A 57039-nucleotide genomic window follows, 5' to 3' on the forward strand; every position below is an offset into this window, starting at 1 on the left:
AAAACCAGTTGCACTGGGTGCTGGATGTGAGTTTAGGTGAGGATGCGTGCCAGATATACCGTGGTAATGCAGCGACTAATCTTGCCACGATGCGACACTTTGGTTTGAATATGTTACGCGCTGAGAAGCGAAAAATGAGTATCAGAAGAAAGCAGCGTCAGGCATTGATGAATGAGGCTTATTTGGATGCGGTGCTTGAAGCCGGCATGAGTGTGGTTATTAAATGACCACTCGTAATCTCACCCTGGCTCCTTTGGCTCGCCCGCTAATTGATAGGCTTCTTCACTAAACTCCTTTGAATGAGCCTTATCGCCAGTAATAAACAACATGGGCCGTGGTGAGATGGTTTCAATATCGTTAAACGGGTAGAAGTTCATAAATTTTATGTTACTGGTCAGTGTTGGGTGAGTTGTTAACTGTGGTGAGGAGCTTGCTGGCGTATATTCGCCCCGAGGCGTACGATAAAAATCGTAAAACTCGCGCTGGATTGGATGGGTATCTTTATCTAACTGATGCACTGTTCCGCTAGTATATTGAATTTCACCGCCACTAAACTCAACGTCACGCTGTTTCGCAGCAGCTGCAATAAGCTTTTTACGTTGTTCAACGGTTTGAGAGTGGTTTAGGGCATGACGGTTTACAGCCCCCATGTTGTACATACTCACTGTCGCAATAGCTTTCATGCGCGGGTCAATCTTGGCCGCACTAATCACAAAACTGCCACTACCACAGATACCCAGCACGCCGATGCGAGCACCATCGACCAAGGTTTGAGTGCCCAGATAATCGACCGCAGCACTAAAATCCTCGGAGTAGATATCGGGCGAAACCGCATTACGGGGTTGACCTTCGCTTTCGCCCCAAAATGACAAGTCTAGAGATAGGGTAATAAACCCTTGTTCTGCCATTTTTGTGGCATATAAATTAGCACTTTGCTCTTTTACCGCGCCCATTGGATGACCGACAACAATAGCTGGATGAGTCAGTTTTTTATCGAGGTTTTTGGGGATAAACAGATTGCCCACAACAGCCATGTTATATTGATTTTTAAATGTAACCCGTTGCATAGCCACGCTATTGCTTTGGTAGAAATTATCAGCTCCGTTAGACATATCCTGCGCTAATGTAGGAAGACTTAACGTTGATAACAGGCCTAGTATTATTATTGCCTTAGTGATTTTATTTAATTTTTTCATATACATTACAGATTTCCTATTCTCAATAATCGCCATTTGTAGCTCGCTCAATTCGCACTTTGATATCACTATCGCCCATAAGGACTTCAACTCCCCCGTCAATCTGACCAATGCGGATCAGTCCTCGCGAATAACCAAAGTCATGATAGAAAAAGGCAAGGTTTCCCCAAGGCGCAAAATACGCAATGTCGCCCACTTTTGGGGCATAACCTTCTGGCGCTTCTTTATGGGAAAGCTTTGCGGGTAAATCAGAAATTTTCTCGGTGCCGTTGTAATCAGCAAGCTCGAGAGCCAAAGGCAGTAGCTTCACAAAATCCCGAGCCGCCTGCGTGTTTTCAAGCGTTGCGGTTAATACTGTGTCTTCGATGATGATGCGTATCTTTATTGCACTCTTTTTTGCACTGCGCATAGCCATAGACTCACTGTGTTGACTGAATGAAACTGAACTCGCAGCGGATGCGATTACAATGCTGGACATAAACAGGAATACAACCATAAACATCCGCACGATCAGAACGCTTAACCATCGAATACCCATAATTCACACTCAGGTTCAGCTAGCGCGTTAACGTCGCGTTGTCGATAACAAACCGATACTTCACATCACCCTTCAGCATGCGCTCATAGGCGGTGTTAATCTCATCGGCGCGGATCAGTTCTATATCCGCCACTATGTTATGCTCAGCACAAAAATCGAGCATCTCTTGGGTTTCACGGATCCCACCTATCATTGAGCCCGCAAGGCTGCGGCGTTTCATAATCAGATTAAACACATTGGGCGAAGGATGATTTGTTGCAGGCGCGCCAACTAAGGTCATAGTACCGTCGCGCTTTAATAGGCTTAAAAAAGCGTCCAGATCATGGGGAGCCGCAACGGTGTTCACAATCAAATCTAAACTCTGCAAATGCTTAGCCATTTCATCGACATTTTTGGAAACAACTACTTCGTCAGCGCCCAAGGCTTTGGCTGCATCACGTTTAGATTCTGAAGTGGTGAATGCCACAACATGAGCCCCCATTGCATTGGCGAGCTTAATCCCCATGTGGCCAAGGCCACCAATGCCGACAATACCGACTTTTTTACCCGGTCCTGCATGCCAATGACGAAGCGGTGAATAAGTTGTGATACCCGCACACAGAAGCGGTGCCACTGCCGCTAATTGCGCTTGTGGATGACTGATACGCAGCACATAACGTTCATCAACCACGATTTGTTCCGCGTAGCCACCGAGCGTATGTCCAGGCGCGTCATGAGTTGGGCCGTTATAAGTGCCCACCATGTGATCGCAGTAATTCTCTTGATCATCAATACACTCATGGCAGTGCTTACAGCTATCAACGATGCAACCCACGCCAACCAAGTCTCCCACGTTAAATTTGGAGACATGCCCGCCCACGGCGGTCACTCGGCCAACAATCTCGTGACCGGGGACACAGGGATATAAGGTCCCCGCCCATTCCGAACGTACCTGATGCACATCCGAGTGGCACACCCCGCAGTAGTCGATGCTGATCTGCACATCATCCTCGCCGGGTGGGCGTCGCGTAATAGTCATAGGTTCCAGCGGTAAATGACTGGCATTTGCACCAAAAGCATTAATCTTCATAGTAAAATTCCTTTATTATTGAGTGTGAAGCAGCAGTTTTGGTGTCGAACGCTTAGTCCAATATGCCAATAAAGCAGCCGCAGCTAACAAGGTTGCACTCAGCAAAAATGTGCTGTGGTAACCATTAAAATCAAATAGAACACCGCCTAAGGTTGAGCCCAGCCCGATAGCCAATTGGATAACCGCCACCATTAAGCCGCCAGCGACTTCAGAATCATCCGGCATAGTTCGCGCAAGCCAAGTCCACCATGCAACGGGCGCCGAAGTAGCAACGCCGCCCCACAATGCAAGCAGCGTCGTTACGGCAACACTGCTATCGCTAAACAGGATTAACGCTAAAGCAATTACCGCCATCACCAACGGAATAAAGATTAACGTGCGGTAGAGATTATTTTTCAAAAACACACTGACAAGCAGCGTCCCCATAAAACCCGCCACACCCATCACCAGCAAAATGAACGACAAGTTATTGCTCTCTACGTGGATAGCGGTTTCCAGAAACGGACGCACATAAGTAAACAGCGCAAACTGCCCCATAAAGAACAACACAATTGCCAACATCCCCAATCGAACCAAAGGCTTGTTTAATAGAGAAAACACAAACGCAATAAGCGCGACGGGCACCAAGCCGAAAAAGGCACCTCGCCAGCCAATATGCGCACCAAGGTAACTACCCAGCGGCGCAGCAATCACCATAGCCAGCGCGTTGCCACCATTGAATATCGCCAAGGCTTTAGGGATCTTCTCCGTTGGCACCAGACGGATCGCCGACGCGCCAGACAAAGACCAAAATCCACCAATCACGACACCAATCAAAGAGCGGCCCAGCATATAAATTAAGTAGTTAGGGGCATAAGCAATCACAATGCCCGATACCAGCATTAACGATATGAGCCCAAGTAGGAGTGACCTGCGATCCGTATCTTTAGCGATTGATGCGATACTCAAACTGGTTAACACGGCAAAAAAACCAGATATAGCAATGCCCTGCCCGACCAATCCTTCACTCACATTCAAATCCGCGGCAATCGGTGTCAGCAAACTAACAGGCATAAATTCCGAGGCGACCAAGACAAACACGCATAACGACATCGCCAGCACGCCACTCCAATTTGCCGTTTGTTGTTGACTCGCTTGCTGAATCGCACAGCATGGTTCTAACGTTTCGCATACCTGAGTGGTCATTACATACCTATCAATGGTTAAATTTAAATCTGATTGACTTTGTGGTAGCTATTGTTTCAAATGCACTGGAACCTTACTAGCTAATGAATGCTTATAGAGCTTATTAGCTCAGCTAATCAAAGTGGTATAGAAAACAGTATGATGAAACGGAATCTGAACGACCTTTTATGCTTCGTCACCGTCGCTCGCGAAGGCAGTTTTACCCGAGCCGCCGCCTTGCTCGGTGTCACCCAATCAGCACTGAGCCAAGCGATCAGTGGTTTAGAGACCCGACTTGAAATCAGGCTGTTAACGCGCACCACCCGCAGCGTATCGACGACAGTGGCTGGCGAACGCCTGTTACATGCAATAGGTAATCGATTTGATGAAATTGAATCCGAGCTGGATGCACTAACGGCCATGCGTGATAAACCTGCCGGAACAGTCAGGATTACCTGCGGTGATTTCGTGCTGCGAACCTTACTCATCCCAAAACTGTCGCCGTTACTCCACAATTATCCCGATATTAAAATAGAATTCGATGTGAATTATGGCTTTAGGGACATAGTTGCAGATCGTTTCGATGCCGGCATCCGCTTAGGCGATACCATAGATAAAGACATGATCGCGATCCCTATCGGCCCCCATCAAACAATGGCGGCCGTGGCGACTCCCGCTTATTTTGCACAGCACCCCATCCCCAAACACCCGCAGGATCTTATCGAGCATAATTGCATTAACATTCGCTTCCCGACCCACGGTGGTTTGTATGTATGGGAATTTGAAAAAAACGGCAAGCAATTGAATGTGCATGTGGACGGCCAACTTATCTTTAACGCATCGCACCACATAGTCGATGCAGCCTTGCAAAGCAATGGTATAGCTTACCTGCCTGAAGCAGAGTTTGAACCCCATATCAAAGAAGGGCGTTTAGTCAAAGTACTAGAAGACTGGAGCCAGTCTTTTGCCGGCTATTATCTGTATTACCCCAGTCGCCGCCAACCCTCCCCCGCTTTTACACTAGTCGCCGAAGCACTGCGCATGTCGTGATAGTGCATTACAGTTTTGGTAATTTTATGGACGACTGATTTGGACTTGTCAGATAAAAGCCACTACATAGCATTATGCTGATATTCAATACAAAATGTGATTGTGCTCAACATCATCCAAACAGATGATAGAAATTATACGAGCTGTCTAGCACCGATTATTGTTCTAGAAACGACCCCAAGAACTTGATATGCGATGTCGCTGATACGCAAAGTTGCGAAAACATCGCGGAGTAAAAACGGTTTTTTAGCCTAAAACCAAGTTTGTGAATTCTAGAAATGGGTCACTTCAGAAAACAGAAAATAAAAGTACACTAAAACCTAATGGCGACATTTACCTGCAAGAACGGTAAAATGCCCCCATTGTCATTGGGGAGTAGTCATCCTTAGCCTCCCACTAAGGAGTCCACGTCAACAAAATTGAGGTCTAACACCTCATGGCGTGGTCAGCCTCTGCGAATGCGGAGAGCCAGGCGAGACCTTTGGCCGCAATACGCTTTCCCAGCCGGGCGAGCAGTGTTGTCGTGCCATTGGATTATTGCTCGCCCGGCCGGATTGCTCACATGATCCTTACTCTTACTCTGTTTTTCATCTCAGCAGGTACCATTTATTTGGCCTGCGAATACTTCGTCAACGGCATCGAATGGTTCGGCCGCCGTTTGAATCTTGGCGCGACAGCAGTGGGTTCAGTACTTGCTGCCTTCGGTACAGCACTACCTGAAACAGCGATGACCTTCATTGCCGTTGTCTTCGGCAAAACACCAGAGCAAAAAGACATTGGCGTCGGCGCAGCCATGGGCGGTCCGCTCGTTCTCGCTACCTTAGCCTATGCAGTAGTCGGCTTGGCACTGATTTACCACCATCGCCGCCTTCAACGGGAAACGTATCATGTACGTGCCGATCACGCCCGTATGAGTCACGACCAGCTCGCCTTTCTCGCAGTGTTTGTAGTGAAAGTGGCACTTGGCCTAATCGCCTTTGCCATCAAGCCGTGGCTGGGTGTCTTGTTTCTCGCCGCCTACGCAATCTATGTCTGGCGTGAAATTCAGGAGAGCGACACAGCGCCTGAAGAAGAGATTGAACCTCTAAAAATTCAACCTTCCATGACGGAGCCATCGTTAAAATGGGCGGCGCTGCAAGCCGTGTTGTCCCTGATAGTTATAGGCATTGCATCCCATATATTTGTAGGTCAACTTGAGGCCATTGGCACAGCGCTACAATGGTCACCACACTTGGTAGCATTGCTGCTGAGTCCGGTGGCGACGGAGCTGCCCGAGATGATGAACACACTCATATGGATACGGCAAGGAAAGGAACGCTTGGCATTGGCCAATATTTCTGGTGCCATGATGATTCAGGCAACGATTCCCAGTGCGTTGGGTATCTTCTTTACGCCATGGCTTTTTGATGGCCCACTGATGGCGGCAGGAGTCATTACTGCTTTGGCTATTATTTTTTTATGGCAGCTATTTCGACGAGGCGTTGTCGATGCGCGTGCATTGGTCGCAGTAAGCTCATTGTACGGCATATTTGCCTTGCTGATTGCGTTCTACTTCCCTCTCTAAGGAGCAAAGTGTCAGAGAACGCCGTGTGGTACGGCGTTCCTATTTGGCTAAATTTGCCCAACACGCCATGAGTGTAATGTTAAATTTTGTAAATGTTGCAAAAAATTGATTTAAATGAATTAAACTTTTCAGCGATCCTTGTGACCATCAGTAGTGATGATCAATGTATATATATCGTCACAAAAGCACTACGCACAGCGATATACCACCCGAACGATTTGGTTGCGCACTATGGTGGTGAGAAATTTATTTGTCTATTACCGGATACTCAGCATTTAGGCGCTATGAACATACCTCATCGTCAACGCAGTGCTCGCTTTACATTTACTCTAGTTTCCAAGCGGTCACCATTAACTGGCGTTGTGCGTATTCAATCTCATCGGCATTTGAAATGGCAAACGCTTATTGAATCCGCAGATAAGCAATCATACTTAGCTAAAAAGCATGGACGTAATCAAGTCAGCAGGGCCACCTTGCTACGGTAAACAGCATTATTGAGTGCCAATCGTAAATTTTGATTTTTGAAATTATCAAAGTTGAAATGTGAGATGAATCATGTAGTGTTTGGATAAATAGAATCATTGACTACAAGACCAAAATGCATCATGCATTTGACGATTTCTAACTGACAATTAGGCTTAGTGAAGTATCTTTTCAGAGCTGGCGCAGTCATTGAAAGCTCTGTAGTGGTTTAATTTCCCTACATTAATTAAAGAGAAACTATTTATGTTTGTGATCGATCAAATTATTCTCCTCGCCGCGATTTTGATTATTCTTGGTATTTTATCCAGTAAATTGTCTGCGAGATTGGGTTTACCCGTACTGGTGCTCTTTCTCATGGTGGGCATGTTAGCTGGTGAGGATGGCCCTGGAGGTATTGTTTTTGATAATGCACAAATTGCTCACGCGCTTGGGTCTTTAGCTTTAGCCATTATTTTGTTTGATGGTGGTTTGCAAACACCCATCGCGTCGATTAAGCAAGTGTGGAAGCCTGCTTCTGTGTTAGCGACTTTAGGCGTATTGGTGACTGCCATGATCACTGGTGCTGCAGCTGCTTATATTCTAGATGTTTCCTTACTTTACGGTTTACTGATTGGTGCCATTGTTGGTTCAACCGATGCCGCCGCTGTTTTCTCATTACTGCGTAATGCAGGTATTCATATCAACCCACGCCTTAAAGCCACATTAGAAATTGAAAGTGCGACTAACGATCCTATGGCAATTTTTTTAACAGTTGGCTTATTGGAGGTCATGGTCAAAGGGCTTGAACCAGGGACTGGATTATTGATGCTGTTTATCCAGCAAATGGGTATCGGCTCCGCAGTGGGTTTAGCGGCAGGCTGGTTATCAGTACGTATAATTAATCGTATCCATCTGACGACCTCTGGATTATATCCAGTGATGGTCGCGGCATTTGGTTTACTGTCCTTTGGCGTAGCAGCTAATCTTGGCGGCAGCGGCTTTTTAGCTATTTTTATCGCTGGTGTGGTGATAGGAAATAGTCGTTTTGTTTTTCAGCGCAGTACCTTTTTATTTCACGATGGTTTGGCATGGTTAGGTCAGATTGTTATGTTTGTTTTTTTAGGCTTGCTGATTAATCCTTTATCTTTGCTGGATGTCTGGCAGGAAGGACTGATGATTGCAATCGTCCTGACCTTAATCGCGCGACCCTTGTCGGTAATCCCTGTACTGAAGATTTTTGGCTTTAATGCACGTGAAATTACCCTAGTATCCTGGGTTGGGTTACGTGGTTCGGTGCCTATTATTCTGGCTATATATCCGCTGATTTATGGCCTGCCAGGTGCCAGTCTTATTTTTAGCGTAGTGTTTTTCGTCGTGTTAATTTCAGCGACAATACAGGGGTCAACATTACCCTGGGTTGCACGCGCTTTAGGACTTACGGAACCGCCTCCTGCGACACCTGCAGCGACACTGGAAATTACTGCTTTAGGCGATGTGGATGCTGACATTGTCGAGTATCAATTGGGCGATACCTCACGCGCTTCTGGTCGCCGTTTATCCCAAATGGCTTTACCTGACGGTACAGTAGTGGCGATGATAACCAGAGGAAACAATGTAATTCCACCTAGGGGATCAACCTTCCTGTATGCTGGCGATCATTTATTTATTGTGATGAAGCCCGATGTGCGTGAGTTTGTTGATCTGGTTTGCTCTGGTGTTGCAGAAGTCAATCATTATGAATTACCTACGAGTGAATTGAAGTTGAAAGGCTACACCAAAGTAGCAGATTTAAAGCACTCCTACGGTATTGAACTCTCTGCTAATGATAATTTGTCATTAGATGAAGTGCTACGTCAGAGCTTGACTGACGAGCCGACCTTAGGTGCAAGTAAAGATTTTGGTGAAGTAATATTGCATGTTCGTGAGATGGTGGGTTCGAGGATTGCGACAGTGGGTATCGTACCGAACTCAGCCAATGAAAACTGATACCAAAACAATCATTTGTAAAAGCCTAGTTTCATTGTGATCAATATAGAGATCACACCTAAGCTCAGTGCATCATTTAATCGCGAATGATTTCGCATAGGTATCTGTCCGAACCTTTGATAAAATCCGGTCAACGGGTTAGCAGTCTTGGTGGACAACCGGCTAACCCGCCAGCCCTCGTAAGAGGGCGTTCTTTCTAATTCATTCTATCTAGCAGTGCCATTTCGGCTTTTCTTAGCCAGAAGATGTAGGACTTTTTGCTGTCAAATCCCATTAAGGCCCACTGCTCTTTGCACAGGTAATGGGCGCGAATAGCACGTTTGCAGTTTATGGATAACTGCTCAACGAGGTGGTCATAATGCGCGACATGGGCAGGCACGTTGAGTTCATGCTTTAAGTTGCCACCGCCCAATGCTTCGCCTAAACGGTCGCAGGCGCTGCGGTTCGAAAACCCCTTGCCCAATTCTTGGTACACCCAATAACGGCCCCAGCGATACAGCCCTAACCGCAGTGCCTTAATGTTCATCATCTGCTCGGGTTCATCGCTAAAGCCCATTGGCCACCTCATTTATCTTCTCAATCGAAAGCTTAAACACATCAAGGCATATCGATGTCACATCGTCATAGGGCGCAGTAGTACGGCCATTTTCCCAACGTTGATAAGTGTTACGACTAATGCCGTAAATCTCAGCCACTTCGTCTTGGGTCATGCCCCGTAAACTGCGCCCTACTTTCAATACATCCGCGGCGCGATTAGCCATAAATCCTCCTGCGTGAAGTCCATAACTCACTCGTTTTATTTCTAATTATTATTGTCATCGTCATAACCCCCCCACTAACATTGGCTCGTCCGTCTCAGTGGTCGATTGGCGCATAATCTCGGGCGCCACATCATCAAGCCCCAGTGTGATTAAGTGTGTGTGGGAGGTAAATGCCTTAAACCGAATCGTTTCACTCCAATATTGCGCAGTGCGAATGCTCACCGGCCCTACATCGTAAGGGAACAAAACGCTCATACGACGGACATTGAAGCGGTGATCTGCATCGGCGAGGCGTTTTATTGCAACGCGGCGGGCCATTCACAAAAGCAAGCTGACATTGCGCAGCACAATGCTAAGGCCGAAGCCTTTAAACAGCGACTGTTATCACTGCGCCCTGCTCTCACCTTCACGGCGTTTAACGGTGCATATCATCCACAGGTATATTGCACTGCGATATTCACTTTTGAGGGCAATCAAATTGGCGGCTCAGTGTCCTATAACAAGGCTGGCGAGCTTGATTAGCGAATCAAACACTGATTTGCCTGCATGGCAAACATACCAAACTCTGCCCAGCACCAAGGAGAATCGGCATGAAGCAATCTGCAGTCATCAAAGACGCTTTACGCCAGTGGTACACCCTGCCCCGCAAACAAGCCGGCAGCTGCCAACAATTTTTAAAACGACTCGCCGAGGAATTGGCAAAGGAAGGTAAATGATGATTTCGGCCCAATCGACCGTGGATCAACAAATACAAGAGCCGCTCTTTCTTACCACTAAGGAAGTCATGACGCGCTACCGGATTAGCTCATCAGCCACGCTTTGGAAGTGGCGGAGAAACGACGCTATCCATAATGGCCGCCATTACTTAAAAGCGTCGCTCGATAAGTGGGATGAAAAACAGCAAGTCGCGGCTTGAATTGATTTATTAAGCCTTAAGATAAAGCCCCATTTTTGGGGCTTTATTTTTAGACCTTTATCGATGGACTGTTAGGCCATAAACTCATCGCCTTCGACATTACAGCCTTTACTACCACAGTTAGTGCCTACTGCTACAGCATCAGCGATGATAGCGGCGAGTCCTGTGCCGACCAGTACTATTTGGGCAATTAACAAGACACCATCGGTTGATATCCATGCGACCACTGTCGCGATGAATGATACCGCAGCAACTATGGCTCCAAACCAGCTTAGGCCATTGACGTTTCTAACAAAGCTATACATCGTCATTGATAACATAGCGTTTTAATGAGCTGAAAAACTGCATCTAGCAGCCCCTAAAAGAAGGCTGTAGCGATCAGTTCATCATTTTTAAGGTTAGTTCAAATGTGACTTTTAACAAAGGCTCACTTCGCTGGATGTTCAACAACAATCGCGTTAGTGGCAATAGTGAACTGATTGAATCATTCATGCGATATTTTGATGTTTTACCGTCCCATTCTATCGGGCTGCAGCCGAGACGTTATGTACTCTAAACCTGCTTGATAACCTGCGGTTTCTGTTGTGTCACCGTTTTTGGCTATTAAATAAGTGGCTTTAAACATCATCAGATTACAGATGGTAAGATAATAAAAATCATCGTCTTGCTTGAAAGCACAAAACTTTTTCCACGGTATGGTGATGGATTTACCGCAAGGGGGCACAAACGTTAGCATCGAGGCTGTGGCGGTCACTGTATGGCACCCTTCTAGGCTCGCAAGGCTCTGTAAGGTTGTATTTTCAATCGTTCGATCCAGAGTGGTTATCTTGCCTGCAAATTTGTTAGCTTGATTTTCGGCGATGTTTTTTAATACAAATTTCCACACAAGAAGGTAAGTGATAGCGCAAATTGCGATTGCGATATATGTCTCTGGGGTGTGAATTTCTACGAAAAAATAAAACATTAGTAACGGGGATAATAACGGGATCCATAGGAGTAATGCACGAATGATAAGGGCATATAACCACTTAGCTAAACGAGCATTCTTTGCAATGCGTGCTGAATTTATTCTTTCCGCGATTGTGATTAACTGTTCCCGCGTGATTAAAAATTTTAGTTCCATGACGTCCTTGCTTAACGTTAATCCGAACACTGTGCCAAGTACATGATTAATTGAGTTGAAATGACTAAACCATAAATAAAGCTAATATTGAACAGATAACAGTTTACCTTGTGTCGAATTGAGCTCCAATGCACCTAATTACAAAGGGGTGTTTCTGCTGCACTGTAACGCAACTGATTTACATACTAAATAAGCTCACCATTTTCTGCTGTCAGCGACAAACATGCCTAACCCCTTCTTTCTAACACGACTATTTTGCTATCACCCAGAGCTGCCAATCTCAGCTTATTTGTCCATTTTTCATAGGCCTCAGCTTGATCATCTAACCAATCATGTTTGTTGTACACCGCCATCACCCCGCCTAATAGATGGCCTAGCATCTTCTCTGCCACATGGGCAACACCCCAGCTTCTAACATTCTGGTCGATAATGTGCGTCTAAAATCCTGAATACGCCAGTCAGGGATTTCTAGTCTTAGTTTGATCTCGCGGACCAGCTTATTTACTGAAGCGATGTTGCCTGGGCACTTAAGATCGTTTGCTGCGGGAAAACTCCATGGCGAGTGATAGAGGTTCCACTGTTCTTGTAATATGTCGAATAAGGCGGGACTGATTGGCCTCCGGATTGACAAATTAGTTTTGCTATTATTTATCGGAAGGTCCAGACCATCGACTCAAGGTCAAAATCAGCCCGTTTGGATTTTAATATTTCTGATATACGCCCCCGTTAGTAAACATGCCTTGATGGCATTGGTTACTGCTTTGGGCGCGCGACATTTATCAAGCTCACGGATGATTTTGCCACACTCTAGAATGGTGAGTACTCGCGAACCGACTTTGGGCGCGGAGCCCACATCACTGACTCGTAGTTGAAGGACATCAACAAGCGATATCATTTGCCGGCGAACGGACCAGCTAAGCACCGTCTTTAATTGTTTGAGTATCGCGCCTGCGGTGACTCTACTATGAATTGCCTTTTTATCGAAAAAATCTATCCACTCGCCGAGTGTGATACTTTCGACTTTGCGATCAGCAAAGGCATCATAGAGATGTGCTCTAAAGCAGGATTGGTACGTAGCAACAGTGCCCGGCTTAAGTGCTGCACTTCGCGCCGATAAAAACTGTTCACTGCAATCCCTCAGGGTTGTCTGGTCCACAAATGTGTTGCACTGTTTCCAAAACACACGTGGATCTATATTATTTGCCACTGAGTTCCGTAACTCAGGGATCAGTTTCCTTGTGTCAGCTAGTTTCAAATCAGGATAACGACCAAGGGAGCATATATGGACCCATCCGGTTTGCAAGACATTCGATAGCGATTTTGAGAAGAGTTCATTGCACCCATATATCCGGCCTGTTATTGAGGGATTCCTCTGGCCCTGATGGATATCTGCTTCTACTGTCCTTATCATCCTTGCGGCTTCATTATGAGCCTATGCCCGACTAAGGTTTTCAGTAGATCAGTCTGACTGTCTCATCATCAAATCAAGTGTCTTAGCAACTTGCTGGCTGGTTAATTATTAGCATTTATTGAATCTATTCAGCACTATACTGGAAGTCGATATTCTTCGTCATGCGCCGCGATAACCCATGCCATTCTCGCGAGTTTATTGGCGACGGCTACACAGGCTCGGTTAAAACCTCGGCGTTCTGCTAACTGGATTGCCCAGCAACTAAATTTATCCTGTTTATGACAACTGTGCTGTAACACCGCTCTGGCGCCGTGGATGAACAGGGTGCGTAAATACGCATTTCCCCGCTTGCTTATCCCAAGGAGGTTATCTTTACCTCCGCTGCTGTGTTGTTTGGGAACCAAGCCACACCAAGCTGAAAAGTGCTTGCCATTAGTGAAGTCTTTACCATCACCTGCGGCGGCATAAAAGGCAGTAGCGGTGACTGGGCCAATACCAGGGATAGTTTCTAAACGCTGGCAAATCACATTGTTCTTAGTTTCAGTGAGCACTTGAACGTCACAACCCTTAAGCCGTTTTTCTATATCACTAAATTCTTCATATAACTGATAAAAAATGGCCCGACCTTTGGTAGTCAGCGCATTGGTTTCATCCGCTAAAATATCTGGGAACTGTACTTTAAAAGCCGATTTACTTTTGGTCATCACAATGCCGTATTCCGCTAACATCCCTCTGACTTGATTGATTAAGGCGGTTGATTGTTTAGTTAATCGTTCGCGCATGCGGTGGAGCAGTTGCACATCTTGCTGCGCGACGCCTTTGGGTTTTACAAACCGCATGTTGGGTCGCTGCGCAGCTTCAGCGATGGCTAAGGCATCGTTGTAGTCATTTTTATTACCTTGCCGAAAAGGCACCACAAATTGAGGTGCGATTAGCTTGACGTTATGGCCCAACAGCTCAAATTCTCTGGCCCAGTAATTTGCTCCACCACAGGCTTCCATCACAATTAGGCACGGCTCAATTTGAGCAAGAAAGGGAAGCAAGTCTTTGCGTCTAAGCATTTTCTTTTTAATTAACTTGCCAGCTTTATCGACACCAACAAGATGAAAAACAGACTTTGCGATATCTAAACCAATTGTAGTAATCTTCATAAGTGGACCCGTCCTCTTTCTGATGAGTTTTAGCGACTACATCGTGGCCCATTGCGAGGCCGATTAAAAGTGGATGGGTCCATTCCATTATCCATGTTGATTATCAATCCTAAATCGATACTGCCATGTTATAGTCCCTGCAGGGATAATACGAACGCTTAAGCCGTCGCGGTCTGCAAGCTCTGGTTTCTCTAAATATGGATTGCCGTTTATTGCACGTAACCAATTGTCAGATAAAGACATTTTAATTACCCTGTGTACATGTGATTTTAGCTAATCTGACGCAGAACCCAATATATACAGATTATGTACTCACATCGAAGAGCTGCATACTAAATTGATGTGAATGACAACGAATCCAATTAAAGCAATTTAACTACTGATAACATGAAGTTACATGCTTTAGAGAACGAAAATAAATGAAGATGAAAGACGATAAAGCAGGGTCGATTTTTTGGCACGACTACGAAACATTTGGAGCGAACCCAGCGAAAGACAGACCCTCGCAATTTGCTGGCATTCGCACGGATTTAGATCTCAATATCATCGGCGAGCCTGAGACATTCTATTGTAAGCAAGCCACTGATTATTTGCCGTCTCCGGAAGCAATATTAATCACAGGGATCACTCCACAGTTAGCTAATTTAAAAGGCATCCCTGAAACTGAGTTTATGGGACGAATTCAAGCGCTATTTAGCCAACCAAACACTTGTGTTGCAGGTTATAACTCACTGCGTTTTGACGATGAAGTGACCCGTTATGGCTTTTATCGGAACTTTATCGATCCCTATGCCCGTGAATGGCAAAATGGCAACTCTCGTTGGGATATCATTGATTTAGTGCGCGCTTGTTACGCATTTAGGCCTGAAGGTATTAACTGGCCGACAAAGGAAGATGGCTCTCCGAGTTTTAAGCTAGAACATCTGACCCAAGCGAATGGTTTAAGCCATGAGAAAGCCCATGATGCTATGTCTGATGTGTATGCAACCATCGCCATGGCAAAACTCATTCGCGAGAAACAGCCTAAGTTATATCAGTACTATTTTGACCTGCGCCGTAAGCAAGCGGTTAGCGATCAAATCGATGTGCTCAATATGCAGCCTTTGGTTCACGTGAGCTCTAAAATTAGTGCGCGCAATGGTTGTGCAACGTTGATTTCACCCGTAGCGCACCATCCTACTAACAAAAATGCCATTATTTGCGTTAATTTAGCCATGGATTTAACGCCGCTATTCGAGCTAGATGTCGAGCAAATTAAAACGCGCATGTATACGTCAAGAGCCGATCTTGCCGAAGATGAATTACCTATCGCAGTAAAACAAATTCATCTTAATAAGTGCCCTTTTATCACCTCGGCAAAAATCCTCAGTGATGAGCATGCCGTTCGTTTAGGCATAGATAAAGAATTTGCCAGAGAGCAGTATAAACGCCTAAAACGTCACCCAGAATTACGCGAAAAACTGGCGCTATTATTTGAGCACGATGACAGCAGAGTGACCACAGATCCCGATTTGATGCTGTATTCTGGTGGGTTCTTTAGCCAAGCTGATAAAGCAAAAATGGAAATCATCCGTCATACCCTACCGCAAAATCTAGCGGCGTTAGATTTGCAGTTTGATGATCCACGTATTCCTGAGATGCTGTTTCGTTACCGCGCCCGTAATTACCCTGAACTACTCGATGATACAGAGTCGCAGCGCTGGCGTGAATTCTGTCAAAGTCGCTTAGCCGATCAAGACTACGTACTTAAATTAGAAAATTTGCTACAAGAAACACAAGCGGATGAGACTAAGCAAAAGCTACTTGCTGCCCTTTGTCATTATTTGCGTGAACTTTAAGTTGTGTAAATTCAAGCTTAAGTCTTTTGTTTTATAGTCTTAAGCTTATTTGTGTGCACCAATAGACTCACTCTATACGTGAGTAACATAAGTTTATCACTCTCGATAGCACTGACATTGACAGCGTATAAACGCGAGCTAACTCGCATTTATGCTGTAACAAAATTACTAGAATGTTCTTCCATGAACTTAACAAATAAGGAATAGGGAAATGCAAGATAGATTCATTCGTAGCATAACCCAACTGCCAACGCCGTTAGCCGATGCACTTATCCCAATGTTGCACCAGAATTTTGCTGGATACATTGATGCGCAGCAACTTGCTACGCTAACAAGTGCAAGCAAAATGACCGAAGCAGAAGTGTTATTAGCATTACTGCCGATAGCAGCGGCATTGGCCAAACCGCCTATCAGTGAGTTTTATGTCGGCGCGATAGCCAAAGGTAAAAGTGGCGATATCTACATGGGGGCCAACTTAGAATTACCCGGTGAAGCGTTATTTCATTCTGTCCATGCAGAACAAAGCGCTATCAGCCACGCATGGCTCAGTGGTGAAAGCCAAATTGTTGATATCATAGTTAATGCCAGTCCTTGCGGTCATTGTCGTCAGTTTATGAATGAACTGGTTGAAGGGAGCAAGATCTGCATTCATCTACCCGCACAGGAAAGCCATCCTCTGGCCTATTATTTACCCTATGCTTTTGGGCCAAAAGACTTAAATGTCACTTCGCCCTTAATGGCCAAGCAACAAACTGAATTTGCTCTAGACAGTGCCGATCCTATGATCATAGAAGGCTTAGATCATGCAGGTTTAAGCTATGCACCTTACACCCAAAGTTTTGCCGCTGTGGTATTAGAAACCCATGATGGCGCAACCTATTGTGGTCGCTACGCAGAAAATGCGGCATTCAATCCTTCTATGCTGCCTATGCAGATGGCCTTATCAAATCTGGCGCGCCACAATCGTGAGTTTAGCGATATCAGCCGTGCGGTTTTAATTGAGTCATCTCAAGGAAAAATCAGCTTAGTTGGCGCGACTATGGATGCGCTCCATACCGTTGCCGCCATCGAACTTGAGCACATAGTGGTAGATCCAGTGTAACGTCTGCTTCAAGATGCCAAGGTGCTTCAAAATGCCAACGGCGAAATACGTTAATGCGTATTTCGCCGTTCGATTATCCACTTAAAGCTTAAAAATCAATTATCGTAAGCAATTCTGACGGCTAATCATACTCCATCCTGTCTTCTACTAACCACGTCATTGAACTTAGCCAGATACTCCCCCTTACGCTCCTCCATCCTAATAAAACAAGCTTGCCGCTCCACTTCCGACATAACGCGCCACGCTAAAATTTCATCAAGATGCCTGAAACAACCTAAACAAATATCTTGCTGATCTAAACAACAATTTCGAATACAAGGAGTTACATTAGGATCATTCTGACCAGACGGCATATTCATTGCCACAAGGTTCAACAAAATGGAATCGACGGCCTCCCGGAAAACTAAAGATGTCAGCTGTGATAATGCCACCAGCTGTTACGACAGCCGTCAGAGTCAATTCTAAGTTCTGGCTGTAGATCACAATCAGCGGGCAACCTTTTGCGAGGGTGAAATTCACGTCGGCTTGATAGAATCCCCCAGTAATGCCGACATCCATAAAGCAACTGTATTCAGGGCCATAATCGACATAGGTCCATCCAAAAACCTGGCTAAAAAAGGCCTTAGAACTCGCAATGTCGCGACTTGGGATTTCCAAATAATTGATACTGTGGTGACGGTTCATAGACTTCCTTGCTATTTAATCAGGGCACAAAATGATGAACATAAAATGCGTAAGTAAAAATGGGAGCCAAAGCTCCCATTCTATTCGCGGCTTTAACTCAGGTTAACCTTGGATTAAGGCTGCGGCAAGTCCAATCAGACCGCCAAACACGCCGCCCCAAATCACTAACCAACCTAAGTGCGTTTGGATCATGTCCTGAACGATTTGTTTCACCATTTGTGGTGTTAACTCGTTTAATCTTTGTTCCACAATGTTAGCAATTTTAGTTTGCAGATCGGCCATCACATTTGGCTGTTCAATTTCTTGTTTCAGCAACTCGTGAAATGCATCGCTTTGTGCCATTTCAACTAAAGAAGCTTTCATCTTTACAATAAACGGCTCTTTTAACGGCAATAAGGCATCTGTGCCACCAAACATAGACAACATGCCGCCAAAGGAAGATTGGGCGACTGTGCTAATTAACGCATCAAAAGAAGGCGCTAAATCAACCTTTTCAATCACTGGCGCCAAGTCTATTTTACTCAGCCCTTCTTTTTCAGACAGGAATCGGTCGATATTTTCAGTGGTAAAAAACTGTTTCATCATCAAATGAGCAATGCCCGCCTTAAACTCTTCAAAACGAGAAGGCACGACTCCCGAACCATAGAGTCCGGGGACTTTCTCAAACAACATATAAACTGCAACCCAGTTGGTAATTGCACCCGATAAAGCAAATAATCCGACATTCAGGACAATTGCCGAATTCATCAGGTAACCCACTACGACCAAAGCAGCCGCCAATAAATTCGTCACTAAACTCTTATTCAATCTCATATCCCCTAAGGTGGCATCGATAAGATGCAAAACTCGCCTATATTAACAAGTTAACGGGAGTCAGGTCTAACACTCAAACCACAGTAAACAAACCCGTTTTAAAATCTGTTTTCAGTGCTAAGTCTTGGCGCGAGGGGCAAGATGAAGCCCATCAACTAAGCCGCAGCGCCACTGAGCCACAAGAAGCTGATTAGCCAGCACCAAATAAAGTGAATCTCCTTGTAGAACATTAAGTTAATTTAATGTTTGCCGACCTAAAAAACGCAAAAATTTTAATTTACCGTCTGTGAATTATCAACTTACCTCAACTACACTCAATCAAGATAACGTACAAAAAATATGGCTCAAAATACAGACGGTACTGAACACTGACAGTTAACCTCGGCTCAATACACAAAATTTACCCAAAATAGAATAAAGGATGCGCTTATGGAATCGGCTTTTAACACTGCAGGGGCGTTAAGTTGGCATGAATTGACAACCAATAATACCGAAGAAGCTATGCACTTCTATGCTGAGATTTTTGGCTGGCACTTTAAAACCGTCAAAATGCCCCACGGCAATTATCATATTATTGAAAATCAGGGCGTCAGCATTGGGGGGATCACAGATAGTTTGCTCCCAATGCTTCCCTCACATTGGACTGGCTACATTACCGTTAAGGATGTCGATCAAGTCGCTATCAGCGCAAAAAAACTTGGCGGGGATATTCTGTTTGGTCCTGAAGATATACCCGAAGTAGGCCGTTTTTGTTGGATAAAAGATCCACAAGGCGCCATTATTGCAGCGATTAGTTATTTAAATCGCTGATCAAAAATAGCCTCCAATATAGCGAGTATTGACGACTCAAATCATCAGCCATAAGCTGAAACACATGTAGTTATCAATGTAGATGATAGGTTACCACTCAGGAACGTCTTAGATCAGAAGACGTTATTGTCTGTGTAATACCAAGATTTCATTGGTAAAAATATAAATAATTTCTGGAAAAATTAGCATTATTCGCTAGAATGTCAGTACTTATGGAAGTTTTTCCCTGTCTTATGCATTGGAGCCTTGATATTAATGCTGACCCAGTTATCGCAATTCAGACACTCTTTTTTTGCCCTCCCAAGATACCTGCGAGTGATTATTTACCTCACAGCAGTCTACCTTAGCTATGTCTGCACATTAGGTTTAATCCTCCCCTATGCGATAACCACGCTGGCACCAGAAAAACTCTCAACTCTGCTCGGTCGTCCCGTCACCCTCGGTGATATACGCATTAACCCTTTTAATTTCAAAGTCGAAATCGACCAACTGGCCATTAAAGAAAAAGACGACAAACCTTTTGCTGGAATTGCACAAGTCCAATTCGAAATACACTTTTGGCGATCTGTTTTTAATCGCGCCGCCGTTATCGAAAACATACACATACAAGCGCCCTACGCACATATCATTCGCGGAGAGAAAAAAGGGAAAGCTGGATTCAACTTCGACGATATTCTGCAGACCCTGAACGAGCATTCATCCACGAGCACAGAAACAGCCCCCACAGAAACCAGTTCACCCGTTCGTGTCCTGCTCAGCCAATTTGTGTTGGATGCAGGACAATTTAACTTCGATGACAAAATTACCCATGCTCAAGTGAACTACCCCAATATCAATCTAAAACTCAGTTCCCTTGATACTGAATATTTGATGGCGGCATCATCGGCATCGATAACGCCAGCCATAAAAGTAAACAAAGTTGATAATACGACAGCAAACACCCAATTAACGTCTGACTCACCCATTGTGCCTATCAAGCACAATCACTATGCGATCCAACTCAGTGATGATCATGCTGGTGAAATCAGTTTGCAGGGGCAATTCCAATTGTTCCCGCTAAAAGTTGCGGGTGACATCCAAATCGCCAAACTGAAACTGACACCACTATGGCGATTTATCGACGATCAATTTAATCCCGTCCTCACGGATGGCGAACTCAGTATTAAAACTCAGTATCAAGTGGATCTTGCCGAGAATGGTGAGTTACAAGTCACCAGCAACAATGGCCAGTTTATTGTTGAAAAACTTAATATTAACGACAAAGATCGCTCAGTGGTCAAACTCCCCATGTTTGCCCTCGACGGCATTTCAGCCAACTTGAAGCAGCAGAAAGTGCATATCAACAAACTCCACAGCGATGGCCTAACAATGAGTGCCATTTTGAACCAAGACGGGCTCGATCTTGTTGGCTTGTTCATTCCTAAATCGTTAAGCGCCTCCACAACGACTACGCAGCCGGTTGCTAAACCAATCGATGCTAAGCCAGCAGATGCTCAATCGCTAGAGCGCGTACAAGTTGCGCAAGTGGAAGAAAAACGTCAAATAGCAGAGACTGCCACTGATGCAAGCGATAGCGCAGACAAAGTAACGAAAAGTGAATTAGCCGCAACTAACGAGAGTGATAAAACAGAACAAAAGACAGAAGCGACCGCAAATGTCACCACTGATGCCACTAAAGAAACCGCTGCAGACATCGCTTCAGAGGCAAATCCTCAACAGCCAGTCAAGCAAACACCTGAGACACCTTCAAAAGACACTTGGTTAGTGCAACTCGATGCGCTCAATATTGAAAACTATGACCTTAATCTATCGGAACAAAAGCTAACGGCAACGCCGCAGCAATGGCGAGTGTATCCGCTTAATTTTTCAACTAAGGTCATAACGAGTACCTTAACCGCTCCGATTGAATATGAGCTACAACTCAGCCTCAATGATCAAGGTACTTTGAGCTCTCAAGGCCAAGTCGATGTGACGGGCGAAACCATAGATGCCAATATCCAACTCGATAAGCTGGCATTAACCCAATTTCAGCCCTATTTAGCACCCTACGTGAATATCCAGCTCAAGAGCGGTCTATTAAGCTCAGCAGGCAAGCTGACCGCCGATGCTAAAGGCAAAGCCATTTACGGTGGTAGTGTTGAGCTCGATGATTTAGCTATTCATGACAAATTGCGTAATGCTCCACTAGTCAAATGGCAAAAGATGAATATCAATCAACTGGATTTTGACCAACAGAAAAATCAAATCAAAATTGATCACTTAGCCTTTAATCAACCCTACGCCAAAGTGGTGATAGCCAAAGATAGAACCACTAATATCAGCGATCTTATCGTTGAGGCTCCGGCTGCAAATAGCAAGACAACTAAAAACACAACCACAGCCAGTGCTAAGCAAACCGAGCTGCAAACGGCAAGCAAGACAACGCCTGAGTTAAGCCTCGATATTCAAAAAATTAGCTTTAGCCAAGGCTCAGCTTACTTTGCCGATAACTCACTGACACCAAACTTTGCCTCAGGGATTGAGTTACTTGAAGGTAATATCACTCACTTGTCGTCAACGCCAGGGACTAAGGCCTCGGTCGATATCAAAGGTAAAATAGACAAGTATGCGCCTGTAACCCTAAAAGGTGATATTAACCCTTTGCTAGATATGCCATATTTAGATCTCGATTTAGTCTTTAAGAGTGTTGAGTTAACCTCAGTCAATCCTTACTCAGGCACCTATGCGGGTTACTACATAGATAAAGGGCAGCTATCGTTATCGTTGAACTATCAACTCGATAAGAACAAGCTCAAGGGCAGTAACCATCTAGTCATAGACCAACTGAAACTTGGTAAACCCAGTGACAGTGACCTTGCCACTAGCTTACCCATCACGCTCGCGATTGCCCTGCTGCAGGACCGTAACGGCGTGATTGATTTAGGCATGGAAGTCTCTGGCGATTTAGACTCACCTAGCTTTAGTGTCGGCAGCATCATAATGACGGCGATTACCAATGTGATCACTAAAGCCGTCACAGCGCCCTTCACTTTCTTAGCAGGACTCATAGGCTCTGACGAAACCTTAGATAAGATCAGCTTTGCCGCAGGCAAATTCAACCTAAGTGAAGATGAGCAAAAAAGTTTAGACAAACTCGCTAGCGCCTTACTCGACAGACCTATGCTCAAGCTCAGCGTTGAAGGGGAAGTCGATGCCATCAATGACAGCCAAGCCATTGCTGAGCGCATCATGAAGCGTAAATTGGCTAAATTAGCCAATATTGAATTTAGTGCGTTACCTGATGATTTAAGTCCGAGTCAATTCCCGACCCAAGGGCCGCTTGCCGATGCGCTAGTAAAGCTTTATGAACAAGAAGTTAAAGCCGATCCTGCCCAAATAAAAGACACTGTTATCGCAGAGGCCAAAGACGCGCAGCTTTCAGATGACGAAATCACCACCCGCTGGCATATCGCTTTATATAATCTGTCGGTAAAAGCACAGAATGTTAACGATGGCATGTTGGGTAATTTAGCCCAAGAAAGAGCAAAAGCCGTTAAAGCTTACCTTGTGGACGTGAAAGAAATTGCTCCAGAGCGGATCTTCTTGCTCGAAAGCCGAGTGAGTTTAACCCAGAATACAGCCCAAGTGAGCCTCACCATTGATGCTCAATAACTTAGCCAATTAACTGCTTTTTATATAAAACTAAGCCCGCTAAAGTTCGACTTTAGCGGGCTTTTACCTTATGGCTAAGCGTCATAACCAATCAAAAAACCATTCTTCTACAATCAAATCATCTATCTGTTAATTCACTCTAAAATGTTGGCCGTGCTTGGTGCCATAGGTTACACTCTGCGGCCTTTATACAACTGAGATCACAGTTTTAAACGACTGGAACCCAGACTCGCCGCACGCTTTCTGTGGCGCCATGACGCACAAATGTTCTTCCACAAAAATTATCATTAAGGTCAATAACATGTTTATCATTCGCTGGATTTTAGGCAGGATTGTTCTGTTTTTAAACTTCGTATTTAGCCCTAAGAAGCGCCAACGTCCACTGGCTGAGCAACAAAAAATTGATGCTCAAACTCAAGCATTAGCCCTGTATCAATATCCTGCATGCCCATTTTGTGTAAAAGTCCGCCGTGCAATGCGTCGCCAAGGACTCAACATAGTGACCCACGACGCTAAAAAAGCGCCGCATAAAGATGAACTCATCGCTCAAGGCGGCAAACAGCAAGTGCCTTGTCTGCGGATTGAAGAAAACGGTCAAGTACAGTGGTTATATGAATCAAAAGAAATCATTAACTACTTAGACCAACGCTTCGCCTAAATCACGGCGCAACGGTCAGCGCAAATATACAAATAAGTGCGTCCAATAACCTTTTCAATAGTCTGTTCTATGGGCCCTTACAAAGGGCTTTACGTTGGAATGACGAGGTTTCGGGCGCAGTTCTTTTATTGCGTTGTTTTATCACATTCTTTTATCGCATTTACTTACGCCACAAATATTCACGGTCAGAATAATCAAATAACCACTGGGGCTGATACACCACCAATAGCGTCACCGCCATGCCATTAAGCAATGCCTCTGGGAATGCCAGCAAAGGGATGAGCATCAGGTAGTCGTCCACTAACACATTCCAATCGTAATCCGCTGCAGACCACAACCACGTCGCCCAACTCAATTGATGAAACACAGTTGAGAGGCCCGCATTGATAAAACCACCGACGAAGATGAATACAAAAATATGTTTAGGAAATAAATGGTAACTGCGACTGTATAGGATAAAACACAGAAACAGCGGCACAGCCATAGCGAACAAACTAAAAGCACCAAAATCAGCGGGCTGCTTTAATACAAAAAGACTAAAAAAAGCGCTAGGCAACAGCAACACTAGAGTCGCAAGACGCCAGCCGAACATCAGCATACAAGTGACAATTCCCAGAAAATGCAGATGCAACCCAGTTTGAATACTGGCATTTAACGACCACAGTGCATTGATCCCCACCAACGTCAGCAACAAACGTAATTGGAGATGTTTATCCCGCCGGAGCTGCACTAACTCTTCTTTTGGCCATATGGCGTAGATCCATAACGCCAAGAACATAAGACATATACCTTGAGTCAGGCTAATATCCCATTCGATTTGCGCCCATTTATTCGACCAAAACGCCAACATTACTCGCCCATCCTTAATCCATTACACCTATCGGCGCGTACTCATCCTATGAGAATGCCATAAATCCATGAACTTTAGGGCCATATTAAGGTATTCTTCTGCCAGTTAATAACTAAGAGTTAAATTTGATTATGCCGTTTCGATATCTCAGCCTTGCCATCTTAAGTTGTTTCTCGCTCATCGCCTGCAGCAGTGCGCCAATTGACCCGAGTGAACTCGCCGGAAAATTACGGGATAAGTTAACGACGGATATTAAAAGCGATGGCCTTAAACTCTTCAGCTACAAAGCGCGGCTGGTCGATGAAAAGTCGACAATGAATGATACAGAGCGCCCTTTTCCACACGAGGCACGCATACGTAATATGCAAGATCCCCGTGAGCAACGTCGTGCGATGCAAGATCTACAGGACTCATTAGAAATTTGGGGGAGACAGGTTGATTTAGGTTTAATCAAAACCCTTGAAATGACGGGTTATTGCCGCGAAGGTTATATTGAATTAAGCCGAATTATCGAGCCCGGTCGAGGAGAAATCCGCGGTGAGTGCCAAGAGGGTGCAACCAATGCTGATAAACAAAAATTTATGAGCTATTAACTAAACTCAAAGTAATGAAGAAACGTGCACAGTTACCAATACAAAAAACTTAAATCGGCTAAAAATAGCTAAAACGATAATAAGCAGAATAAAAAGCAAGCATGCGCGTATGAGACAATACGCGCATTCACATCACACTAGACTGATTCGGTCAGTGGCACAGCACGATTTTCCAATAACACAGGGATACCTTCAGTGATCGGATAGGCCAGCTTATCAGCCTTACAAATCAACTGCTGCGTCGTTTTATCGTACTCAAGTTTTCCCTTACACACAGGGCAAGCCACTATATCTAACAATTTTTTATCGAATGCCATGGAAGTTTCCTTGTTTAGCTGCAGCCACCTCGCGAAGACGTGCGAGCAGCTGTTCATCAAATTGTGGGGATAGCTTGGCATCGACCGCCAAATACCACCAGTTTTCTTGTGCAAAATCGCGACATTTAACCGCATCTTTTTCTGTCATCAACAGTGGCAAACCTTGGGCTAAATCACCTAACTGGGTTTTATCGTAGGCCTGATGGTCATCAAAACCATGGCAGAAGGCCAGTTGATAGCCTTGTGCGCGTAACGATTCAAAGAAACGCGCTGGATTACCTATGCCCGCCATCGCAACGAGCGGCAAAGACTTATCGAAAGTATTTTCACCAGACATCGCATCACATTTAACAGGCTTCACTGCCGTAGGTGTCAGTTGCATTTCGAACTGCCCTTTTGCCGCTGGGCCGCCATTACTGACGATAAAATCCACGGTATCGAGACGCCACGCGCCTTCACGCAATGGACCTGCTGGCAATAGCAAGCCATTACCTAAACCGCGCTGACCATCAATCACCACCAGCTCAATATCGCGTGCCAGAGCATAATGCTGTAGGCCATCGTCACAGATGATGACATCGACACCAAACTCAGCAATAAGCGCATTAGCCGCATCGACCCGTTTAGCGCCAACCACCATGGGCACTTGAGTACGCGCCACTATCATGGCAGGTTCATCACCCACCTCTGCCGCACTTGCACCTAAGCAAACCGATTTAACGCCTTGAATATCAACACCGTAACCACGACTGATCACACCGGGGTGAAATCCATGTTGGCGAAGTAATTCAATCAGATAAATCACAGTTGGCGTCTTACCGCTGCCACCGACGGTAATATTACCGACGACGATGACAGGTACAGGCATTACAGTTTGTGATTTCATCCCTAGGTGAAACAAAGCGCGGCGCACATAAGTGATAACCGCGAATAAGCCAGATAACGGTAACAAGAGCCATCGCAGTGGATGGCCCTGATACCAGATTTTATTCACTAAGGCCTGCATCTAACTACCAAATTGCATTTGGTATAATTTGGCGTACATGCCATCTAATTCCAATAGTGTTTGGTGCGTCCCGCGCTCGACGATACGCCCCTGATCGACTACTAAAATCTGATCGGCACTTTCGATGGTCGACAACCTGTGGGCGATCACTACAGATGTGCGGTTTTGTCTGAGGTTATCTAACCCTTTTTGAATGGCTTTTTCTGACTCAGTATCCAGTGCGGAGGTCGCTTCATCGAGGATCAACACAGGCGCATCACGTAGCATAGCGCGCGCAATCGCAATCCGCTGCCTTTGACCACCGGACAATAACACACCATTCTCACCCACTTGGGTATCAAGGCCTTGGGGCAGCTGATCAATAAACTCCATCGCATAAGCTAAGGTTGCAGCTTCAATGATCTGCTCACGAGTGGCTTCACCTGGATAGGCGTAAGCGATGTTATTGGCAATCGTATCGTTGAATAAGGTCACCTGTTGCGATACCAGTGCCACTTGATTGCGCAGCGATTTTAGCGAGTAATCGTAGATGCTGACGTCATCAAGCAGAATATCACCGGATTCAAGGCCCGTATAAAAACGGGTCACTAAACTCGCAATAGTCGACTTACCTGAGCCAGAACGTCCAACTAAGGCTAAGGTTTGCCCAGGTTTGACTTCAAAATCGACATTCTCAAGTGCACGACGATCTTGGCTGTCATAGGTAAAACACACATTATCAAAACGTAAATGCCCCTTAGCACGCTCAACAGTATAAGTTCCCGTATCGGACTCTGGCAGCGTATCCAGTAATTCAAACACTGTGGTACAAGCCGCAATACCCCGTTGAAATTCGGCATTCACTCGGGTTAAGTTTTTGATGGGCTGTAACATGGCCATCATAGCGCCAAGAATCGTCGCGAAAGTACCCGCGGTAAGATCGGCTTTCATGCTGTCTAAGCTTGCCGCATAAAGTACAAAGGCTAAGGCGAATGAGCCAATAATCATGATCAAAGGCTGACTAATGGCTTGTGCCACAGCTAACTTCATATTTTGATGGCGGTTTTGATCGTTTACTTTAGCAAAACGGGTTGCTTCTGTTTCCTGTCCACCAAAGGCCAATACGTTTTTATGGCCTTTAATCATTTGCTCCGTAGTCGCACTCACCCCGCCCATGGCTGTTTGAATTTGCTTAGAGACCTTGCGGAAACGACGACTAACCACCGCAATGACCATGCCCATGATAGGACCAATCACAAGAATACAGAGGGATAGCTTCCAAGAGTTATAGAACATCAGCACCAGCATACCAAACACAGTCACACTATCGCGGACTATGGAAATCAAAGCACTTCCCGATGCTCTGGCGATTTGCTCAGTATCGAAGGTGACTTTTGAAATCAAGTTACCGGTATTTTCCTTATCCATATAACTGACAGGCAGGCTCAGATAATGCTCAAACACTTGCTGACGCATGTCCATGATCAAACGTGCACTCATATATGAAATGCCGTAAGTCGAAACAAAGTTAGCAAAGCCACGTAGGGAAAACATAACGATAACCACAAGCGGCGCCATCATAAGCACGTCGTTGTTTGCGTGGAAACCTTCACTGGTTGGCAATGCTATGCCGTTGGTCACCGCAGCAGGTGCGCCGCCGGAGAAACCCTTATCAATAAAGGGGCCGATGAAAGCGATAAAGGCGGCATCGACGAGACCATAAATAATTAATCCCGCAACTGAAAGCATAAACATGCCTTTCATCTGTTTTATATAGCCCAGTAATCGTTTGAAAACTGTCCACATTTCGTCTTTAGGAGATGTTGTCATTGATAACACTAAATTATGGCAAAGTAGGCATTCTACTCTGGATTAATCAAGTCACCAAATCTAAACAGAGAGTTGTACCAAAATGGCGCTAAATCACCACGATAGGTCTTAACCTCTCGCTCAGACTGCTGAAAAATCACACTAATCTGCCCCTCTATACCTGTAGTTAGGCCCATAATCTCCCGTTGCTGATACCGTTCAACCACTGTGGATTTTGGAAACCCCCAGCGATTAGCAAAACCAGCAGGAAACAAGACTAACTTGGGTGCAACAGCATCAATAAAGGCTTCAGTTGACGAGGTTTTACTGCCGTGGTGGGGCGCAACAAGCACTTCACTTTGTAACTCATACTCACCACTTAAGGTACGACTTAATAGCGAGGTTTCGATTTGCTTTTCGATATCCCCCGTAAGCAGTAGACTCTGCCTGTCATCATCAATGCGTATAACACAGGAACCATTATTACCCGCTAACGCTTGAGGCGGGGAAAGCAAATTCAAGCTCAGCCCTTGCCATTGAATCTGCCTTGGGCGGCAATCTTGGCCGCTAAAGCCTGCCACGTCTGTGATCACTAAAGCCTTAGGGTAAGCCTCAATCAAAACAGGGGCACCACCTGCATGATCGTTATCGCTATGGCTGATAACAATATAATCAATCTCTTGAATGCCTTTGGCTTTTAGGAAAGGCAATATCACCCGCTCCGCATAACTGAAGTCATCACCAAAGGCGGCACCGGTGTCGTAAACCAGCCCTCTACCATTCTTTTCAATAACCACAGCTAAACCTTGGCCCACATCCAGTAAATGCATAGCCCATCGATTATTTTGAACGGGTGACCACAGCGTAATACAGAAAAGCAAAGCGGGAATAAACAGTAAACTCAGCAGGCTTAACCAAGAAGTATAATTTTTATTTTTAGGCACATAGCGCCATAACACACCACCGATGAGTGCGGATAACCCCAAGGCTAATATCGTATCTGAAAGCGCTAACCAATGGGCTGGCAATTGCTGGCTTATGTCTAGCAACTGCGAATAGGGTGATAAACTCCAATCACTTAGGCGAAGCAGTCCCAACCAAGAGAACCCAAACGCTGTACCAACCCACCAGCATATAAATCCCGCCATAGCGAATGGGATAACAACAAAACTAAACCATGGCACAGCTAGGATATTCATCCATAAGCTGTGTAAACTCACACCACCAAAGAGTGCTCCTTGCAGTAATCCAAGCCCAAGGCTCAAGCGCCACTGGATGGCCCAAAATTGCAAAAGCCCCGCGCCTACACGCGTCCTTCGAGTCGACACAGCCGTAAACTCTTTGGGCTGGATGACTAAGGTATATAAAATCACCCCTAAAGCACAAAACGACAGCCAAAATCCCGCACTTAAACAAGCAAGCGGGTCGAGTAACAATACGACAAACAATGCAAACAGCAAGCGCTCCCACGCAGTAGAAAATCGCTTTAATAAACTCAGTAGCATTAACAGTAAAATCATCACGAGTGCACGCTGAGTCGACACACCAAAGCCTGCAAGATAGGCATAAAATGCTGCGCCTATACCTGCCGCGACTAACGCAAAAGTCATATTTCGTCGACTCTGATGTGACACAAAACGACTCAATCCAAACAAAAGGCAAGCGTATACCCATGCCGCGACAACGGAGAGGTGCAAACCGGAAATCGCCACTAAATGGCCAGTGCCAGTCTGCCTTAGTGCTTGCCAACGAGCTTGTGAGATCAAATGCTTATCCCCCAAAAGCAAAGCGAGTAAAATGTCACCTTGAGGTAAAGAGGCTAATTCAGGTGTCAATGCGCTTATGAGGTCATTACGCAATGAAGGCGAAACCGCAAGTAACTGCGCCTCAATCACTCGTCCTTTACCGACAACATGTTGACTGATTAATTGTTTTTGTTCGTTGTAGCCGCCTTGATTTAGCACGCTAGTAATGCTCTTAGGTGTCAACGTAAACAGCCAAACCTGACCCACATCGACTTCTGGCGGATCTTTCCACGTGAGTCGCAATTTTGCGTTTGGCCCTAAGATTAAATTTGGTTTAATGAGCGATATATCCAAACTTAGCCAGTCGCTGTTTCGACTAACTAGTGATATGATTTCGCCCCTTACCTGTATAGGTTGTTGTAACACTGGCAAATCCTGCCTAGATAATCCTAAGCAAAAACCAGTTAGCCATGCTACCGCAAAGAGCCCACCTGCACAGACAGGGATTTTTCGGTGTAAGATTAACGCCCCAACAACAAGGTAGGGTATGTAACTGACTGGCGGCAGCGAAGGCCATAACATCGCTGATAACAAGATGGCACTAAAGCCAAACATGAATCGATTCATAGTGAATTAAGTTAAGACAGCAATTTCAGCATATGCCAAAAAAATTAATTAAAAGATTTATGCCTAAGCCTGAAACCTTGCGTGAGCATAAACACTTACGCATGTTCGGACGCTTGTTACATAATCCCAATCTATGGGCACTTAATCGAAAATCCGCCCCAGGCGCATTTGCCGTAGGGTTATTTGTCGCTTGGATCCCCATGCCATTTCAGATGGTTGTTGCAGCGGCTTTTGCCATTCTATTTAATGTTAATATTCCCGTTTCAGTTGCATTAGTATGGATAACCAATCCCTTAACTATGCCAGTGATGTTTTATGGGGCGTATTTGCTCGGAGCTAAAATACTCGGCCATGCTCCGCAAGATTTTGCCTTCGAAGCAAGTTGGCAATGGATTGAAGCATCGCTTGCGACTATAGGTCCGGCATTCTTACTCGGGTGTCTCGTGCTAGGAGTGGTTTTTTCCGCTGTCGGTTATTTGCTGATTAATAATCTGTGGAAATATTCAATTATGTTTAAGTGGCAGAAACGCAAGAATAAATAATCTTTTATATTCAAACCGCTTATGTTGGTACAACGATTGAGTCGAGGTAACAGCATAAGCGGATTAACACATTCGCTCTCGCTTCCCTTTTGTTCATCATGTGAATCACCTTCTACAATACAACCACGTTAACTCCACTTTGCGCCGAATTTAAGATCGTACATATCTGTGAATTAAATCACACAGCGGCACCTAGCTTTTCCCTAAAAACAGATTTTTGCTGTTACTATTTATAAAAACATCAAGTAGGGAATATCCATGCCTTTTTATCATCAATATGGTTCTAAAAGCCTCAAAGCCGTTGAACACTTAGTCCTATTTATTATTGCCATTGCCACCATAGTCGCAATAGGCCAAGAAATTGTGCATATCATCTCTGTACGTATGGTCGCACTGGCCGATTTACTCTTGTTATTTATTTTCTTAGAAGTGTTAGCCATGGTGGCTAACTACTATGAATCCGGTAAGTTACCAGTACGTATGCCGCTTTATATTGCGATTGTCGCCTTGGCCCGTTACCTAATCTTAGATATGAAGAGCATGGAAGACTGGCGTATCGCAGCAATATCATTATCGACGCTAATTTTAGCGGCAACCGTGATTGTGATTCGTTGGGGCCAATTAAAAATGCCTTATCCAAAAAATCAAGAATACGACAATTAATCAAATACCTGAGTTGGTGCTATTGAAACCTAAATCAATGGCACCTGCTGTTCTCGTTTTAAAACTATTATCAAAGACCTAGCTTTCACATTGGTATTCTGCCAAAAAGCAATTATGCTAGTTTTACTGAGATCAATAATTTACGGGGCAATTGAGTTATGGGTGACCATACTACTGGTTTTGAAGAAAAACGCACATCACTGCGAGTCGACATGGAAGCAGAGCGTGTGGTCTTGAATTGGATCGACACTCAAGGCATGAAGCAAACTGATGAAGGTGTGTGTATCGACTTAGCAAGACGCGGCATTTTATTCGATTATAAAAATCCGTTTGCACTCGGGGAACTCATCGAAGTGACCTTTAATCCCAATTCAACCCAACAAAATACCGTTAAAGGACAAGTCTGCCGTTGCGCGAGATGCCATGACCAAAGCTACCATATTGCTATGCAACTGCTTTAATTTAACTTAAATTTCGCAGCTTTAATGGCTCTGTTCTACACTCAATGAATTGAACAATTCATTAAGGGGCGTCAGTATGATCTTGCTGGTAGGTGGTGAAAAAGGTGGTAGCGGAAAAAGTTGTCTCGCTCAAAATCTTGCCGTTTATATTAAGCAAAAATTTCAGGCAAACGTCCTCATGGTCGATTGTGATCCCCAACGCACGACTTCAGATTGGATCCAAGCAAGAAATAATGATCCAAGCCTCCCAAGCATTAATTGCATCCAACTTTACGGCAAGATTCGTAATGATTTACTCAGCCTCAATGAGCGTTTTGACTACGTAATTGTAGATTGTGGTGGCCAAGATAACTTAGCCATGCGCGCAGCTATGTCGGTAGCGACTTATGTTGTGATCCCCCTCAGACCTAAAAGACGCGATCTCAAAACATTACCCCACATGGAAGACATGCTAAGTACTTGTAAGATGGTGAATCCTAAAATGATCGCGACTATAGTGCTCACCCAATGCCCAGCGCTTCCCACACAGTTTAAACGCATTTTAGAAGCCAAAGATGTGGTGCAATCCTTTGGACTAAGGGTGCTAAATTCAGTTACATTTTGCCGAAATATTTATGATGACAGTGAAGAAAGAGGCTCTTCAGTCGTCGAAATAGAACCCGATGGGAAAGCAGCCGATGAGATCCGCGCCATAGCGGATGAGTTATTCGCAATGCCACCAGAAAATAGCTATGAGCTTAACTGATCTTAAACGTAAGAAACCTAAGCAAATCACCAAGCCGGTTTCTGTCGATGATTTCATTGAAGATGCCAATAACTACGCCTTAGGTAAGGCGAGTTTATTAGCTGCGCCCACCACACATACCATAGTTAAGGGCTTAGATAAAAAATCGACTAAGATTTATCGCCACGCGACCTTTACCCTCACTGAAAACAGCATTTCTCAGCTTGATGCCCTATCGAAATCCACCAATATTGCAAAATCTCGATTACTGCGTATTTTGATCAATGAATTTACCCAACTCACACCCGCACAGCAGGAGCAAATTGCAAATAAGCGCCATGATGAAGCCTAAGCTTCAACAAAATAATTACACATCTAAGTGACTAAAAACTAACCAGCGAAATAAAATGAGTACGCAATGGTCACTGTGTATTATACCAATCACATTAAATAGTTAGTCAGTTCAGAGCCTCACGGGCATCTCAATCCAAGGCGCATTGACGCAGAAATGGTCATTCCCTTTTAAGTAATGTAACACCGGAGTGGAATGCCTGTGGCTCCCGAAGGGCGGCTGATGTTAATGGCATCGCGCTTTATACTGCGTTTAAGGCTTTTGACAGGGCACCACTATGCCTTCAAGCCTTTGCCTTGTCTAAAGCGCTTTGATCTCCCGCTGAATGAACAGATATTTAATACGATGGGTATTAATGCTCACAATTTCGCCCAGCTACAAGTTGAATACCTTGGGACGTTTCGTAAAACTTACCTTTACCTATGAGTAACTCAATTAATGCTTCGGCACTCAAATCAGTTGCACTACAAGTATGGTATCGAGCCGCCGAGCCAAACTTTTGCTCCATCATGGAAATTAATTCAGGCTTTATAATAGCGGCCCCTTGAGCTACCATCAGCGCCATAACATCATGACCGTGAACAGAATTGGACATATGTCCTCCTAAAGATGCAATATTATTGTTCTTTATATCCTAACGGTTAAATTCGAACCCTGATCTCGCGCACAAACTTTCAAATGGGGACGACTGCGCCGACATCTGTGACGATAATGTGAGCCATTATGTCTTTGATCCTATTACTGACCCAACAGATGTCGCTGTACTTAGTGATCGTTTACTTAGTCAGTAAAACGCCACTGTTTAAACTGTTTGCCGAAACGTCTCCTCGTCTGCCACATAAGATTTTTATGTATCTGATTTTTTCGAGTTTCTGCATCATGGCCACTTATTTTGGTGAGCAAACCTCGGGAGCGATTGCCAACACTCGTGCTATGGGCGCAGTTTTAGGCGGATTATTAGGAGGACCGGTTACTGGTTTTCTGGTGGGGCTGACTGGTGGGCTACACCGCTACAGTATGGGCGGCTTTACTGATATAGCCTGCGCCATCTCCACCACCTTAGAAGGCTTATCCGCAGGGATGATAAGCTTCTACTTAAGACGCGCAGATAAAAGTGAGCTCATCTACAATCCATTACTCGTTTGCCTAGTGACTTTTTATGCTGAAATGATGCAAATGAGCATCATACTTTTGGTCGCACGCCCCTTCGATGATGCATGGGAATTGGTACGTCAAATCGCGCCGCCCATGTTGTTAGTGAACTCCGTGGGAGCGGCACTCTTTATGAGCATGATCCGTGACCAAAAAACCATGTTTGATAAACTCTCATCGAGCTTTTCGACTAAGGCATTAAAAATTGCCGAACGCAGTGTCGGATTACTATCCAAAGGATTTAACGAAGAAAGTAGTAGTCATGTCGCCCAAATCGTCATCGAAGAAACCAATGTGGGTGCAGTGGCCATCACGGACAGGGAAAAACTGTTAGCCTTTATTGGCATAGGCGCCGATCACCATCTCCCAGGTACACCGATTTCGTCCAAAATCACCTTAGAAGCCATCAATCAAAATAAGGTCATGTTCGCCGATGGCGTTGAAACGCCCTATGCATGCTCTATTTCTTCTCATTGCCGTCTAGGGTCAAGTCTAGTGATCCCGCTGCGCAGTGATACCGAAGTCATTGGCACGATTAAACTCTATGAGCCTAAGAATAAACTTTTTTTGAATATCAACCGTACTTTAGGTGAAGGTATTGCCCGCCTGTTATCGAACCAAATTCTTTATGGGCGTTTTGAGCAACAGCAAAATCTACTGACTCAAGCCGAACTTAAATTACTGCAGGCTCAAGTCAATCCGCACTTTTTATTTAATGCACTGAATACCATTAGCGCGATTATCAAACGTGATCCTGATATGTCTAAGCAGCTACTGCAGCAGTTATCGCAATTTTTACGGATCAATTTAAAGCGAACGACAGGCTTAGTGACGCTTGGGGATGAGCTAGATCACATAGCGTCCTATCTCACCATTGAAAAAGCGCGTTTTATTGATAAATTACAAGTCAGTATCGCGATACCTGAATCACTCTACCACTGTAAAGTCCCCGCCTTTACCCTGCAGCCAATTATTGAGAATGCCGTAAAGCACGGCACTTCGCACATGATTGAACAAGGGCAGATTAAAGTGACAGGCAAGCTCGAAAATGATGTGTTGGAGCTAGAAGTCACAGACAATGCTGGGTTGTATCAGCCCATTGAGGGATCAGAAGGCCTAGGGATGAACTTAGTGCATAAGCGAATTCAAAATATTTTTGGCGAACAATACGGCGTGACAGTGGAGTGCGAGCCCGATCAATTGACTCGTGTCACCATAAGATTGCCCATAGAAAGCCCTGAAACATCAAATATGGATAACCGCACGTGATCACTTGTTTAATTGTCGATGATGAGCTGTTTGCTCGTGAAGAATTAGCTGACCTTTTGGGGCAAGAACACGACATCCAAATCGTCGGTCAATGCGCCAATGCTATTGAGGCATTACAGAGCATAACCAAAGAAAAACCTCAGTTAATCTTTCTTGATATCCAAATGCCACGCATTTCGGGCATGGAACTTATTGCAATGCTCGACCCCGATGACATGCCGAAAATCGTGTTTGTCACCGCCTACGACGAGTTTGCCGTCAAAGCCTTCGACAATCATGCCTTCGATTATTTACTCAAACCCATAGATGCCGACAGACTCAGTAAAACCCTCACTCGCGTGCGTAAAAATCTAACGCCTCAGGCTATGGACTCCATTACCCCAAAGAGTCTTGAACATATTCCCTGCTACAGCGGCAATAAACTCAAAGTCATTGCAATCCAAGATGTGGAATATGTGTTCAGTGACTTAAGCGGCATCCATGTGGCCAGCACGAAAGGCAAAGTCCATACCCAGTTGACCTTGAAAGTGTTCGAAGAAAAAACCCCACTGGTGCGCTGCCATCGGCAGTATTTGATTTCACCTAAGGCGATTGCTGAAATTGAGCTGTTAGATACAGGGGCTGAAGTCACCACTCATTTAGGCGATAAAGTACCCGTATCACGCCGCTATCTTAAAAGCCTTAAACAGCTATTTGGCTTTCAATAAACACAATCCAAAAGTCATCTTAGCGACGTATTTTTAGCCATAAGATGGCCAACAGCACTCACCGTTAACATAAAATGGTAACCACTTAAGCTCGCCTATTGCCGCTCACACTGCATTTTCGACCACTCATTGAGATTACAAAGTTTTATATCAACAACTTGTTTACACTCGCCAGAACTCAAATGGGGAGATAACAAAAATGATGTGGTTCCTACTCTGTGTCGGTCTACTGATCGGCGGCTACTTTATCTACGGCGCCTTTGTCGAGAAAGTCTTCGGCATTAACGCTAATCGTCAAACACCCGCTTTCAGTCAAACTGATGGCGTCGACTTTGTGCCTATGTCTAAAGGCAAAGTCTATCTAATTCAATTATTAAACATTGCAGGCGTAGGCCCAATCTTTGGTCCTATCTTAGGTGCACTCTATGGTCCTGCAGCCATGTTATGGATTGTGGTTGGCTGTATCTTTGCAGGTGCAGTACATGACTACTTCTCCGGTATGTTGTCAGTGCGCAATGGCGGTCAATCCGTGCCAAACCTTGCGGGTAAGTATTTAGGTAAGAGCGCCAAACACTTCATGAACGTGTTTGCTATTGTGCTGTTACTGCTCGTCGGTGTGGTCTTTATCTCTGCGCCTGCTGGCTTACTTGGCAAGCTTACTGGTTGGGATGTCAGTATCTTCGTTGGTATAATCTTCGTCTATTACCTGATTGCAACTGTGGTACCTGTCGATAAAATTATCGGTCGTCTGTACCCCTTCTTTGGCGCTTTATTGTTCTTCATGTCGTTTGGTTTAGCTTTCGCAATTATGCTATCAAGCGAGCACACCTTACTGCCTAACGTACAAGCGGGCGATTTCTTCCAAAACTTAAATCCGAACGACATGCCACTTTGGCCTGCCCTATTCATCACTATTGCCTGTGGCGCGGTATCGGGTTTCCATGCTACTCAATCACCGTTAATGGCCCGCTGCGTTGAAAATGAGACTAATGGTCGCTTCGTCTTCTTTGGTGCCATGATTGGCGAAGGCATTATCGCATTGCTTTGGTGTGCCATCGCGTTGTCTTACTTTGGCGGAGTAGAAGGGTTAAGTGCGGGCATGTCAGGTAACCCTGCCAACGTCGTCTATGAGGCATCTACTGGTCTGTTAGGCGCTATTGGTGGCTTTATGGCTATCCTAGGAGTGATTATTCTGCCGATTACCTCAGGCGATACGGCTTTTCGTTCAGCGCGTTTGATTCTGGCTGAGTTTTTCAATATGCCACAAATCTCACTACCAAAGCGCTTAGTGTTAGCTCTCCCACTGTTTGTTATCGGCGGCATATTGACCCAAGTGGACTTTGGTGTGATTTGGCGCTACTTCGGTGTAGCAAACCAAGCCACTGCAGTATTAATGCTGTGGACGGCTTCGGCTTACCTGCTACGACATAACAAACTACATTGGATTGCGACAATTCCAGCGATGTTTATGACCACTGTGGTTATCACCTTCCTACTGAACTCGTCAACCTTAGGCGCAGGTTTACCTATGACGGTATCAACCATAGCGGGCATAGTCACAACCTTAGTGATTACAGCACTCTTGATTGTGAAAACCAAAGGTAAAGGCGAAATTGATTTACCGGTTGAAACTGAGCTTAAAGAGCCAGTCAAAGACTAGTCAAACAGTCCAAATGACCAACCTAAAACAGGCGCTTTATTGCGCCTGTTTTGATCATACTGCTCCACCAATAACAGCTATCACAGGTTTAAGCTAGCAAGGTATTCAAGCTTGACTCGATACCATTCCACACTGTATCAGGCATACAAAACTGCTATACTCCCGCCATAGCACACTGCAACATGCATAATATGAATCAATCGAATAACCCGCTCCACGGCATTAAACTGGAAACGATCATCACTTATTTAGTCGAGAAATACGGCTGGGAAGAATTAGGTGAAAGAATTAATATCCGCTGTTTTACCCACGATCCCAGCATCAAATCCAGTTTACGTTTTTTGAGAAAAACAGAGTGGGCGCGGGATAAAGTCGAATATCTTTATTTAAGAGCCAATAAATTACCCTTGCCGCCACCCAAAGCAGACTCTAGTCAAGCGACTAAGAAGCCTGCGGCAAAAATTGCGACGAAGAAAACCAATCAAACTCCCCCTGACAAGTCAGCTAAAAGCGATAAACCTAACACAGATGACAAAGTAAATAGCCATATTTGGGGTAACAGTTAATCTTCGCCCTCTGCAGCCATAAAACGTGAACAGCCCTAAATAAGGGCTGTATTGTTAGAATGAATCAATAACTCATCGATTTTTCACTAACCCACACCTTTAATTTAATTGTGACTAATAGCGTTTACTAAGAGGCTGTGAGCCATGAAGAAGCACTCTTTTTGGCCGAGCGACAAAAAGTGACTTCAGTTTTCAAATTGATGGCCGATAAAAGTGTAGCATCATCCAAATTTGCATGAATGGAGTGTTGAATGAACATTAATGGAATAAATAGTAACGCAACTGGCTCAGGTTTCACCACCGTATCGGGCGCATATATCGCAGCGACACCAGCCGCAACAAAAACACCAACAGCGAATAGTGAGTCCGCTGGCTCACAAGATACCCAAGACACAGTCTCCATTTCTAATGCGGGCCGCGAGGCTTTATCCAACGACTTTGGGGCCCCTTTGAGAGAAAAAGCATTAGCTAAAAAAAATGAAGCTGAAGTAACTCCAAAAGAAGAACCTAAGACATTAATTGATGAACAAATAGACAAAATAAAAGAAAAAATAAAAGAATTACAAGAAATATTATCCAAGCTCAAGGGAGATGACTCAGAAGCTGCAGATCAGCAACGTAAAATGCTGCAAGAACAAATAATGTTACTTAGTGGCCAAATCGCCACCTTGTTGGATAAAAAGATGCAAGATAGTAAAAAGTCAGATTAACTGAAACAGTATTCTACTAAACTAATACAAGACCAACTGACTATCGTTAACCCACTTAGATGGGAAAGCTGAACATTAAACGCCAAACATTGAGCCCATCGCCACGACGATAACTGAATCCGATGCGATCAACACTCAATAATTCACCGCCTAACGGCTTAGAAAAGGCAAGCGAGAAGCCTGCCTCATAGCTACCAGAAACAATAGTATCTTGCTCTATCTCGCTAATAAATCTAAGTTCATTGAAATACCAATAGCCTACAGCAAAGATCCTTGGTTGTACCTGCAGATCCCACCATTGCCAGCGTGGTGCTAACCCTAAATCAACACCTGTTTGTAGTACTGCAAATTGATCAGAAAACTTACCATAGTGCTCGCTGTACCCAGCAAAGCGTAATCTCGATACCCACACAGCATCCTGCCCTGCTAAGATAAAGTCATACAAGCTACTGATCCCTGAGGCGATAATAGCAACGTTATCGTTTTTATCGAAGTTAGTGCCAAAACCGATATCTAAATACCCTTCCATTCGAGTATTTTCGCTCGCCTGCCAATGATGCTCAAAACCTGGGGTAACTGTCATAGTACCTATCGACGACGGCAACTCACCTTCAGTGATATCTTTGGCTAGATAATCAAAAAAACCAAAGGAGATAGGTAATCGTAACCAAGTTTGGCTACCGCTATCTTTCTTCAAATCAAAGCTTAACGGAATGCTAACGACGGTCGCATTTTGGTTTGCAGCGCGGTAAACGCCAGTGCCAAGATAACTACCAAAGGCGTAAACAGAATTTGGATTAGTGCTAGTTTCTATCGGATTACTACCATTAGCATTTTTAGGTGCATGATTGATAGAAAAGCCGGAATCATCCGCTTGAGATGCAGATATGAATGTATTTGTAGCGGAAATACTATCGGCAAAGGTGGTAGGAATAACGCTCAGTAATGCCAAGCACATTAGCGACAAGCTTAATAGCAACCGACTGAAACAATGGCTCAATTGACTTAAACCTTCCTCATTTTTAACTCAATCGGTCGACTCATCATGATGACAAAACTACTTATTTTCATCCATAAAATGATATTCAGACATCATGTGTCCAAGCTCAGTGGATTTAGTTTTTAAGTACGCTTCGTTATAACGATTTTTACCAACTTGCAGTGGTACGCGCTCAACCACTTCGATGCCAAACTCCTTCATCGCTTTCACTTTACGCGGATTATTGGTCATCAAACGCACATGCTTCACCCCTATCTGTTCCAGCATAGGCTTGATCATGTCGTATTTACGCATATCCGCTTCGAAACCGAGTTGCTCGTTGGCTTCAACCGTGTTGGCGCCTTTATCTTGCAGCTCATAGGCGCGAATTTTATTCAGCAAACCAATGCCACGGCCTTCTTGGCGTAAATAGAGGATAAAGCCACTGCCCGTTTCCGCAATATTTTGCATGGCAGCTTGTAACTGAAAACCACAGTCACAACGCAAGCTAAATAAAGCATCGCCGGTTAAACACTCGGAATGAATACGGCCCAACACAGGTTCATCCGCACTGAGAGTACCGAATGTGAGCGCAACATGCTCTTTACCTGATTCGGTATCTTCAAAACCATGCATGGCAAACACGCCCCAAGGAGTGGGTAACTTTGACGTCGCGACATATTTTATCGACATACTTAACCTTAACGACAACTCTCATTCCATGAGACGAATAAGATCCCTAGAAACAAAACGAGGATTAGGCACTTAGCCAACTAAGCGCACTATTCTAAAGTGTTTTCGAACAATCCAGAAATACTTTAGTGTTTTAATCAACTAAACCAAACATGAATGTCTTTTCGATGGGCAGCACGAAGGAATGGATTAAAACGAAGCAGTGCATTAAATACAGGAGCACAAACACGTGATCGACACTCGATCCCGTGCCAGTGACATCCAATCCCACATTAAAATTTTGCGGGAGCGTATCCAGTAACTTCCGTTAGCCCCATTTCACGGCCGATAGCCGTCATAGGGTGGATTACCACAAGCCCTTTGACAGACTTTTTCAGTTTGCCCATGTCTGCTTGTTCCGCTTTTGTCAAAGCACGATGGAAAGGCAAACCTTTGATATCTGACCCTTGCTTATTCAATAAGCGGGTTTGTTGTCCTTTCACACTGCCGATTTGCTTAGTGACCGCAGCGATTTCGCGTTTGAACTGGGCAATAATGACGTCATCGCCTCTTTGTTCAGCCGCAGCAAGTTTACGACGAAATTTATCTAATTTATCGTTAAGCTGCTGCAGTTCTTGCTTTAAATTCATTCTGTTACCTTAAATTACCTAAGTTAGCCACAGTAAAATCTTAGCCTGATTATGCTAGCGTCTGTGTCAAGGCCTGAGATTATAGCAGCAAGTTACAGATCCTCGTTACCGCTTTTATAACAAACGAATGATCTGATTGCTGCTACCGCGAAACACGAGACTCGGATCGGCAAGACTTTGTTCAAATTTTCCGTCCACCAGCACATCAATATAGGCCAACACGGCGCGCTGTTCATCACTCAACTCATCGAGCACATAACCTGTCCACAGCCAAATATCCTTCCCCTTACACTCAGCCTTGACTCGTTTGACGAGCGTCAAAATGGCACTGAGATTGACAGGCAATAAAGGATCTCCGCCCGAAAGCGATAAACCACGGCGCACAATCCGCTTATCATTAAGATCGGCAATAATCCTATCTTCCATCGTCCTATCAAACACATGCCCAGAACGGGGATCCCACGTGCTTTGGTTGTAACAACCCCGGCACTGGTGCTCACAACCAGAAACAAACAAGGTCGCACGCGTACCAGGACCATTGACCACATCGATAGGGAAATACTGATGGTAATTCATTGATGGTCACTCATAGTGCATTTCATCTTTTAACACTGACACTCATCCCGTGGCACTATTTGATGCCACGGAATAAGTCTAACAGGCAGAATAAGGTAATAGTGTTACAAGTGTTTGATCCTGCGTTTTACTTCTTCTTGCTTGCCATAATTAAAGGGCCGCGCATCAGGACTGCCTAAGTAACCGCACACACGGCGCGTCACAGAAACCCGACTAGGCTCATGATTGCCACACTTAGGGCAAGTGAACCCTTTACTGGTACAACTAAATTCACCGGTAAAGCCACAGTCGTAGCATTCATCAATTGGCGTGTTAGTGCCATAGTAAGGCACGCGGCTGTAGCTATAATCCCAGACGTTTTCCAGCGCTTCGAGGTTATGCTGCATATTGGGATATTCGCCATAACAAATAAAGCCACCGTTCGCGATAGCGGGATATGGCTGTTCAAAATCAATTTTATCGTAAGGGTTAACACTTTTTTCCACATCGAGGTGAAAACTATTGGTGTAATAGCCCTTGTCCGTCACCCCTGTGACTAGGCCAAATTGCTTCGCATCCAGTTTACAAAAACGGCTGCAGAGACTCTCACTTGGCGTGCTATACAGACTAAAGCCATAACCTGTTTCGGCCTTCCACGCATCGGTAGCCGCTTTAAGATAAGCAACAATAGCAACGGCTTTGTCCCTTAATTGTGCATCGTCAAATACATGGGTTTGGGTGCCATAGAGTGCATTCATGGTTTCATGCAGGCCAATGTAACCGAGTGAAATCGAAGCGCGACCATTTTTAAAGATTTGCGCCACATCATCATCAGCGCGCAAGCGTACACCACAGGCGCCTTCCATATAGAGGATAGGTGCCACGCGGGCTTTAACACCGTTCAGTCGCTCAATACGGGTATCCAGTGCTTTACGGGCTAATACTAATCTGTCATCTAAAATGCGATAAAATTCAGCCTCATCGCCATTGGCTTCTAAGGCAATCCGCGGCAGGTTTAAACTGACCACTCCCAAATTATTGCGCCCTTCATGCACAAGCTCGCCATTTTCTTCATAGGTGCCTAAAAAGCTACGGCAGCCCATTGGGGTTTTAAATGAACCGGTCACTTTCTCGACTTGCTCGTAGTTGAGAATGTCGGGATACATGCGCATTGTCGCGCATTTGAGCGCCATCTGTTTTACATCGTAATTGCAATCGCCCGCTTTATGATTAATGCCATCACGAATCGCAAACACTAGCTTAGGGAATACTGCCGTCTTGCGATTTTTACCCAATCCCGCCATCCGCACTTTGAGCATAGATTGCTGAATTAAGCGCGATTCCCACGACGTACCTAAACCAAATCCAAAGGTCACGAACGGTGTTTGGCCATTGGCAGTGTGTAAGGTATTGACCTCATATTCCAAAGACTGGAATGCATCGTGACATTCTTTTTCAGTTTGCGCCGTGGCAAAGGCTTTGGCGTCGGTAATCTTCCAATTCAGGGCAATTTGGTAATGCTTGTCGTAGCTCTTAGCGACAAATGGCGCTAACACTTCATCGATACGGTTGATAGTTGTGCCGCCATAGATATGGCTCGCCACTTGGGCAATGATCTGCGCGGTCACCGCTGTCGCTGTTGAAATAGACTTAGGGGTTTCAATTTCGGCATTACCCATTTTAAAGCCGTGGGTCAACATGCCAGCTAAATCAATCAACATGCAGTTAAACATCGGGAAAAACGGCGAGTAATCTAGGTCGTGGTAATGGATCTCGCCCGCTTCATGGGCAGCGACCACATCCTTTGGCAAAATATGACTCTTGGCGTAATGTTTGGCGACTATGCCCGCGAGTAAATCCCGCTGAGTAGGAATGACTTTTGAATCTTTATTAGCATTTTCATTGAGTAAAGCCGCATTGCTTTGCTCAACTAAACCACGGATTTCGAGGTTGAGTTTACTGGTCGCTTCACGGCACACATCTCTGTCGTGACGGTATTCGATATACACCCGCGCCAGGGACTTGTACGGCCCTTCCATCAGTAAATTCTCAACCGCATCTTGTAGATGGTGGATATCGACTTCTGCTAATGGCGCGACGCTCTGACTGATACACGCTGCCACTGTCGCTGCATAGTCGCCATCCTCTATTCCAACTGAGTTTGCAGCGGCATTCACTGCATCCCGTATCCTTGTTTCATCAAAAGGTGTGCGGCAACCATCACGCTTAATTACGACTGGCATTGTTCAGTTCCTCTCCATCTCGCCTAAAAATTAACACTACATCTAGTGATTTTAAAAGCACAAAACACAATATGTAGAGCATTAGGCTACAATGACGGTAAGGAGTCCATGATCCAGATCATAGTTTTTAGGATGAAATAAAAGAACAAACCAGAACTGCAGCTAGGCCCAATTATCTGAAAATTGCGCCTTGACCTGCTGATTAAACCCAGCTAGTTGAATGCGTGACAATTTGTGTTTATCACGCACTATGGATGTGAATTAACGTTTAGCAAGCGCAAGATAACTACTGAGTTGGCCCGATGCAGATTGATGTACCCCCATAGATGAAGCAAGTTGCATCATAGATTTTAGCCCCTGCCACTGCTGCTTTTGAGCATCCGTAAGCGGAGGTTCAGAATTCAAATAATCCGTCAATTGGCTAAGGACTTTCGTGGCCTTCTGGGCTAGCACCGGCGACTGAGCATCATCCATATTGGTTAAGACGTTCTTAGCATCTACTAAGGTATTGATAAGAGGATTATTAGGTGATTTTTTAGCTAATGACTTGATTTCATCATCTAAAAAATCTTGCAACGATTGTTTAGTCGGCGTTGTTGTGCTCGGCACTGTAATACCGTTTTTCGATAAACGCTCGAGTTGCACATCCGATAAAATGCCATCTTTTTGTAAGCGCGACACCAATGCGGGAATATCGGCGACGCCAAATTGACCATCGGCAAAAAAATCCTTCGCCATCGATTGAATTTTCTGTGCGCGTTGCGCCCTTGGCGACAGCGCTATCTCATCGGTTTTACCGTTATCGGGTTTGGTAGCATCCGTCTGCGTTTTATTTGTTTCTATCGTAGTATCGGTTTTAGCCGTGCTCGTCTTTTGGCTATTGGCACCATAGGCATCGGCGATACTGGCACTGCTGCGATTAAGATTAAAGGCATTTAAAATAGAATTCATCGTCAAAAATTCGGCGTCTAAGACTCAATGACGGTTTTAAAGCAAAAACTAAGCCAATCAAGTATTAATCTGTGCAGAGCCTGAATTCTCGGGTAGCGAACAGCACCAGTAGCTTTATCTCTAGGACTGTAAATCTTCAATAAGGGCAAGACATTGCCGCCTCAACAAATCGAGTGCCTCTGCATCCATTTGTACTTTATTCAGCAAAGTTTGTTTCAAGGCTAGGGCTTCATGCTTAATCGCCTCTCCCTGAGTCGTCAGAGTGATCAATTTTTTCCGCTCATCTTCAACGCAGGCCAAACGCGTGATCAAGCCTTTTACCTCTAAGCGCTTAACGATTGGCGTTAGGGTTCCCATATCGAGTTTAGTCGCCATTGATAGCTGGGTTTGGCTGCAGCCGTTTTGACGCCACAGGGTTTGCATCACTAAATATTGAGGGAAAGTTAACTCGTATGCCTCGAGTAGAGGCCGATAAGCACGCACTAATGCATTGCTCGCAGAATATAACGCGAAACAAACATTATCGGATAAACAGAGTGGATCGCTAGAAGCTTGGCTATGAGTCTGTTTTGTAGCGTCTAGCTCAGGTTGAGGTAAGCAATTCTGCACGTTTAAGCGCCTGTGATTTAAACATAACGCTATCTTATCCGATCTGTCCCACCCCATCTAGTTTGCGCGCAAACTATTTGCATTCGATCTTAAAGCCACGTAGAGTTAACATCATTAGTTTGCGCACAAACAAAAGGTGAGTTTTTATGAAGAGTATGACTGAAACCCGTGAAATCCATCTAGCTAGTCGCCCAGAAGGCATGCCTACAGCACAGAACTTTACTTTAGTAAATAAAGCGTTAGCACCTCTCGCTGATGGACAAGTGCTGATTAAAAATCTATGGATGTCGGTTGACCCTTACATGCGCGGGCGCATGGTTGATCGCAAGAGTTATGTTCCGCCCTTCGCCTTAAATCAAGTCTTAGAAGGCGGTGCGATTGGTGAAGTTATCGCGTCAAAAAACACCGAGTTCCCGGTTGGTACTAAAGTCAGCAGCATGCTAGGTTGGCGTGAACACGCAGTCACAGATACCGCAGGACTGACAGCTTTACCACTAACTACGCTTGATAATTCACATTTCCTCGGCGTACTCGGAATGCCAGGCATGACTGCTTGGACAGGACTGACTCACATTACAGATTTAAAAGCGGGTGAGAAACTGTTCGTTTCCGCAGCCTCTGGCGCAGTAGGTAGCGTAGCCTGCCAAATTGGTAAACTAATAGGTGCTCGTGTAATAGCCTCTGTCGGTTCAGATGAAAAAGCTGAATTATTAAAAAGTTATGGTGTTGATGCGGTCATCAATTACAAGACTTGTGGCAATCTCACCCAAGCGTTGACAAAAGCTGCGCCAGAAGGGGTTGACGTGTATTTTGAGAACGTCGGTGGCGAGCATTTAGCCGCAGCGCTGAGCAATATGAAAGATCATGGACGTATCGCTGTTTGCGGTATGATTTCGCAATATAACAACACAACTCCAACACCTGGCCCTGACAACTTAGCCCTAATTGTAATGCGAAAACTCAAGTTAGAAGGTTTTATCGTATCCGAACATTGGGCGCATTATCCTGAGTTCACCGCAAAAATGGCTCAATGGTTAGCGGAAGACAAAGTCAAAGCAGAACAAACAATTTATCAAGGGCTTGAACAAGCACCTGATGCTTTTATCGGTCTATTTGAAGGTAAGAATCGCGGTAAAATGTTGGTAAAACTAGCCTAAGTCACCAACAAAGCGGTATAAACATCTCAATATGAGATAGCAAATAGTCGGTATCGCAAAAGTGATACCGACTTTTGTTTATCTGGCAATCAAACGCTATCTATATAAAACTTTTAACTCTACATTTTGACTCATCAGCCCTTCCAGAGCGCTGCTTCAATCAAGTGGGCGACTTTCTCCACCGCCGCTTCGCCGGCGGCAATCGCCTCATCAGCACGGTGAAACTCCATAGTGCCGATATTTCCCACCTCTGGCACAATACAAATATCTGGTGGATCGCCCATCAACCGCGCCCGTTTATGCCTTTGCTCTAAAATACCCATAGATTGCGACATCACAGCAATCATCCCCGGATTCGATTTAGTACCGAGTGAAAACTTATCGGTTAGGTTACTGACATAATCTCGGCCACGGGCAAATAAATCCATAAAGCCCGTTTCTTGTCGCGCTGGCATATCCATTTCAGCTTGGACAGTCCTTTGACTGGTCATATTCACGGGTAACACTTGGATACGCCCAGAATGATAGCCATATAAATCCACTGCAATCACTACATCAACGCCCATGGCACGGCTGACCGAAACAGGCACAGGATTCACTACAGCACCATCGACTAACCAGCGTTCTCCTTGTCTGACCGGGGCTAAAATCCCCGGCATGGAGCAAGAGGCCCGTACCGCTTGCCGTAAATCCCCTTCAGTAAACCAAATTTCCTGACCAGAGTATAAGTCAGTCGCGACGGCTGCAAAGGGACGATTGAGATTCTCAATATTCACATCTCCTATACGTGCATGCAGCACATCGAACACCTTGTCTCCACCGATAAGCCCGCCTTTACGCCATCGAATATCCATCAAGCCAAGCACGTCCCAACTAGAAAAACCGCGCACCCATTTTTCTAACTCGGGTAAATGATCATGGGCGTAAGCGGCACCCACTAAAGCCCCCACCGAACATCCAGCCACTTTATCGGGCTTAATACCCATGGCAGCTAAACCATTCAATACACCTATATGTGCCCAACCTTTCGCCGCCCCACTGCCCAAGGCAATACCTACCGAAGGGGTTGTTCCGTTAGCCATAAATCATTTCTCCTGTAACTCAATGCAGTACACGATAACGTAAAATCCTGCCATATCCACTGTCAATCGGTAAAAACGACACAATTAAGAGGTTGTAATACCAATGTAAATAAATACAATCAACAGAGCATAAATGGTGCACTTTCTACATCAATCCGTGCATGAAGCAGAGATAATCACCGATGTGGATAGCTGAGCAAGGATGATTAAGGCTATAATCTGCCCTTACTAAGATTTAGGGGATATACCTTTGCAATTTACCGATTTTTCTCTGGACCAGCGTCTGCTTCAAAGCATAAAACATATGGGGATCACAGAACCCACCGCCATCCAGGAACAAGCACTGCCTATCGCATTGGCAGGTAAAGATTTAATGGCGTCATCAAAAACGGGCTCAGGTAAAACCTTAGCGTTTTTGTTACCCGCATTGCAAAGAGTCATTTCTACCCGCTCACTGTCGAAACGTGATCCTAGAGTCTTGATTTTATTACCGACCCGCGAACTAGCGCATCAGGTTTATAGTCAGCTTCGCCTCCTTGTCGCCAACACCCAATACAAGGCCATCAGCGTACTGGGCGGGGAAAACTTTAATGACCAAGCCAAAGCTCTAGCGAAAGAACCGCATTTCATTGTCGCGACTCCAGGCCGTATCGCCGATCATTTAGAACAGAAGCATCTTTTTCTCAATGGCTTAGAGTTATTAGTCCTCGATGAAGCCGACCGCATGTTGGATTTAGGCTTTGCCCCGCAGTTAAAAGCCATCAACGATGCAGCCGATCATAAACGTCGTCAAACGCTGATGTTTTCGGCCACTTTAGATCACGACGAAATCAATGATATCGCAGCAACATTACTAAAAAATCCAGCACATGTGGCGATTGGCGCGGCTCACTCTGAGCATAACGATATTCATCAACGTATCTTTTTATGTGACCACTTAGACCATAAAGAAGCGTTATTAGCCCGTTTGCTCAAAGATGAAACCCATAAACAAGTGATCATCTTTACCGCGACGCGTCCTGATACTGAGCGCTTAGCGGCTAAATTAACCGCGCAAGGTTTTGCGACCGCCGCCCTCAGCGGTGATTTAAAGCAAGCCGCACGAAACCAAATCATGGACCAATTTGCCCGTGGCCAACAACAAGTACTAGTGACAACCGATGTCGCCTCTCGCGGCCTCGATTTGCTCAATGTGTCCTTGGTCGTTAACTTCGACATGCCTAAATTTGCCGAAGAATACGTGCATCGTATCGGCCGTACTGGTCGTGCAGGCGCAAAAGGTGATGCGATATCGCTCGTCGGGCCAAAAGATTGGGACAACTTTAAGAAAGTCCAAGTCTTCCTCAGAAAAACCTTTGAGATCAGCACAATTCCAGGCCTCGAAGCTAAATTTAGTGGTCTAAAAAGCAAAGCTAAACAGACGCCAGTAAAACGTGTTGCTAAAGCGGAGCTTGCTAAAGGTAAGAGCAAAAGAACCAAAGCAACCACACCAGCACCGTCGCGGGATAAGCGTTTCATCACGGGCGTGGATGTCGGCGATGCTCCTATGCGTAGAAAACCTGCTGCGGCGCAATTACTGCAAGACAATGATACTGAAGAAGTTTAAAACTAATTTATGCATAAATGCCGATGGATTTAACATCAGATATTATCTCTGATACAAATCACATAGGCATGATCTAATACTGGAAATTGACATACTAAAATTATCAGTCTGTCGCCAAGCGAATCAAAAGCGCAGGGTAAACACTGATCCTCATGTCATTTCCAGCTACAATAGCGCTATTATCGATATTTTGAAGGTGTAACATGAGAGTTTGTGGTGTTGAATTAAAAGGTGGCGAAGCCATTATCAGTTTATTGAGCTATGAAGGTGAAACCTTCAATGTGCCAGAATGCCGTAAGGTGTCTTTCACCGTTTCCCAATCTGCTACCACAGAAGCTATTCGTGAGTTTCACTTCGCTTTTCATAAGCTTATGCAAGATTATCGCGTTGATGAAGTTGTCATCATAGAACGTGAGCAAAAAGGTAAACTCGCGGGTTCAGCGACAAGCTTTAAACTTGAAGCAGCCATTCAATTAGGGGAATTACCTGTCAGTCTATTGTCTCCTGTCACTATCAAAGAGCAAAACAAGCGCAATCCACCCCAAGTTGATTTCGATAGTTTAGATCTTAAAAAAGTACAGCAGTTAGCTTTCGAAGCCGCTTATGCCCATCAAAATCGCCGAATTTTTGGCAAAGTATAAGTAATGTGATGAACTCAGGCTCCGAAGTCATTCGGAGCTAAATCCTCTATGAATCCATTAAAGTACTTAAACGGTTACAGCCCTGATATTCAGCAGCAGGTACAGCAACATCTCGATGCTGGCACATTACCCAAGCTATTGCTGAAACGTCATACTGTCATACATAGCGTTCGTAGCGATAAAGCACTGTACGACTATACTCAGACGATTAAAAATCAATTTTTACGCCAGTCCTCCCCGCTCTCAAAAGTGATATTTGATGACAAAATTAATATTAGCCATCATGCACTTGGCTTGCATTCTTACGTAGCACGAGTTCAAGGCAATAAAATCAAAGCGAAGAACGAAATTCGCATTTCTTCGCGTTTAAAGCGTGTGCCAGAACCTTTGTTGCGTATGGTCGTTGTACATGAATTAGCCCATTTAAAAGAAAAAGATCACAACAAAGCTTTCTATAATTTGTGTACCCACATGGAGCCGGATTATCACCAGTTTGAATTTGATTTGCGCTTATTATTGACTTGCATCGACGCTAACATATCCCCTTATTCTGCAGATAAAGTCGACACCTGACCTTCGTATATTTTTCGCCCAAAACTTGACTGATAATAGTTTTCATTTAGAATGTTGTAGTATCTAGTGCTGCAGAATACTGTAATGACAATGACGAAACAGAATATCGACAAACTCTTAAGCAAGTGGTGTAAAAAGCAAGCTAAAAAGTTACTCAAAACACAGGCGAAATCTGTTTCAAGTTCAGGAAAAGCGATTCCATCCTTATCTCGACTGAACACCCTGACTGATAAATCTTTGACGAATAAAAAGGCTCAACGAAAGCACCTCACCCAATTACTCTCTAAGCATATTGCTCAGCAAGAATTTGCCCTTAGCAATAAATCAACACTCAAAAAACAATTAAAACTCGCAAAAGCTAAGTTTATTGCCGCAAATGATGCGACATTTTCATCGACTATTATTACTCGACTTTCTCCTTTACCCACAGAACACAGCTTTGCATTACGCCCCTTTAAAAAATCCCCCTGCGGTGGCTGTCCCGCATTAAAAGGTAAATTGTGCAAGTGCGCATTAAAAGTGATGCAAAGGCGCCACGCAAGCTGATAGGCACGATTTAGCACTGCATATTTGGTTCTCTGTTCAGTCCTTAATAAAAAACGTTATAAGCTCTTCAGCCGCACAATTTTCCTCTTCACAACCTTTTGAATGACTCGCTATACCACTTCTAACTGAAGATCCTATCTATTTTATCCCCTTATGTTTTATCGCCACGACTTCGAATCGAATAAATTTTAAGCTTTCATACAACTCGAACAGTACTCGTGATAGCAAAAAAATGCCTACCACAATAAGCATTTTGGAAACAAAAATGCCGATGAAATTTTCATTCCATCGGCATTGATAAACTCTTCTAGAAAGTCAGTGCTATTGTTTATTCAAACTTTGATACTATAAATTCTATTAGCTTAGGATTGGCTAACCTAAGTTCATTATAGCTTCACGACTCTTCACCATATTAGTGAATGTGCGTAAATCTTGATTCGCTAACTTGCTCGACATAGGAATATCGGCTTTCAACGGATCAACAGGTTTACCATTGATATGGAATTCATAATGCAAATGTGGACCAGTCGAACGACCTGTATTACCAGATAAAGCAATCACTTGACCGCGAGTTACACGTTGACCTTTACGCACTAACGCCTTAGACAAATGTAGGTAACGGGTACGGTACTTACCGCCATGTTCAATCACAATATACTTACCAGCAAACTGATGGTCAGTCACTAAACTGACAATTCCATCACCAGGTGCAATAACTTTAGTCCCGATTGGCACGGAAAAATCTGTTCCATTATGGGGAGAAATACGCCCAGTGATTGGGTGTTTGCGATGGCTGTTAAAACGTGAACTCATACGCGGTTGTTTAGCTAACGGATAACGTTGGAATGCCCGAACTAAACTCTGACCTTTAGCATCATAATAACTACCATCAGAATATTGATATGCACTAATTTCAGAACGACCACTTTTAATACTGACACCTAAAATTTGGCTACTTCCCGTCGGTTCACCTTCAACATATTGATCATTTACCAAAACGGAGAATTTGTCGCCAGCTCGTAAATCACGGGCAAAATTCAATTTTTCTTTGAGTAAATCTTCAATTCGCTGAATATCTGCAGCGGCTAAGCCCATTTTTTGTGCTGAAACGTAGAAAGAACCTTTAATATCACCAGTCAAAATTCGATTTTGCCAAACACCTTCAACGTTCACTTCTTCAACATTAAAACTACCGTCTTCATAACGTGTAAAAACCACTTGGCGGGCAGCGTTAAAATAAAGTTCTAATTTTTGTAACTGACCTTCACTATCAAGCCAAAATTGCATTCTGTTACCAGGTAACAAGGTATCAAGTGCCAAAATGTTTAAATCAGCTTCTAAAACCTTATACATAGTCTGCTGATCAACACCCGCCTTGGAAAATAACCCACTTAAGGTATCACCGGAAACGATAATTCGCTCAAACTGGGGAGCATTATTAATGAGTGCAGCTTGATCTAGGACTTCAGGTTCAGAAACTTGAGGGAGAATATTTTCAATATCGAGAACAACAGGGATACGCTGAGCAGTTGGCGTAACATGGTTATTATTCGGCATCAACATCGCAGCACCCATCAACAAACTACCCATTAATAGAATGTTCTTTTGGGTCGATGATAAGTTCTGCAAACGGGTTTGCGATAAGTTGATAAAGTTGGGTTTGCCTGTTTGCAACGCTTTTCACCTTTCGTTAACTTTGCGTTCTATTTTTGACCAGTCCCTTTGAGGGAAGCCCGAATTTTTTCCAACTTATATCAAAAAACCGATTATGACAAACGCTATTTCACTCTTTTGTTGTACCATTAATGAAAAACATGCGCTAGCTGGCATTTCCAACTCACTTTGTGTGTATTATCCGAATGTTAAACACACAGGAGATACAATAAATAACACTTATAAAACAATTTGTTATTTATCGCACTCTGTGAGAATGAGCAACTAAGGCAAAACTATCGTCATTTCGCTCCCATGTGAGGTTTTATTGATGTCGATGCGGGTATTTATCTGCTCTTTCATTTCCGACACGTGCGAGATCACCCCTATCATGCGGCCAGAGGATTGCAAATCCATCAGGGTCCGAATGGCCAGTTCTAAAGAATCTTGATCTAAACTGCCAAAGCCTTCATCGATAAATAAAGTATCGAGTTTAATACCACCTGCATAGGCTTGCACTACATCAGATAGGCCTAACGCCATAGATAATGCTGCCATAAAACTTTCACCACCGCTTAAGGTGGCCACAGGACGCACTTTGGAGGTATAAGCATCTTCTACTTCCAATTCGAGCCCAGAAGCTTTGTTACCCTTGGCCCTATCTTCCTTACGTAGTAAACGATAACGCCCTTTGCTCATTAGGTGTAGCCTGTGGCTTGCCTCTAACAACACATCGTCAAGCAGTACGCTTAACACAAAACGTTGCAGACTGATCTTATTACCTGTATTTCCATTAGCGACATCTGCAAGGGTGCCGATAACCGCATATTCATCTTCCAAAACCTTAGCTTTTGCATCGGCAATACTCAGCTGTGTTTGGGTTTGCATCAGTAATACTGTGCGAGTGTGAAGCAACTGCCATGCCTGCTCGGCAGCGTGTAATGCTTGCTGCGCGAACTCAAGCTCAGCAGCCAGCTTAATGCTATCGGGTAGTACTTTATCCTTAAGCTTAAGCGCTAACTGCTCGCACTGTGCCTTGGTCAAAGCACTGCGCTGCTGGTAAGCCTCAATCTCGCTGGCTAATGCACGATGTTGTTCTTCATCGAGCATGGCCTCAAATAAGGCCTGTTGATCGGCAAAACCTGCTGCGACTAATTGCTGATTGAGTTGCTGCTGTGCACGCGTTTGCTGGGCTAATGCCGCCTCAGCAGCATTTTCAGCACCATTAAGTGCCGCTTTAGCCGCAACAAAAGATTGGCCAGTCTGTTGTTGGAGATCCCTAACACTAGTAATCTGTTGCTTAATTTGGCTGATACTTTGCTGATTTTGCGCGATTGCTGCGGTTAAAGCCTCAAGCGTTGCAAGTGCAGATGGAACACTTTGCTGCATGTGCGCTAACTGCCCCTGCAATATATCCACTTTAGATTGCAGTGCACTGTCGTGTGTTTGTCCTTGCTCTAGCTTTTGTTGTAGATGCGTTTCCTGTGCGTGCAACAATGCAATCTCTTGCTGTAACAGCAGTAACTGCTGATGAGCTTGCTCCGCTTGAGTGAGTGAGAAAGCGTATTGCGACAAGGTATGTGTATGTTCGTCTAAAGGAATATCAACCGCTGTTCCCAATTGGACCGCGAGATCTTGTGCTTGCTGTTGCAAGGTTTCTAACTGCGTTTGTAGCCCACGATATTCCGCTCTGGCTTTGCTCAGGATTTCTTGGGCATTCGTTTCAACCTCTAGTGCTAATTGCAGCGCTTCATCACTTGGGAGTGGCTCTTGGCTTTGTGCTGGCTGTGGATGTAATTGGCTGCCACAAACGGGGCAAGGTTCATCTTGCTGTAATTGCCGCGCTAAAATAGCGGCCTGTCCTTGATGCCAAGTCAACAATAAGGCTTTATATGCAACCTGTGCTTGCTGATGCTGAGTACTGAGTTGTTGCCCTTTGACTTTAGCCTCAACAAGTTTTGCCTGTGTGGACGATACCCTTGCCGCCACTTGTTGCCATTGCTGATAGGTAGACAATAACTGCAGTTGCTGCTGATGCGCTTGTTGCAATGAGAGGCGTGTTTCGCTGTTGGCCTGTAGTTGCGGCAGAGCGGATTCCAATTCACGGCGTTTTTGGACTGCGGTGGTTAACTCATTTTTGCTGTTCTGAAGTTGTGTTTTCGCGCTAATGAGCTGCGTTTGCTCTTGTTCAAGGGTTTTATTAAGCCTATCCAATTCCCTGAGCTGCGGCCCTAAGGCATTCAGTTGCTGTTTAACCTGTTCCTGTTCGAGTAACGACGCTTCCAACACGGGCAAATCAGCGGCCTTAAGCTCTGCGTTATCGAAGGCTTGTTTAGCATTAATTAATACTGTTTTCGCATGTTCAAGGGCAAGACTTGCCGCCTTGGCTTCCTGCTCACGGGCCACAAACACCTCAAGCATGGGTGCCAAGTGCTGCGCCTGTTTGGCCAAATTCAGTTTATAGGTTTGCGCAGCCATGTTTTCTTGCTGCGCATCAAGCGCTACTACCGTTTGAGTTAAGGCATCAAACTGCGCAAATTCGGCCAATAAATGCTGGGCGGCATCGCTGGTTTTTATCACCCATTGTTGCTGCTGTAATGCCTGTTCTTTCGCACTTTGGGCTGTTTCAAGTTCTGGCGTAAGCTTGGCTAATTCACAGCTAAGCTCGTCATCGGATGCTAAACCCGCACTTTGTAAAATGCCATCACGGCGGCTGCGTTGATCTTTCACTAAGGCGCGGATATCTGCAGCCTTACTTTTTAAGGAATCTTCAATACGTCGGTATATATGTGTTTGAAATAGCTGACTAAATATCAGTTCTCTGGCTTTAGAGTCTGCCATTAACAATTCGCGAAATTTTCCCTGCGGCAACACCATCACTTGGCGAAACTGCTCCACATCGAGGCCAGTTAAGGCTTCAATCTCAGCAGTTGCCTCAGAGACTTTGCTCGCTACAAGCAAACTTTCATTACCCGCGGCGTCTATCTTATATAACTGAGCTTCGGGCTTCTGCACCGTTGAGCCATCACCGCTTTTTTTAACTCTGTCTTGTTCTGGCACACGGCGAATACGATAACTGCTATTACCCAACTGAAAACTAAAAGTGACTTCTGTTAGCAAACTATCATCGGCCATATCGCAGCGCATCTGGCTGCCTTCACGCTCATTACCCGTGGTTTTGCCATAGAGGGCAAAGCAAATACCATCGAGCAAGGTCGTCTTACCCGCACCAGTGGGTCCATTGATCAAAAATAACGGATTAGTCCCTAAGGCCGTAAAATCAAGTTCTTGAGTCGATGCAAAGGGGCCAAAGGCTGACATGGAAAGGCTAAGTGGTCTCATGCTTGGCGCTCCTCATTGTGTAGCTTAGTCAGGAGTTCATCCATCACGGCTTGCTGTGCTTGTGTTAATGACTCGCCGGACACTTGAGAGAAAAAGTCACG

60 protein-coding genes, 2 pseudogenes and 1 riboswitch (1 of these 63 only partly in view) are annotated in these 57039 nt (G+C 44.7%); of the genes and pseudogenes, 30 read left to right on the top strand and 32 right to left on the bottom strand.

Annotation, left to right across the window (positions count from 1 at the left end; genetic code table 11):
- A pseudogene (locus L5M28_RS09345) lies at window positions 1–227 on the top strand (ISAs1 family transposase); the annotation flags it as partial.
- Window positions 228–239: 12 nt separating this feature from the next.
- On the opposite strand, the gene L5M28_RS09350 reads toward L5M28_RS09345, so the two are convergent.
- From L5M28_RS09350 to L5M28_RS09365, 4 genes are read right to left on the bottom strand one after another with little or no spacing between them, the layout of a single operon-like run.
- Window positions 240–1202, bottom strand: a complete 963-nt coding sequence (locus tag L5M28_RS09350) for an alpha/beta hydrolase (RefSeq protein ID WP_263203174.1) — start codon at window positions 1200–1202, stop codon at window positions 240–242.
- 16 nt (window positions 1203–1218) lie between these two features.
- A complete protein-coding gene (locus L5M28_RS09355; protein WP_263198687.1) occupies window positions 1219–1734 on the bottom strand; it encodes a cyclophilin-like fold protein in 516 nt (171 codons plus the stop codon).
- Between the two features lie 19 nt (window positions 1735–1753).
- The gene (locus tag L5M28_RS09360) at window positions 1754–2803 is read right to left on the bottom strand and encodes an NAD(P)-dependent alcohol dehydrogenase (RefSeq protein WP_105252874.1); all 1050 of its coding nucleotides are present in this window, start codon (window positions 2801–2803) and stop codon (window positions 1754–1756) included.
- 15 nt (window positions 2804–2818) lie between these two features.
- On the bottom strand, window positions 2819–3988 hold the full coding sequence (locus L5M28_RS09365; protein ID WP_263203177.1) for an MFS transporter: 1170 nt from the start codon (window positions 3986–3988) through the stop codon (window positions 2819–2821).
- Window positions 3989–4126: 138 nt separating this feature from the next.
- On the opposite strand from L5M28_RS09365, the gene L5M28_RS09370 reads away from it, so the two are divergent.
- From L5M28_RS09370 to L5M28_RS09385, 4 genes are all read left to right on the top strand, one after another.
- Window positions 4127–5017, top strand: coding sequence for a LysR family transcriptional regulator (locus L5M28_RS09370; protein WP_198572231.1), 891 nt, complete (start codon window positions 4127–4129; stop codon window positions 5015–5017).
- Between the two features lie 358 nt (window positions 5018–5375).
- Window positions 5376–5487, top strand: a riboswitch (yybP-ykoY riboswitch).
- A gap of 92 nt (window positions 5488–5579) precedes the next feature.
- A complete protein-coding gene (locus L5M28_RS09375) occupies window positions 5580–6581 on the top strand; it encodes a sodium:calcium antiporter (RefSeq protein ID WP_263203179.1) in 1002 nt (333 codons plus the stop codon).
- A 92-nt stretch (window positions 6582–6673) separates the two neighbouring features.
- Complete coding sequence (locus L5M28_RS09380) at window positions 6674–7066, top strand: GGDEF domain-containing protein (protein ID WP_263198145.1); 393 nt, start codon at window positions 6674–6676, stop codon at window positions 7064–7066.
- 241 nt (window positions 7067–7307) lie between these two features.
- Window positions 7308–9029: a potassium/proton antiporter gene (locus L5M28_RS09385; protein ID WP_263198147.1), complete on the top strand. Its 1722-nt coding sequence runs from the start codon at window positions 7308–7310 to the stop codon at window positions 9027–9029.
- 196 nt (window positions 9030–9225) lie between these two features.
- Here the strand turns inward: L5M28_RS09385 and L5M28_RS09390 are convergent, their stop codons facing one another.
- The 3 genes and pseudogenes from L5M28_RS09390 to L5M28_RS09400 form a co-directional block, all read right to left on the bottom strand.
- Window positions 9226–9585 (bottom strand): hypothetical protein, encoded by a 360-nt coding sequence (locus tag L5M28_RS09390; protein WP_263198150.1) that lies wholly within the window; start codon window positions 9583–9585, stop codon window positions 9226–9228.
- Complete coding sequence (locus L5M28_RS09395) at window positions 9575–9790, bottom strand: helix-turn-helix transcriptional regulator (protein ID WP_263198152.1); 216 nt, start codon at window positions 9788–9790, stop codon at window positions 9575–9577. The genes L5M28_RS09390 and L5M28_RS09395 overlap by 11 nt, the downstream gene beginning before the upstream one ends.
- Window positions 9791–9850: 60 nt before the next feature.
- A pseudogene (locus L5M28_RS09400) lies at window positions 9851–10057 on the bottom strand (integrase); the annotation flags it as partial.
- Window positions 10058–10063: 6 nt separating this feature from the next.
- Between L5M28_RS09400 and L5M28_RS09405 the strand changes: the two are divergent.
- The 3 genes from L5M28_RS09405 (at window position 10064) to L5M28_RS09415 (ending at window position 10706) form a co-directional block, all read left to right on the top strand.
- Window positions 10064–10312, top strand: a complete 249-nt coding sequence (locus L5M28_RS09405) for a hypothetical protein (RefSeq protein ID WP_247651472.1) — start codon at window positions 10064–10066, stop codon at window positions 10310–10312.
- Window positions 10313–10380: 68 nt separating this feature from the next.
- Window positions 10381–10506 carry a hypothetical protein gene (locus tag L5M28_RS09410; RefSeq protein ID WP_012089916.1) on the top strand — a complete coding sequence of 42 codons (126 nt, stop codon included), beginning with the start codon at window positions 10381–10383 and terminating at the stop codon, window positions 10504–10506.
- A complete protein-coding gene (locus L5M28_RS09415; RefSeq protein WP_263198155.1) occupies window positions 10503–10706 on the top strand; it encodes a helix-turn-helix domain-containing protein in 204 nt (67 codons plus the stop codon). The genes L5M28_RS09410 and L5M28_RS09415 overlap by 4 nt, the downstream gene beginning before the upstream one ends.
- Before the next feature lie 71 nt (window positions 10707–10777).
- Here the strand turns inward: L5M28_RS09415 and L5M28_RS09420 are convergent, their stop codons facing one another.
- The 5 genes from L5M28_RS09420 to L5M28_RS24220 all read right to left on the bottom strand — a co-directional run bounded on the left by L5M28_RS09420 (window position 10778) and on the right by L5M28_RS24220 (window position 14634).
- Window positions 10778–11017, bottom strand: a complete 240-nt coding sequence (locus L5M28_RS09420) for a hypothetical protein (protein ID WP_263198157.1) — start codon at window positions 11015–11017, stop codon at window positions 10778–10780.
- Window positions 11018–11214: 197 nt separating this feature from the next.
- Entirely contained in the window at window positions 11215–11829 is a 615-nt protein-coding gene (locus L5M28_RS09425) for a hypothetical protein (protein ID WP_263198160.1), read from the bottom strand.
- 685 nt (window positions 11830–12514) lie between these two features.
- Window positions 12515–12985, bottom strand: coding sequence for a hypothetical protein (locus tag L5M28_RS09430; protein WP_263198162.1), 471 nt, complete (start codon window positions 12983–12985; stop codon window positions 12515–12517).
- Window positions 12986–13374: 389 nt separating this feature from the next.
- Window positions 13375–14391 (bottom strand): IS110 family transposase, encoded by a 1017-nt coding sequence (locus L5M28_RS09435; protein ID WP_263198163.1) that lies wholly within the window; start codon window positions 14389–14391, stop codon window positions 13375–13377.
- 87 nt (window positions 14392–14478) lie between these two features.
- On the bottom strand, window positions 14479–14634 hold the full coding sequence (locus L5M28_RS24220) for an Arm DNA-binding domain-containing protein (RefSeq protein ID WP_411569171.1): 156 nt from the start codon (window positions 14632–14634) through the stop codon (window positions 14479–14481).
- Between the two features lie 176 nt (window positions 14635–14810).
- Between L5M28_RS24220 and sbcB the strand changes: the two genes are divergently transcribed.
- Together sbcB and cdd are read left to right on the top strand one after the other, a co-directional pair.
- On the top strand, window positions 14811–16229 hold the full coding sequence (sbcB, locus tag L5M28_RS09440) for an exodeoxyribonuclease I (RefSeq protein WP_263198166.1): 1419 nt from the start codon (window positions 14811–14813) through the stop codon (window positions 16227–16229).
- Between the two features lie 211 nt (window positions 16230–16440).
- The gene (gene cdd, locus L5M28_RS09445) at window positions 16441–17331 is read left to right on the top strand and encodes a cytidine deaminase (protein WP_263198168.1); all 891 of its coding nucleotides are present in this window, start codon (window positions 16441–16443) and stop codon (window positions 17329–17331) included.
- Window positions 17332–17456: 125 nt separating this feature from the next.
- Here cdd and L5M28_RS09450 read toward each other — a convergent pair whose 3' ends face one another.
- The 3 genes from L5M28_RS09450 to L5M28_RS09460 form a co-directional block, all read right to left on the bottom strand.
- Window positions 17457–17690 carry a DUF1289 domain-containing protein gene (locus L5M28_RS09450; protein WP_028760391.1) on the bottom strand — a complete coding sequence of 78 codons (234 nt, stop codon included), beginning with the start codon at window positions 17688–17690 and terminating at the stop codon, window positions 17457–17459.
- On the bottom strand, window positions 17665–18015 hold the full coding sequence (locus tag L5M28_RS09455; protein WP_105252887.1) for a VOC family protein: 351 nt from the start codon (window positions 18013–18015) through the stop codon (window positions 17665–17667). Before L5M28_RS09455 ends, L5M28_RS09450 begins: the two co-directional genes overlap by 26 nt.
- A gap of 102 nt (window positions 18016–18117) precedes the next feature.
- The gene (locus L5M28_RS09460) at window positions 18118–18822 is read right to left on the bottom strand and encodes a DUF445 domain-containing protein (protein ID WP_105253144.1); all 705 of its coding nucleotides are present in this window, start codon (window positions 18820–18822) and stop codon (window positions 18118–18120) included.
- 435 nt (window positions 18823–19257) lie between these two features.
- Between L5M28_RS09460 and L5M28_RS09465 the strand changes: the two genes are divergently transcribed.
- The 3 genes from L5M28_RS09465 to L5M28_RS09475 all read left to right on the top strand — a co-directional run bounded on the left by L5M28_RS09465 (window position 19258) and on the right by L5M28_RS09475 (window position 23947).
- Window positions 19258–19638, top strand: coding sequence for a VOC family protein (locus L5M28_RS09465; RefSeq protein ID WP_263203181.1), 381 nt, complete (start codon window positions 19258–19260; stop codon window positions 19636–19638).
- 255 nt (window positions 19639–19893) lie between these two features.
- Window positions 19894–23289, top strand: coding sequence for a DUF748 domain-containing protein (locus tag L5M28_RS09470; protein WP_263203183.1), 3396 nt, complete (start codon window positions 19894–19896; stop codon window positions 23287–23289).
- A 301-nt stretch (window positions 23290–23590) separates the two neighbouring features.
- The gene (locus L5M28_RS09475) at window positions 23591–23947 is read left to right on the top strand and encodes a glutathione S-transferase N-terminal domain-containing protein (protein WP_263203186.1); all 357 of its coding nucleotides are present in this window, start codon (window positions 23591–23593) and stop codon (window positions 23945–23947) included.
- Window positions 23948–24107: 160 nt separating this feature from the next.
- On the opposite strand, the gene L5M28_RS09480 is transcribed toward L5M28_RS09475, so the two are convergent.
- Window positions 24108–24797 (bottom strand): energy-coupling factor ABC transporter permease, encoded by a 690-nt coding sequence (locus tag L5M28_RS09480; RefSeq protein WP_263203188.1) that lies wholly within the window; start codon window positions 24795–24797, stop codon window positions 24108–24110.
- A gap of 131 nt (window positions 24798–24928) precedes the next feature.
- Here L5M28_RS09480 and L5M28_RS09485 point away from each other — a divergent pair, with 131 nt between their 5' ends.
- The gene (locus L5M28_RS09485) at window positions 24929–25390 is read left to right on the top strand and encodes a hypothetical protein (protein ID WP_028760398.1); all 462 of its coding nucleotides are present in this window, start codon (window positions 24929–24931) and stop codon (window positions 25388–25390) included.
- 137 nt (window positions 25391–25527) lie between these two features.
- Here L5M28_RS09485 and L5M28_RS09490 read toward each other — a convergent pair whose 3' ends face one another.
- The 4 genes from L5M28_RS09490 to L5M28_RS09505 are packed head-to-tail and all read right to left on the bottom strand — an operon-like array spanning window position 25528 to window position 30873.
- On the bottom strand, window positions 25528–25707 hold the full coding sequence (locus tag L5M28_RS09490; RefSeq protein WP_006081200.1) for a Trm112 family protein: 180 nt from the start codon (window positions 25705–25707) through the stop codon (window positions 25528–25530).
- Window positions 25694–26713 (bottom strand): tetraacyldisaccharide 4'-kinase, encoded by a 1020-nt coding sequence (gene lpxK / locus L5M28_RS09495; protein ID WP_263203189.1) that lies wholly within the window; start codon window positions 26711–26713, stop codon window positions 25694–25696. Before lpxK ends, L5M28_RS09490 begins: the two co-directional genes overlap by 14 nt.
- Window positions 26714–28522 (bottom strand): lipid A export permease/ATP-binding protein MsbA, encoded by a 1809-nt coding sequence (msbA, locus tag L5M28_RS09500; protein WP_219252834.1) that lies wholly within the window; start codon window positions 28520–28522, stop codon window positions 26714–26716. It lies immediately after the preceding gene.
- A 32-nt stretch (window positions 28523–28554) separates the two neighbouring features.
- Window positions 28555–30873, bottom strand: coding sequence for a DNA internalization-related competence protein ComEC/Rec2 (locus L5M28_RS09505; RefSeq protein WP_263198180.1), 2319 nt, complete (start codon window positions 30871–30873; stop codon window positions 28555–28557).
- 32 nt (window positions 30874–30905) lie between these two features.
- Here L5M28_RS09505 and L5M28_RS09510 point away from each other — a divergent pair, with 32 nt between their 5' ends.
- The 6 genes from L5M28_RS09510 to L5M28_RS09535 all read left to right on the top strand — a co-directional run bounded on the left by L5M28_RS09510 (window position 30906) and on the right by L5M28_RS09535 (window position 34041).
- The gene (locus tag L5M28_RS09510) at window positions 30906–31415 is read left to right on the top strand and encodes a DUF2062 domain-containing protein (RefSeq protein WP_028760402.1); all 510 of its coding nucleotides are present in this window, start codon (window positions 30906–30908) and stop codon (window positions 31413–31415) included.
- Window positions 31416–31673: 258 nt separating this feature from the next.
- The gene (locus L5M28_RS09515; protein WP_263166792.1) at window positions 31674–32078 is read left to right on the top strand and encodes a phosphate-starvation-inducible protein PsiE; all 405 of its coding nucleotides are present in this window, start codon (window positions 31674–31676) and stop codon (window positions 32076–32078) included.
- A 158-nt stretch (window positions 32079–32236) separates the two neighbouring features.
- Window positions 32237–32539 (top strand): PilZ domain-containing protein, encoded by a 303-nt coding sequence (locus L5M28_RS09520; protein ID WP_105252894.1) that lies wholly within the window; start codon window positions 32237–32239, stop codon window positions 32537–32539.
- 76 nt (window positions 32540–32615) lie between these two features.
- Window positions 32616–33284, top strand: a complete 669-nt coding sequence (locus L5M28_RS09525; RefSeq protein WP_028760405.1) for an AAA family ATPase — start codon at window positions 32616–32618, stop codon at window positions 33282–33284.
- Complete coding sequence (locus tag L5M28_RS09530) at window positions 33271–33615, top strand: replication protein RepA (RefSeq protein WP_263198182.1); 345 nt, start codon at window positions 33271–33273, stop codon at window positions 33613–33615. The genes L5M28_RS09525 and L5M28_RS09530 overlap by 14 nt, the downstream gene beginning before the upstream one ends.
- A gap of 228 nt (window positions 33616–33843) precedes the next feature.
- The gene (locus L5M28_RS09535; RefSeq protein WP_263198185.1) at window positions 33844–34041 is read left to right on the top strand and encodes a hypothetical protein; all 198 of its coding nucleotides are present in this window, start codon (window positions 33844–33846) and stop codon (window positions 34039–34041) included.
- Here L5M28_RS09535 and L5M28_RS09540 read toward each other — a convergent pair.
- On the bottom strand, window positions 33968–34210 hold the full coding sequence (locus L5M28_RS09540) for a YecH family metal-binding protein (protein WP_219252147.1): 243 nt from the start codon (window positions 34208–34210) through the stop codon (window positions 33968–33970). The two genes, L5M28_RS09535 and L5M28_RS09540, sit on opposite strands and share 74 nt — an antisense overlap.
- Before the next feature lie 128 nt (window positions 34211–34338).
- Between L5M28_RS09540 and L5M28_RS09545 the strand changes: the two genes are divergently transcribed.
- From L5M28_RS09545 to L5M28_RS09565, 5 genes are all read left to right on the top strand, one after another.
- Entirely contained in the window at window positions 34339–36036 is a 1698-nt protein-coding gene (locus L5M28_RS09545; protein ID WP_028760408.1) for a sensor histidine kinase, read from the top strand.
- Window positions 36033–36743, top strand: coding sequence for a two-component system response regulator BtsR (gene btsR / locus L5M28_RS09550; protein ID WP_028760409.1), 711 nt, complete (start codon window positions 36033–36035; stop codon window positions 36741–36743). Before L5M28_RS09545 ends, btsR begins: the two co-directional genes overlap by 4 nt.
- A 199-nt stretch (window positions 36744–36942) precedes the next feature.
- Window positions 36943–38403 carry a carbon starvation protein A gene (locus L5M28_RS09555; protein WP_219252841.1) on the top strand — a complete coding sequence of 487 codons (1461 nt, stop codon included), beginning with the start codon at window positions 36943–36945 and terminating at the stop codon, window positions 38401–38403.
- 182 nt (window positions 38404–38585) lie between these two features.
- Window positions 38586–38969 (top strand): VF530 family protein, encoded by a 384-nt coding sequence (locus L5M28_RS09560; RefSeq protein WP_263198184.1) that lies wholly within the window; start codon window positions 38586–38588, stop codon window positions 38967–38969.
- Window positions 38970–39220: 251 nt separating this feature from the next.
- Complete coding sequence (locus tag L5M28_RS09565; RefSeq protein ID WP_113938817.1) at window positions 39221–39679, top strand: FlxA-like family protein; 459 nt, start codon at window positions 39221–39223, stop codon at window positions 39677–39679.
- 55 nt (window positions 39680–39734) lie between these two features.
- Here the strand turns inward: L5M28_RS09565 and L5M28_RS09570 are convergent, their stop codons facing one another.
- The 7 genes from L5M28_RS09570 to L5M28_RS09600 form a co-directional block, all read right to left on the bottom strand.
- Window positions 39735–40679 carry a hypothetical protein gene (locus L5M28_RS09570; protein WP_263203191.1) on the bottom strand — a complete coding sequence of 315 codons (945 nt, stop codon included), beginning with the start codon at window positions 40677–40679 and terminating at the stop codon, window positions 39735–39737.
- A 57-nt stretch (window positions 40680–40736) separates the two neighbouring features.
- Entirely contained in the window at window positions 40737–41351 is a 615-nt protein-coding gene (gene ribA, locus L5M28_RS09575; RefSeq protein WP_006087423.1) for a GTP cyclohydrolase II, read from the bottom strand.
- A gap of 272 nt (window positions 41352–41623) precedes the next feature.
- Window positions 41624–41980, bottom strand: a complete 357-nt coding sequence (locus L5M28_RS09580) for a YibL family ribosome-associated protein (protein ID WP_028760414.1) — start codon at window positions 41978–41980, stop codon at window positions 41624–41626.
- Window positions 41981–42094: 114 nt separating this feature from the next.
- Entirely contained in the window at window positions 42095–42556 is a 462-nt protein-coding gene (gene nrdG, locus L5M28_RS09585; RefSeq protein ID WP_198572215.1) for an anaerobic ribonucleoside-triphosphate reductase-activating protein, read from the bottom strand.
- Window positions 42557–42660: 104 nt separating this feature from the next.
- Window positions 42661–44778 carry an anaerobic ribonucleoside-triphosphate reductase gene (gene nrdD / locus L5M28_RS09590; protein WP_113938821.1) on the bottom strand — a complete coding sequence of 706 codons (2118 nt, stop codon included), beginning with the start codon at window positions 44776–44778 and terminating at the stop codon, window positions 42661–42663.
- A 261-nt stretch (window positions 44779–45039) separates the two neighbouring features.
- Window positions 45040–45729, bottom strand: coding sequence for a hypothetical protein (locus tag L5M28_RS09595; protein ID WP_263198648.1), 690 nt, complete (start codon window positions 45727–45729; stop codon window positions 45040–45042).
- 120 nt (window positions 45730–45849) lie between these two features.
- Entirely contained in the window at window positions 45850–46338 is a 489-nt protein-coding gene (locus tag L5M28_RS09600; RefSeq protein ID WP_263198649.1) for a MarR family winged helix-turn-helix transcriptional regulator, read from the bottom strand.
- 146 nt (window positions 46339–46484) lie between these two features.
- Here L5M28_RS09600 and L5M28_RS09605 point away from each other — a divergent pair, with 146 nt between their 5' ends.
- Complete coding sequence (locus L5M28_RS09605) at window positions 46485–47495, top strand: NADP-dependent oxidoreductase (protein WP_263203192.1); 1011 nt, start codon at window positions 46485–46487, stop codon at window positions 47493–47495.
- A 134-nt stretch (window positions 47496–47629) separates the two neighbouring features.
- On the opposite strand, the gene rssA is transcribed toward L5M28_RS09605, so the two are convergent.
- Window positions 47630–48577, bottom strand: coding sequence for a patatin-like phospholipase RssA (gene rssA / locus L5M28_RS09610; RefSeq protein ID WP_105252908.1), 948 nt, complete (start codon window positions 48575–48577; stop codon window positions 47630–47632).
- A gap of 250 nt (window positions 48578–48827) precedes the next feature.
- Between rssA and L5M28_RS09615 the strand changes: the two genes are divergently transcribed.
- The 4 genes from L5M28_RS09615 (at window position 48828) to L5M28_RS09630 (ending at window position 51943) form a co-directional block, all read left to right on the top strand.
- Entirely contained in the window at window positions 48828–50183 is a 1356-nt protein-coding gene (locus L5M28_RS09615) for a DEAD/DEAH box helicase (protein WP_113938824.1), read from the top strand.
- A 203-nt stretch (window positions 50184–50386) separates the two neighbouring features.
- Entirely contained in the window at window positions 50387–50824 is a 438-nt protein-coding gene (locus L5M28_RS09620; protein WP_028760422.1) for a DUF3010 family protein, read from the top strand.
- A 48-nt stretch (window positions 50825–50872) separates the two neighbouring features.
- Entirely contained in the window at window positions 50873–51397 is a 525-nt protein-coding gene (locus tag L5M28_RS09625; protein WP_263203193.1) for a M48 family metallopeptidase, read from the top strand.
- 90 nt (window positions 51398–51487) lie between these two features.
- Window positions 51488–51943 (top strand): hypothetical protein, encoded by a 456-nt coding sequence (locus L5M28_RS09630; RefSeq protein WP_173248655.1) that lies wholly within the window; start codon window positions 51488–51490, stop codon window positions 51941–51943.
- A 372-nt stretch (window positions 51944–52315) separates the two neighbouring features.
- Here the strand turns inward: L5M28_RS09630 and L5M28_RS09635 are convergent, their stop codons facing one another.
- The 3 genes from L5M28_RS09635 to L5M28_RS09645 form a co-directional block, all read right to left on the bottom strand.
- The gene (locus tag L5M28_RS09635) at window positions 52316–53617 is read right to left on the bottom strand and encodes a peptidoglycan DD-metalloendopeptidase family protein (RefSeq protein WP_113938827.1); all 1302 of its coding nucleotides are present in this window, start codon (window positions 53615–53617) and stop codon (window positions 52316–52318) included.
- A gap of 264 nt (window positions 53618–53881) precedes the next feature.
- Entirely contained in the window at window positions 53882–56938 is a 3057-nt protein-coding gene (locus L5M28_RS09640; RefSeq protein WP_263203194.1) for an AAA family ATPase, read from the bottom strand.
- Window positions 56935–57039: the 3' end of an exonuclease SbcCD subunit D gene (locus L5M28_RS09645; RefSeq protein ID WP_263198220.1), read on the bottom strand. It continues 1041 nt past the right edge of the window; the window shows 105 of its 1146 coding nt (coding positions 1042–1146); its start codon lies off the right edge, out of view — the gene reads right to left on this strand; the stop codon is at window positions 56935–56937. The genes L5M28_RS09640 and L5M28_RS09645 overlap by 4 nt, the downstream gene beginning before the upstream one ends.

The sequence above is a fragment of the Shewanella sp. SW32 genome (assembly GCF_025653365.1).
Classification (GTDB): domain Bacteria; phylum Pseudomonadota; class Gammaproteobacteria; order Enterobacterales; family Shewanellaceae; genus Shewanella; species Shewanella oncorhynchi.

What these genes read in the sequence shown, in the direction of transcription:
- L5M28_RS09515 (WP_263166792.1), top strand. Translation starts at nt 31,674, where the DNA reads ATGCCTTTTTATCATCAATATGGTTCTAAAAGCCTCAAAGCCGTTGAA.
- L5M28_RS09490 (WP_006081200.1), bottom strand. Translation starts at nt 25,707, where the DNA reads ATGGCATTCGATAAAAAATTGTTAGATATAGTGGCTTGCCCTGTGTGT.
- nrdD (WP_113938821.1), bottom strand. Translation starts at nt 44,778, where the DNA reads ATGCCAGTCGTAATTAAGCGTGATGGTTGCCGCACACCTTTTGATGAA.
- L5M28_RS09370 (WP_198572231.1), top strand. Translation starts at nt 4,127, where the DNA reads ATGATGAAACGGAATCTGAACGACCTTTTATGCTTCGTCACCGTCGCT.
- L5M28_RS09520 (WP_105252894.1), top strand. Translation starts at nt 32,237, where the DNA reads ATGGGTGACCATACTACTGGTTTTGAAGAAAAACGCACATCACTGCGA.
- L5M28_RS09560 (WP_263198184.1), top strand. Translation starts at nt 38,586, where the DNA reads ATGCATAATATGAATCAATCGAATAACCCGCTCCACGGCATTAAACTG.
- ribA (WP_006087423.1), bottom strand. Translation starts at nt 41,351, where the DNA reads ATGTCGATAAAATATGTCGCGACGTCAAAGTTACCCACTCCTTGGGGC.
- L5M28_RS09540 (WP_219252147.1), bottom strand. Translation starts at nt 34,210, where the DNA reads ATGTCCAATTCTGTTCACGGTCATGATGTTATGGCGCTGATGGTAGCT.
- L5M28_RS09640 (WP_263203194.1), bottom strand. Translation starts at nt 56,938, where the DNA reads ATGAGACCACTTAGCCTTTCCATGTCAGCCTTTGGCCCCTTTGCATCG.
- L5M28_RS09480 (WP_263203188.1), bottom strand. Translation starts at nt 24,797, where the DNA reads ATGTTGGCGTTTTGGTCGAATAAATGGGCGCAAATCGAATGGGATATT.
- L5M28_RS09375 (WP_263203179.1), top strand. Translation starts at nt 5,580, where the DNA reads ATGATCCTTACTCTTACTCTGTTTTTCATCTCAGCAGGTACCATTTAT.
- L5M28_RS09410 (WP_012089916.1), top strand. Translation starts at nt 10,381, where the DNA reads ATGAAGCAATCTGCAGTCATCAAAGACGCTTTACGCCAGTGGTACACC.
- L5M28_RS09525 (WP_028760405.1), top strand. Translation starts at nt 32,616, where the DNA reads ATGATCTTGCTGGTAGGTGGTGAAAAAGGTGGTAGCGGAAAAAGTTGT.
- L5M28_RS09510 (WP_028760402.1), top strand. Translation starts at nt 30,906, where the DNA reads ATGCCAAAAAAATTAATTAAAAGATTTATGCCTAAGCCTGAAACCTTG.
- L5M28_RS09545 (WP_028760408.1), top strand. Translation starts at nt 34,339, where the DNA reads ATGTCTTTGATCCTATTACTGACCCAACAGATGTCGCTGTACTTAGTG.
- L5M28_RS09565 (WP_113938817.1), top strand. Translation starts at nt 39,221, where the DNA reads ATGAACATTAATGGAATAAATAGTAACGCAACTGGCTCAGGTTTCACC.
- L5M28_RS09395 (WP_263198152.1), bottom strand. Translation starts at nt 9,790, where the DNA reads ATGGCTAATCGCGCCGCGGATGTATTGAAAGTAGGGCGCAGTTTACGG.
- L5M28_RS09420 (WP_263198157.1), bottom strand. Translation starts at nt 11,017, where the DNA reads ATGACGATGTATAGCTTTGTTAGAAACGTCAATGGCCTAAGCTGGTTT.
- L5M28_RS09350 (WP_263203174.1), bottom strand. Translation starts at nt 1,202, where the DNA reads ATGTATATGAAAAAATTAAATAAAATCACTAAGGCAATAATAATACTA.
- L5M28_RS09475 (WP_263203186.1), top strand. Translation starts at nt 23,591, where the DNA reads ATGTTTATCATTCGCTGGATTTTAGGCAGGATTGTTCTGTTTTTAAAC.
- L5M28_RS09530 (WP_263198182.1), top strand. Translation starts at nt 33,271, where the DNA reads ATGAGCTTAACTGATCTTAAACGTAAGAAACCTAAGCAAATCACCAAG.
- L5M28_RS09470 (WP_263203183.1), top strand. Translation starts at nt 19,894, where the DNA reads ATGCTGACCCAGTTATCGCAATTCAGACACTCTTTTTTTGCCCTCCCA.
- L5M28_RS24220 (WP_411569171.1), bottom strand. Translation starts at nt 14,634, where the DNA reads ATGTCTTTATCTGACAATTGGTTACGTGCAATAAACGGCAATCCATAT.
- L5M28_RS09535 (WP_263198185.1), top strand. Translation starts at nt 33,844, where the DNA reads ATGGCATCGCGCTTTATACTGCGTTTAAGGCTTTTGACAGGGCACCAC.
- L5M28_RS09505 (WP_263198180.1), bottom strand. Translation starts at nt 30,873, where the DNA reads ATGAATCGATTCATGTTTGGCTTTAGTGCCATCTTGTTATCAGCGATG.
- L5M28_RS09435 (WP_263198163.1), bottom strand. Translation starts at nt 14,391, where the DNA reads ATGAAGATTACTACAATTGGTTTAGATATCGCAAAGTCTGTTTTTCAT.
- L5M28_RS09415 (WP_263198155.1), top strand. Translation starts at nt 10,503, where the DNA reads ATGATGATTTCGGCCCAATCGACCGTGGATCAACAAATACAAGAGCCG.
- L5M28_RS09485 (WP_028760398.1), top strand. Translation starts at nt 24,929, where the DNA reads ATGCCGTTTCGATATCTCAGCCTTGCCATCTTAAGTTGTTTCTCGCTC.
- nrdG (WP_198572215.1), bottom strand. Translation starts at nt 42,556, where the DNA reads ATGAATTACCATCAGTATTTCCCTATCGATGTGGTCAATGGTCCTGGT.
- lpxK (WP_263203189.1), bottom strand. Translation starts at nt 26,713, where the DNA reads ATGCAGGCCTTAGTGAATAAAATCTGGTATCAGGGCCATCCACTGCGA.
- L5M28_RS09360 (WP_105252874.1), bottom strand. Translation starts at nt 2,803, where the DNA reads ATGAAGATTAATGCTTTTGGTGCAAATGCCAGTCATTTACCGCTGGAA.
- L5M28_RS09355 (WP_263198687.1), bottom strand. Translation starts at nt 1,734, where the DNA reads ATGGGTATTCGATGGTTAAGCGTTCTGATCGTGCGGATGTTTATGGTT.
- L5M28_RS09625 (WP_263203193.1), top strand. Translation starts at nt 50,873, where the DNA reads ATGAATCCATTAAAGTACTTAAACGGTTACAGCCCTGATATTCAGCAG.
- L5M28_RS09385 (WP_263198147.1), top strand. Translation starts at nt 7,308, where the DNA reads ATGTTTGTGATCGATCAAATTATTCTCCTCGCCGCGATTTTGATTATT.
- L5M28_RS09450 (WP_028760391.1), bottom strand. Translation starts at nt 17,690, where the DNA reads ATGAATATGCCGTCTGGTCAGAATGATCCTAATGTAACTCCTTGTATT.
- L5M28_RS09465 (WP_263203181.1), top strand. Translation starts at nt 19,258, where the DNA reads ATGGAATCGGCTTTTAACACTGCAGGGGCGTTAAGTTGGCATGAATTG.
- L5M28_RS09605 (WP_263203192.1), top strand. Translation starts at nt 46,485, where the DNA reads ATGAAGAGTATGACTGAAACCCGTGAAATCCATCTAGCTAGTCGCCCA.
- L5M28_RS09580 (WP_028760414.1), bottom strand. Translation starts at nt 41,980, where the DNA reads ATGAATTTAAAGCAAGAACTGCAGCAGCTTAACGATAAATTAGATAAA.
- L5M28_RS09380 (WP_263198145.1), top strand. Translation starts at nt 6,674, where the DNA reads ATGTTGCAAAAAATTGATTTAAATGAATTAAACTTTTCAGCGATCCTT.
- L5M28_RS09425 (WP_263198160.1), bottom strand. Translation starts at nt 11,829, where the DNA reads ATGGAACTAAAATTTTTAATCACGCGGGAACAGTTAATCACAATCGCG.
- L5M28_RS09365 (WP_263203177.1), bottom strand. Translation starts at nt 3,988, where the DNA reads ATGACCACTCAGGTATGCGAAACGTTAGAACCATGCTGTGCGATTCAG.
- L5M28_RS09455 (WP_105252887.1), bottom strand. Translation starts at nt 18,015, where the DNA reads ATGAACCGTCACCACAGTATCAATTATTTGGAAATCCCAAGTCGCGAC.
- L5M28_RS09620 (WP_028760422.1), top strand. Translation starts at nt 50,387, where the DNA reads ATGAGAGTTTGTGGTGTTGAATTAAAAGGTGGCGAAGCCATTATCAGT.
- L5M28_RS09595 (WP_263198648.1), bottom strand. Translation starts at nt 45,729, where the DNA reads ATGAATTCTATTTTAAATGCCTTTAATCTTAATCGCAGCAGTGCCAGT.
- L5M28_RS09555 (WP_219252841.1), top strand. Translation starts at nt 36,943, where the DNA reads ATGATGTGGTTCCTACTCTGTGTCGGTCTACTGATCGGCGGCTACTTT.
- cdd (WP_263198168.1), top strand. Translation starts at nt 16,441, where the DNA reads ATGCAAGATAGATTCATTCGTAGCATAACCCAACTGCCAACGCCGTTA.
- sbcB (WP_263198166.1), top strand. Translation starts at nt 14,811, where the DNA reads ATGAAGATGAAAGACGATAAAGCAGGGTCGATTTTTTGGCACGACTAC.
- L5M28_RS09630 (WP_173248655.1), top strand. Translation starts at nt 51,488, where the DNA reads ATGACGAAACAGAATATCGACAAACTCTTAAGCAAGTGGTGTAAAAAG.
- L5M28_RS09390 (WP_263198150.1), bottom strand. Translation starts at nt 9,585, where the DNA reads ATGGGCTTTAGCGATGAACCCGAGCAGATGATGAACATTAAGGCACTG.
- rssA (WP_105252908.1), bottom strand. Translation starts at nt 48,577, where the DNA reads ATGGCTAACGGAACAACCCCTTCGGTAGGTATTGCCTTGGGCAGTGGG.
- msbA (WP_219252834.1), bottom strand. Translation starts at nt 28,522, where the DNA reads ATGACAACATCTCCTAAAGACGAAATGTGGACAGTTTTCAAACGATTA.